56 protein-coding genes and 1 pseudogene (2 of these 57 cut by a window edge) are annotated in these 55,514 nt (G+C 72.7%); 32 read left to right on the plus strand and 25 right to left on the minus strand.

From position 1 onward, the window contains the following. From GVV04_RS10205 to GVV04_RS10215, 3 genes are all read left to right on the plus strand, one after another. Positions 1 to 8 carry the end of an ATP-binding cassette domain-containing protein gene (locus GVV04_RS10205; RefSeq protein ID WP_161686994.1) on the plus strand. It extends 952 nt beyond the left edge of the window, so only the last 8 of its 960 coding nucleotides appear in the window; its start codon lies beyond the left edge, outside the window; the stop codon is at positions 6 to 8. A gap of 24 nt (positions 9 to 32) precedes the next feature. Further along, entirely contained in the window at positions 33 to 788 is a 756-nt protein-coding gene (locus GVV04_RS10210; RefSeq protein WP_161686996.1) for an ABC transporter permease, read from the plus strand. 117 nt (positions 789 to 905) lie between these two features. Next, positions 906 to 2,270, plus strand: coding sequence for an MFS transporter (locus GVV04_RS10215; RefSeq protein ID WP_161686998.1), 1,365 nt, complete (start codon positions 906 to 908; stop codon positions 2,268 to 2,270). Positions 2,271 to 2,290: 20 nt separating this feature from the next. On the opposite strand, the gene GVV04_RS10220 is transcribed toward GVV04_RS10215, so the two are convergent. From GVV04_RS10220 to GVV04_RS10230, 3 genes are all read right to left on the minus strand, one after another. Next, positions 2,291 to 2,941: an O-methyltransferase gene (locus GVV04_RS10220; RefSeq protein WP_161687000.1), complete on the minus strand. Its 651-nt coding sequence runs from the start codon at positions 2,939 to 2,941 to the stop codon at positions 2,291 to 2,293. Between the two features lie 9 nt (positions 2,942 to 2,950). Further along, positions 2,951 to 3,607, minus strand: coding sequence for a Maf family protein (locus GVV04_RS10225; RefSeq protein ID WP_161687002.1), 657 nt, complete (start codon positions 3,605 to 3,607; stop codon positions 2,951 to 2,953). Between the two features lie 189 nt (positions 3,608 to 3,796). Next, entirely contained in the window at positions 3,797 to 4,975 is a 1,179-nt protein-coding gene (locus GVV04_RS10230; RefSeq protein ID WP_407938783.1) for a S8 family serine peptidase, read from the minus strand. A gap of 960 nt (positions 4,976 to 5,935) precedes the next feature. On the opposite strand from GVV04_RS10230, the gene GVV04_RS34340 reads away from it, so the two are divergent. Further along, on the plus strand, positions 5,936 to 6,094 hold the full coding sequence (locus GVV04_RS34340) for a hypothetical protein (RefSeq protein ID WP_161687004.1): 159 nt from the start codon (positions 5,936 to 5,938) through the stop codon (positions 6,092 to 6,094). Between the two features lie 292 nt (positions 6,095 to 6,386). On the opposite strand, the gene GVV04_RS10240 is transcribed toward GVV04_RS34340, so the two are convergent. Further along, positions 6,387 to 6,848: a hypothetical protein gene (locus GVV04_RS10240; protein WP_161687006.1), complete on the minus strand. Its 462-nt coding sequence runs from the start codon at positions 6,846 to 6,848 to the stop codon at positions 6,387 to 6,389. An 89-nt stretch (positions 6,849 to 6,937) separates the two neighbouring features. Next, complete coding sequence (locus GVV04_RS10245; protein ID WP_161687008.1) at positions 6,938 to 7,150, minus strand: acyl-CoA carboxylase subunit epsilon; 213 nt, start codon at positions 7,148 to 7,150, stop codon at positions 6,938 to 6,940. 92 nt (positions 7,151 to 7,242) lie between these two features. Between GVV04_RS10245 and GVV04_RS10250 the strand changes: the two genes are divergently transcribed. Continuing rightward, positions 7,243 to 9,348: a serine/threonine-protein kinase gene (locus tag GVV04_RS10250; protein WP_161687010.1), complete on the plus strand. Its 2,106-nt coding sequence runs from the start codon at positions 7,243 to 7,245 to the stop codon at positions 9,346 to 9,348. A gap of 113 nt (positions 9,349 to 9,461) precedes the next feature. Beyond that, on the plus strand, positions 9,462 to 9,704 hold the full coding sequence (locus tag GVV04_RS10255; RefSeq protein WP_161687012.1) for a hypothetical protein: 243 nt from the start codon (positions 9,462 to 9,464) through the stop codon (positions 9,702 to 9,704). Positions 9,705 to 9,806: 102 nt separating this feature from the next. Here GVV04_RS10255 and GVV04_RS10260 read toward each other — a convergent pair whose 3' ends face one another. After that, the gene (locus GVV04_RS10260) at positions 9,807 to 10,559 is read right to left on the minus strand and encodes a GH25 family lysozyme (RefSeq protein WP_161687014.1); all 753 of its coding nucleotides are present in this window, start codon (positions 10,557 to 10,559) and stop codon (positions 9,807 to 9,809) included. Positions 10,560 to 10,732: 173 nt separating this feature from the next. Between GVV04_RS10260 and GVV04_RS10265 the strand changes: the two genes are divergently transcribed. The 3 genes from GVV04_RS10265 to GVV04_RS10275 all read left to right on the plus strand — a co-directional run bounded on the left by GVV04_RS10265 (position 10,733) and on the right by GVV04_RS10275 (position 13,020). Then, on the plus strand, positions 10,733 to 11,476 hold the full coding sequence (locus GVV04_RS10265) for a M50 family metallopeptidase (protein ID WP_161687016.1): 744 nt from the start codon (positions 10,733 to 10,735) through the stop codon (positions 11,474 to 11,476). Between the two features lie 127 nt (positions 11,477 to 11,603). Further along, entirely contained in the window at positions 11,604 to 12,104 is a 501-nt protein-coding gene (locus GVV04_RS10270) for a SigE family RNA polymerase sigma factor (protein ID WP_161687018.1), read from the plus strand. Continuing rightward, complete coding sequence (locus GVV04_RS10275; protein WP_161687020.1) at positions 12,097 to 13,020, plus strand: hypothetical protein; 924 nt, start codon at positions 12,097 to 12,099, stop codon at positions 13,018 to 13,020. Before GVV04_RS10270 ends, GVV04_RS10275 begins: the two co-directional genes overlap by 8 nt. A gap of 63 nt (positions 13,021 to 13,083) precedes the next feature. Here GVV04_RS10275 and GVV04_RS10280 read toward each other — a convergent pair whose 3' ends face one another. Then, on the minus strand, positions 13,084 to 14,667 hold the full coding sequence (locus GVV04_RS10280) for an acyl-CoA carboxylase subunit beta (RefSeq protein ID WP_161687022.1): 1,584 nt from the start codon (positions 14,665 to 14,667) through the stop codon (positions 13,084 to 13,086). Between the two features lie 109 nt (positions 14,668 to 14,776). On the opposite strand from GVV04_RS10280, the gene GVV04_RS10285 reads away from it, so the two are divergent. Both GVV04_RS10285 and GVV04_RS10290 read left to right on the plus strand, forming a co-directional pair. Then, complete coding sequence (locus GVV04_RS10285) at positions 14,777 to 15,652, plus strand: biotin--[acetyl-CoA-carboxylase] ligase (protein WP_161687024.1); 876 nt, start codon at positions 14,777 to 14,779, stop codon at positions 15,650 to 15,652. A 115-nt stretch (positions 15,653 to 15,767) separates the two neighbouring features. Continuing rightward, positions 15,768 to 16,340, plus strand: coding sequence for a PH domain-containing protein (locus tag GVV04_RS10290; RefSeq protein WP_161687026.1), 573 nt, complete (start codon positions 15,768 to 15,770; stop codon positions 16,338 to 16,340). A gap of 85 nt (positions 16,341 to 16,425) precedes the next feature. Here GVV04_RS10290 and GVV04_RS10295 read toward each other — a convergent pair whose 3' ends face one another. The 4 genes and pseudogenes from GVV04_RS10295 to GVV04_RS34350 form a co-directional block, all read right to left on the minus strand. Further along, entirely contained in the window at positions 16,426 to 17,217 is a 792-nt protein-coding gene (locus GVV04_RS10295; RefSeq protein WP_201753281.1) for a MaoC/PaaZ C-terminal domain-containing protein, read from the minus strand. A gap of 8 nt (positions 17,218 to 17,225) precedes the next feature. Beyond that, complete coding sequence (locus GVV04_RS10300; RefSeq protein ID WP_161687027.1) at positions 17,226 to 17,942, minus strand: GtrA family protein; 717 nt, start codon at positions 17,940 to 17,942, stop codon at positions 17,226 to 17,228. A gap of 63 nt (positions 17,943 to 18,005) precedes the next feature. Then, a complete protein-coding gene (locus GVV04_RS34345; RefSeq protein ID WP_161688319.1) occupies positions 18,006 to 18,563 on the minus strand; it encodes a GtrA family protein in 558 nt (185 codons plus the stop codon). A gap of 245 nt (positions 18,564 to 18,808) precedes the next feature. Beyond that, positions 18,809 to 18,904, minus strand: a pseudogene (locus GVV04_RS34350) (GtrA family protein); the annotation flags it as partial. Positions 18,905 to 19,040: 136 nt separating this feature from the next. Here GVV04_RS34350 and GVV04_RS10315 point away from each other — a divergent pair. The 4 genes from GVV04_RS10315 to GVV04_RS10330 all read left to right on the plus strand — a co-directional run bounded on the left by GVV04_RS10315 (position 19,041) and on the right by GVV04_RS10330 (position 23,797). Continuing rightward, a complete protein-coding gene (locus GVV04_RS10315) occupies positions 19,041 to 20,885 on the plus strand; it encodes a phosphoenolpyruvate carboxykinase (GTP) (protein WP_161687029.1) in 1,845 nt (614 codons plus the stop codon). Between the two features lie 37 nt (positions 20,886 to 20,922). Next, positions 20,923 to 21,783 (plus strand): hypothetical protein, encoded by an 861-nt coding sequence (locus GVV04_RS10320; protein WP_161687031.1) that lies wholly within the window; start codon positions 20,923 to 20,925, stop codon positions 21,781 to 21,783. Positions 21,784 to 21,852: 69 nt separating this feature from the next. After that, the gene (locus GVV04_RS10325; protein WP_161687033.1) at positions 21,853 to 22,995 is read left to right on the plus strand and encodes a geranylgeranyl reductase family protein; all 1,143 of its coding nucleotides are present in this window, start codon (positions 21,853 to 21,855) and stop codon (positions 22,993 to 22,995) included. A gap of 31 nt (positions 22,996 to 23,026) precedes the next feature. Further along, complete coding sequence (locus GVV04_RS10330; protein WP_161687035.1) at positions 23,027 to 23,797, plus strand: isoprenyl transferase; 771 nt, start codon at positions 23,027 to 23,029, stop codon at positions 23,795 to 23,797. 96 nt (positions 23,798 to 23,893) lie between these two features. On the opposite strand, the gene otsB is transcribed toward GVV04_RS10330, so the two are convergent. From otsB to GVV04_RS10345, 3 genes are all read right to left on the minus strand, one after another. After that, positions 23,894 to 24,718 (minus strand): trehalose-phosphatase, encoded by an 825-nt coding sequence (gene otsB / locus GVV04_RS10335; protein WP_161687037.1) that lies wholly within the window; start codon positions 24,716 to 24,718, stop codon positions 23,894 to 23,896. 68 nt (positions 24,719 to 24,786) lie between these two features. Continuing rightward, the gene (locus GVV04_RS10340) at positions 24,787 to 25,140 is read right to left on the minus strand and encodes a hypothetical protein (protein WP_161687039.1); all 354 of its coding nucleotides are present in this window, start codon (positions 25,138 to 25,140) and stop codon (positions 24,787 to 24,789) included. 163 nt (positions 25,141 to 25,303) lie between these two features. Continuing rightward, a complete protein-coding gene (locus GVV04_RS10345; protein ID WP_161687041.1) occupies positions 25,304 to 25,744 on the minus strand; it encodes a helix-turn-helix domain-containing protein in 441 nt (146 codons plus the stop codon). Between the two features lie 263 nt (positions 25,745 to 26,007). Between GVV04_RS10345 and GVV04_RS10350 the strand changes: the two genes are divergently transcribed. The 6 genes from GVV04_RS10350 (at position 26,008) to GVV04_RS10375 (ending at position 31,488) form a co-directional block, all read left to right on the plus strand. Next, a complete protein-coding gene (locus GVV04_RS10350; protein ID WP_161687043.1) occupies positions 26,008 to 26,352 on the plus strand; it encodes a hypothetical protein in 345 nt (114 codons plus the stop codon). Positions 26,353 to 26,428: 76 nt separating this feature from the next. Continuing rightward, complete coding sequence (locus GVV04_RS10355) at positions 26,429 to 26,791, plus strand: hypothetical protein (protein WP_161687045.1); 363 nt, start codon at positions 26,429 to 26,431, stop codon at positions 26,789 to 26,791. A gap of 438 nt (positions 26,792 to 27,229) precedes the next feature. Beyond that, positions 27,230 to 28,639 (plus strand): PhoH family protein, encoded by a 1,410-nt coding sequence (locus tag GVV04_RS10360; RefSeq protein WP_161687047.1) that lies wholly within the window; start codon positions 27,230 to 27,232, stop codon positions 28,637 to 28,639. 277 nt (positions 28,640 to 28,916) lie between these two features. After that, entirely contained in the window at positions 28,917 to 29,624 is a 708-nt protein-coding gene (locus GVV04_RS10365; protein WP_161687049.1) for an aggregation-promoting factor C-terminal-like domain-containing protein, read from the plus strand. A gap of 118 nt (positions 29,625 to 29,742) precedes the next feature. Continuing rightward, positions 29,743 to 30,393: a rhomboid family intramembrane serine protease gene (locus tag GVV04_RS10370; RefSeq protein WP_161687051.1), complete on the plus strand. Its 651-nt coding sequence runs from the start codon at positions 29,743 to 29,745 to the stop codon at positions 30,391 to 30,393. Between the two features lie 126 nt (positions 30,394 to 30,519). Next, positions 30,520 to 31,488, plus strand: a complete 969-nt coding sequence (locus GVV04_RS10375; RefSeq protein WP_161687053.1) for an NAD(P)/FAD-dependent oxidoreductase — start codon at positions 30,520 to 30,522, stop codon at positions 31,486 to 31,488. A gap of 111 nt (positions 31,489 to 31,599) precedes the next feature. Here GVV04_RS10375 and GVV04_RS10380 read toward each other — a convergent pair whose 3' ends face one another. Beyond that, positions 31,600 to 32,292, minus strand: a complete 693-nt coding sequence (locus GVV04_RS10380) for a TetR/AcrR family transcriptional regulator (protein WP_161687055.1) — start codon at positions 32,290 to 32,292, stop codon at positions 31,600 to 31,602. Between the two features lie 146 nt (positions 32,293 to 32,438). Between GVV04_RS10380 and GVV04_RS10385 the strand changes: the two genes are divergently transcribed. Beyond that, positions 32,439 to 33,401: an NAD-dependent epimerase/dehydratase family protein gene (locus GVV04_RS10385; RefSeq protein WP_161687057.1), complete on the plus strand. Its 963-nt coding sequence runs from the start codon at positions 32,439 to 32,441 to the stop codon at positions 33,399 to 33,401. Between the two features lie 13 nt (positions 33,402 to 33,414). Here GVV04_RS10385 and GVV04_RS10390 read toward each other — a convergent pair whose 3' ends face one another. Further along, positions 33,415 to 34,386, minus strand: coding sequence for a DMT family transporter (locus GVV04_RS10390; protein ID WP_161687059.1), 972 nt, complete (start codon positions 34,384 to 34,386; stop codon positions 33,415 to 33,417). Continuing rightward, complete coding sequence (gene glpX / locus GVV04_RS10395; RefSeq protein ID WP_161687061.1) at positions 34,383 to 35,414, minus strand: class II fructose-bisphosphatase; 1,032 nt, start codon at positions 35,412 to 35,414, stop codon at positions 34,383 to 34,385. The genes GVV04_RS10390 and glpX overlap by 4 nt, the downstream gene beginning before the upstream one ends. A 254-nt stretch (positions 35,415 to 35,668) precedes the next feature. Here glpX and GVV04_RS10400 point away from each other — a divergent pair, with 254 nt between their 5' ends. From GVV04_RS10400 to GVV04_RS10410, 3 genes are all read left to right on the plus strand, one after another. Further along, a complete protein-coding gene (locus GVV04_RS10400; protein WP_161687063.1) occupies positions 35,669 to 36,367 on the plus strand; it encodes a DUF4245 domain-containing protein in 699 nt (232 codons plus the stop codon). Between the two features lie 133 nt (positions 36,368 to 36,500). Continuing rightward, positions 36,501 to 37,319: a hypothetical protein gene (locus GVV04_RS10405; RefSeq protein WP_161687065.1), complete on the plus strand. Its 819-nt coding sequence runs from the start codon at positions 36,501 to 36,503 to the stop codon at positions 37,317 to 37,319. A 227-nt stretch (positions 37,320 to 37,546) separates the two neighbouring features. Further along, positions 37,547 to 38,404: a hypothetical protein gene (locus GVV04_RS10410; RefSeq protein WP_161687067.1), complete on the plus strand. Its 858-nt coding sequence runs from the start codon at positions 37,547 to 37,549 to the stop codon at positions 38,402 to 38,404. Between the two features lie 46 nt (positions 38,405 to 38,450). Here GVV04_RS10410 and GVV04_RS10415 read toward each other — a convergent pair whose 3' ends face one another. Further along, on the minus strand, positions 38,451 to 38,675 hold the full coding sequence (locus GVV04_RS10415) for an exodeoxyribonuclease VII small subunit (protein WP_161687069.1): 225 nt from the start codon (positions 38,673 to 38,675) through the stop codon (positions 38,451 to 38,453). Positions 38,676 to 38,810: 135 nt separating this feature from the next. Next, positions 38,811 to 40,031 (minus strand): exodeoxyribonuclease VII large subunit, encoded by a 1,221-nt coding sequence (gene xseA / locus GVV04_RS10420; protein ID WP_161687071.1) that lies wholly within the window; start codon positions 40,029 to 40,031, stop codon positions 38,811 to 38,813. A gap of 180 nt (positions 40,032 to 40,211) precedes the next feature. Between xseA and GVV04_RS10425 the strand changes: the two genes are divergently transcribed. Together GVV04_RS10425 and GVV04_RS10430 are read left to right on the plus strand one after the other, a co-directional pair. Next, the gene (locus GVV04_RS10425; RefSeq protein ID WP_161687072.1) at positions 40,212 to 41,204 is read left to right on the plus strand and encodes a 4-hydroxy-3-methylbut-2-enyl diphosphate reductase; all 993 of its coding nucleotides are present in this window, start codon (positions 40,212 to 40,214) and stop codon (positions 41,202 to 41,204) included. A gap of 175 nt (positions 41,205 to 41,379) precedes the next feature. After that, positions 41,380 to 41,799, plus strand: a complete 420-nt coding sequence (locus GVV04_RS10430; RefSeq protein ID WP_161687074.1) for a hypothetical protein — start codon at positions 41,380 to 41,382, stop codon at positions 41,797 to 41,799. A 243-nt stretch (positions 41,800 to 42,042) separates the two neighbouring features. Here GVV04_RS10430 and GVV04_RS10435 read toward each other — a convergent pair whose 3' ends face one another. Beyond that, a complete protein-coding gene (locus GVV04_RS10435) occupies positions 42,043 to 42,846 on the minus strand; it encodes an NADPH-dependent F420 reductase (protein ID WP_201753364.1) in 804 nt (267 codons plus the stop codon). Here GVV04_RS10435 and GVV04_RS10440 point away from each other — a divergent pair. Then, positions 42,792 to 43,154 carry a winged helix-turn-helix transcriptional regulator gene (locus tag GVV04_RS10440; RefSeq protein ID WP_161687075.1) on the plus strand — a complete coding sequence of 121 codons (363 nt, stop codon included), beginning with the start codon at positions 42,792 to 42,794 and terminating at the stop codon, positions 43,152 to 43,154. The two genes, GVV04_RS10435 and GVV04_RS10440, sit on opposite strands and share 55 nt — an antisense overlap. 13 nt (positions 43,155 to 43,167) lie before the next feature. Here the strand turns inward: GVV04_RS10440 and GVV04_RS10445 are convergent, their stop codons facing one another. After that, positions 43,168 to 44,346, minus strand: coding sequence for a DNA recombination protein RmuC (locus GVV04_RS10445; protein WP_161687076.1), 1,179 nt, complete (start codon positions 44,344 to 44,346; stop codon positions 43,168 to 43,170). Between the two features lie 54 nt (positions 44,347 to 44,400). Between GVV04_RS10445 and GVV04_RS10450 the strand changes: the two genes are divergently transcribed. After that, positions 44,401 to 45,195, plus strand: a complete 795-nt coding sequence (locus GVV04_RS10450; RefSeq protein ID WP_161687077.1) for a hypothetical protein — start codon at positions 44,401 to 44,403, stop codon at positions 45,193 to 45,195. Between the two features lie 73 nt (positions 45,196 to 45,268). On the opposite strand, the gene ppc is transcribed toward GVV04_RS10450, so the two are convergent. Together ppc and GVV04_RS10460 are read right to left on the minus strand one after the other, a co-directional pair. Continuing rightward, positions 45,269 to 48,055, minus strand: coding sequence for a phosphoenolpyruvate carboxylase (ppc, locus tag GVV04_RS10455; RefSeq protein ID WP_161687078.1), 2,787 nt, complete (start codon positions 48,053 to 48,055; stop codon positions 45,269 to 45,271). 130 nt (positions 48,056 to 48,185) lie between these two features. After that, a complete protein-coding gene (locus GVV04_RS10460; RefSeq protein ID WP_161687079.1) occupies positions 48,186 to 49,235 on the minus strand; it encodes a hypothetical protein in 1,050 nt (349 codons plus the stop codon). Between the two features lie 97 nt (positions 49,236 to 49,332). On the opposite strand from GVV04_RS10460, the gene GVV04_RS10465 reads away from it, so the two are divergent. Beyond that, complete coding sequence (locus GVV04_RS10465; RefSeq protein WP_161687081.1) at positions 49,333 to 50,373, plus strand: S66 family peptidase; 1,041 nt, start codon at positions 49,333 to 49,335, stop codon at positions 50,371 to 50,373. Here the strand turns inward: GVV04_RS10465 and GVV04_RS10470 are convergent. Next, the gene (locus GVV04_RS10470; RefSeq protein WP_161687082.1) at positions 50,367 to 50,594 is read right to left on the minus strand and encodes a winged helix-turn-helix domain-containing protein; all 228 of its coding nucleotides are present in this window, start codon (positions 50,592 to 50,594) and stop codon (positions 50,367 to 50,369) included. The genes GVV04_RS10465 and GVV04_RS10470 overlap by 7 nt on opposite strands. Positions 50,595 to 50,802: 208 nt before the next feature. On the opposite strand from GVV04_RS10470, the gene GVV04_RS10475 reads away from it, so the two are divergent. After that, complete coding sequence (locus GVV04_RS10475; protein WP_161687084.1) at positions 50,803 to 51,111, plus strand: hypothetical protein; 309 nt, start codon at positions 50,803 to 50,805, stop codon at positions 51,109 to 51,111. A 112-nt stretch (positions 51,112 to 51,223) separates the two neighbouring features. Here GVV04_RS10475 and GVV04_RS10480 read toward each other — a convergent pair whose 3' ends face one another. After that, the gene (locus GVV04_RS10480; RefSeq protein WP_161687086.1) at positions 51,224 to 52,138 is read right to left on the minus strand and encodes a cyclase family protein; all 915 of its coding nucleotides are present in this window, start codon (positions 52,136 to 52,138) and stop codon (positions 51,224 to 51,226) included. A 300-nt stretch (positions 52,139 to 52,438) separates the two neighbouring features. Here GVV04_RS10480 and mfd point away from each other — a divergent pair, with 300 nt between their 5' ends. Then, positions 52,439 to 55,514, plus strand: the 5' portion of a protein-coding gene (gene mfd, locus GVV04_RS10485) for a transcription-repair coupling factor (RefSeq protein ID WP_161687088.1). The gene runs 671 nt beyond the window's last position; 3,076 of the gene's 3,747 nt are visible here — the first part of the coding sequence; its start codon is at positions 52,439 to 52,441; its stop codon lies beyond the right edge, outside the window.

A 55,514-nucleotide genomic window follows, 5' to 3' on the forward strand; every position in this document is an offset into this window, starting at 1 on the left:
AGTCCTGATCCGCCCCCGACAGGAGAACCCCCGTGAAACTCGCCCGCGAAACGTGGCTGATCTTCCAGCGCCAGACACAACTGCTGCTGCGCAACCCGGTCTGGGTCGTCGTCGGCGTCTTCCAGCCGGTGATGTACCTGCTCCTCTTCGCGCCGCTGCTCAAGCCGGCCCTGAACGCGCCGACCCAGGCGGAGGCGTACAAGGTCTTCGTGCCCGGCGTGCTCGTGCTGCTGGCCATCTTCGGCGGCCTGTTCCAGGGCTTCGGCCTGATCGCCGAGCTGCGCGCCGGGATCATCGAGCGGTCCCGCGTCACCCCCGTGAGCCGGCTCGCCCTGCTGCTCGGCCGCTCGATGCGTGACGTGGTGTCGCTGCTGGTCCAGGCCGTCATCATCACCCTGCTCGCGCTGCTGTTCGACCTGCGGGTGTTCATCGGCGACCTGCTGCTGGCGTACCTGATGCTCGCCCTGATCGCACTGATGACCTCGGCCGTCTCGTACGGCGTCGCGCTCAAGGTCAAGAGCGAGGACGCGCTCGCCCCGCTGATGAACACCGTCGCGCAGCCGGTGCTGCTGCTCTCCGGCATCCTGCTGCCGCTCACCTTCGCCCCCGGCTGGCTCCAGGGCGTCGCCGTGTGGAACCCGTTCTCCTGGGCGGTCGACGGCACCCGGGCGCTGTTCGCCGGGGACCTCGGCAACGACAAGGTCTGGCAGGGGCTGGCCATCATCGCGGTGCTGGCCGCCGCCGGCGTCGGCTGGGCCGCCCGCCAGTTCGCCCGCAGCGTGCGGTGAGCCGAAGGGTGCTCTCCCGTCGCCCGCTGGATGCAGGGCAGGGGGACGCCAACCCTTACCGAGAGCTACCTCTCACCGAGGGCGGGGCACGGGTCCGGCGCGCGTAGCGTAAGGGCAGTGCCCCGCCTCACCCGTGACCGAACCACCTGGCTGGCCTACTCCCAACTGGCGCTGTGGGGCTTCTTCCTCTACGGCTTCGGCCCTGTCGTCCCGCTGCTGCGCGACGAGCAGGGCACCAGCGCCGCCGTCGCCGGCCTGCACAGCACCGCCATCGCCGTCGGCGCGCTCCTGGGCGGGGCGCTGTTCGCACCGGTCGCCCGCCGGATCGGCCGGGGCCGGACGGCCTGGCTCGGCCTCGCCGGGGTGGCCGTCGGTGTCACCGCGTTCGGCACCATCCGGCCCCTGCCCGCGACCCTCGCCGCCGTCGTGGTGATCGCCACCTTCGGGATGCTGATGATCAGCGGGGTCAACGTCATACTCACCGCTCACCACGGTTCCACCGCGTCGGCCGCCCTCACCGAGGCCAACGCCGCCTGTGCCGGCATGGGCATCCTGGCGCCGCTGCTCATCGGCGCGACCGTCGACGCGGGGCTCGGCTGGCGGCCGGTGATGGCCGTCGAGGTCGGCCTGATCGCGCTGCTCGCCCTCGCCGCCCTGACCTTCCGGGTACGCCCACCCGCCGCATCGCCGGCCCTGTCGGTCCCCGCCACATCGTCGGCTCCGTCGGTCCCCGCCACATCGTCGGTTCCGCCGGTCCCCGCCACATCGTCGGTTCCGCCGGTCCCCGCCGTGTCGCAGGTTCCGCCGGTCCCCGCCGTGTTGCCGGAGCACGGGCGCACGGGGGGCGGTCGGCTGCCCCGGCCGTACTGGATCGCCTGGTTCCTGATGGCGGTGACCGGCTCGATCGAGGTCTGCCTGTCGCTCTGGACCGCCGACGTGCTCCGCTCGCACGCGGGGCTGGGTGCCGGGGCGGCCTCGGCGGCGGTCGCCGCGATCGTCTGCGGGATGTTCCTCGGCCGGCTGGCCGGCGGCCGGGCCGCGCTGCGCTACCGGCCCGTGCCGCTGCTGCTGGTCGCGCTGGCCGTCTCGCTGACCGGGTTCGCCGTCTTCTGGGTCGCCCCGGTCGGCTGGCTGGCGGTGACCGGGCTCGTCGTGCTCGGCCTCGGCAACGCGCTGCACTACCCCCTGGCCATCTCGATCGCCCTGGCCGTCGCCGGGCCGGCCGCCGACAAGGCGGCCGGCTGGTCGTCGTACTCGATGGGGGTGGGCTTCGGGATCGCGCCGGTGGCGCTCGGCTGGGTGGCCGACGGCGTCGGCCCGCACCCGGCCTTCCTGCTGCTGCCCGGGTTCATCGCGACGGCCGCGCTGCTCACCCTGCGGCTGGGCCGCGCGCTGCGTCCGCACGACCAAGATCGACATGGCGTACGGCATGCCGGCGCCTCCCGCCCGGCCCAGCCCGCGACATCCCACACATCGATCTGATCAGGGAGGCCCGGAGGCGGTCAGCGCACCCGGGCGAGCGTCAGCCCGTCGGCGATCGGCAGCAGCACCGTCTCCACCCGGACGTCGGCCATGACCTCGTCGTTGAACGCGGCGATCGCCCGGTCGTCGGCGTTCTGCGGGGCGAGCACCCGGCCGCCGCGCAGCGTGTTGTCGACCGCGACGATGCCACCCGGACGCATCCGTGGCACCAGCTCCGCCCAGTAGACCGGATACCCGGTCTTGTCCGCGTCGATGAACGCGAAGTCCAGGTACCGGTCGTGCGGCAGCTCGCGCAGCGTCTCCCCGGCCGGCCCGATGCGCAGCTCGATCCGGTCGGCCACCCCGGCCCGCGCCCAGTACCGCCGGGCGATGCCCGTGTACTCCTCGGAGATGTCGAAGCAGGTCAGCCGCCCGTCCTCGGGCAGGCCGCGGGCGATCGCCAGGGACGACAGCCCGGTGAAGGTGCCCACCTCCACCGCCTGCCGCGCTCCGAGCAGCCGGGTGAGGAAGGTCAGGAACGCCGCCTGCTCCGGCGCCACCCGCATGCCCGCCTGGGCCGGCAGCGCGGCGAGGGTCTCCTCGACCAGGTCGGCCATCACCTCGTCCGGGGCCGAGCCGTGGGCCACGACGTACGCGTGCAGGTCCGGGGTCAGCGGCAGCGATTTGCTCATGCCTGGAAGCTAGCCGAGCGGCTCGACCGACTGGCCGCCGGGCGCGATCTTCGTCCACAAGTCGGTGATCTGTAGGTCCAGCTCGGCGAGGAGCCTGCGCAGCAGAGGCAGGGAGAGCCCGATCACCGTCCCCGGATCGCCGTCGATCCCGTCGAGGAAGGCCCCGCCCAGGCCGTCGATGGTGAACGCCCCGGCCACGGCGAGCGGCTCGTCCGTAGCGACGTACGCGGCGATCTCGTCGTCGCTGATGTCGGCGAACCGGACGGTCGTCGAGGCGACCGCCTCGGCGCGCGACTCGTGGACCACGTCGATCAGGCAGTGCCCGGTGTGCAGCACCCCGCTGCGCCCCCGCATCCGCTCCCAGCGCCCGACGGCGTCCGCCGCGTCGACCGGCTTCCCAAGGATCTCGCCGTCGAAGGCGAGCAACGAGTCGCAGCCCAGGACCAGGGTCCGCTCGTCCGGGGACGGCCGCATCCGGCCGACGACCGCCTGCGCCTTGAGCCGGGCCAGCTCCAAGCACAACTCCTCGGCGCTCTCGCTGACCACCTGGGACTCGTCGACCCCGCTCACCAGCACGTCGGGTTCGATCCCGGCGGCGTGGAGCAGCTTGCGGCGGGCGGGGCTCGCCGAGGCGAGCACGAGACGGAGTGGCATCGAGTTCGGCACGAAGCCGACGCTACCGGCTACCCCCGCCTCCACGCGTCGCGGCACGTGGCCCTTGGTTCTTTCGCCCCCGATCCCGCCTCTGATCGACTCCGTCTCAGTGACGCCGGGTGTCCCAGTGCCCCGAATTCCGCCACTTCACCGACGCGGAGTTGAGCAGAAGCGCCGGGCGGCCGATCCGATGCCGACCCCTCACCGGCTGATCCGTGGCGGCGGGTCGTCGCCACGTCGCCGCCGTCGGGCGACCAGCGCCCAAGCACCCCCGGCGGCCACGATCACACCCAACGTGGCCAGTCCTCGGGCCGTCGCCCCGCCTTCGCCCCCGTCGTTGCCGGCCGGCTCAGCGACCGCCGTCGTGCCCGGCCCGGACCGGTCCGGGGCATCCGCCGTCGCTGACTCGAAACCCAGCGGAGGTACGTCCGCCGTCAGCGCCGCGACCAGGTCGATGACGCCGTAGCCGTACTCGTCGTCCCGGCCAGGCGGGCCCTTGTCGACGGCGGTGGCGGTCAGACGGTGGACGACCTCGGTGGCGGGGAGATCAGGGTACTTGGAGCGGATCAGGGCGGCAGCACCCGCGACAATCGCAGTCGCGCTGGAGGTCCCTGTGCCCTTTGAGTACTTGCCGCCGTAGCTGGTGCTGTAGATGTCGACAGCCGGTGCTACGACGTCGAGTCCTGTGCCGGTAACCGAGACTGAAGCGTGATTGCCCTGCTGGTCGATGCCGCCAACCGAAATCACTCCCTCTTCGGTGGCGGGATACTGAATCCCTGAGTCTTCTGGGGCGTTGCCGGCGGCTGCCACTACTACAATGTCCGCTGCGAGCGCCCCTCTGACCGCTTGAATTAGGCGAGTGTTCGACCCGCCCCCGCTGGAAATGCTGATGACCTTTGCGCCGTGTGAAGTCGCGTACTCGATACCTGCAGCAAGATCGTCCGCCTCTCCCAAGTTGTATGAGGAGGAGGATATAATCGGCATGATCTTCGCCCTGGGTGCAATGCCCAGGGCGCCGCCATTTGCGTTTTGTCCGTGTGCTGCAATCAGCCCAGCCATGCTGGTTCCATGGCTATTCTGATCGCGATGGCCGTCGCCAGTTCCTCCCGCGACGACATCGATGCCGCTGAGTAGGTTTTTCTGGAGGTCTGGGTGCGGGTCGACGCCAGTGTCTGGCACCGCTACCACAACCCCTTCTCCTTGAGAAAGTCTTTGAGCTTCCGGTGCTCTAAGGAAGTTTAGGTGCCATTGGTCTGCGCGAATGTGAGCGCTGCCGTCTGTCTCGCGACCGAGCGTTGTCCTGCAAGGGTTGATCGTCAGTACATTTACCGCTAGGGCTAGTAGTGGAGCGGCAAGGCGCCACCGGGTGTTACTTCTCACCTGTCGAAGCCAATGGCCGGTCCGGGATCGATTGTTCCGTCCTCCGTCGGCGGGCGAACGACTGGCGGGACTCCCTCATTGGTAGCCCAAGGATGGTCAGGGTCCCAGCGCTGTGGGCTGGCATCACTCTGTGCGTGGGGTGAGGATCGTCCGAGTGGGCCATTCCAGCTTGGGGTGCCACTTGCTCCGAAAGAGCTGCCGAATGGAGGTGCAGCATGAGTTGCGCCAAGGTGAGGTCCGCGACCGGCACCTGGGCGGGAGCCTGCCCCGCCCGTTGGTGAAGTTCCAGCCCCTCCTCCTCCGATTACCCCCCCAATCGGGTTGATTCGTCGCGATGGATGGGTAGTGGCGGGCTGACTCACGCCCATTCCAGGAAGGCCACCAATCAAGCCGCCAGGTGGAAGGGGGCGGGGCGGGGGTGTCGGATTTAACCCGCTTGGGTTGTTGCTGCCCCACTTATCAATTGAGCCGCTCTGGTTTCCTGTCTGCCCGACAGGATTGCCTCGGCCTGGTATTCCTGATGCGTTCGGGGTGCTTTGCGGCAAGCTTATACCCGGCCCGACTGGCGGGGAGTTTTTAATGGTTTGATTTCCGGAACTAGGCGGGCTGGCTGGCGGAGTTGTGAGGCCTGCTCCGGTTCCGCCAAGAATAGGCCCCGTTCCTAGAATGGGCCCTTTTGCCGGGGCGCGACTGACCGGCAACGCCGTCCGTGGTCCCTTTACAAAAGAGCTTGACGAATCCGTAGTAGGTGCTGTGATTGGAACTGGTAGGACGGGCGGGATAACTGGGATGGTGGTGTTACCGTAGACGTCTGGGTCATTGGGCTGCCGACCAGGTCGGGATGGCGGCGGCGGGGGCTGGCGGAGCATTACCTGGGCCTGTTGGAGTTCGCCGCTGAGGCCGTACATCAGGTTCCGGGCTTGGGTGTTGAGTCGTTCCAGGTCGACGTCGGTCACCGGCTTGTCCGGTACCCGGCTGCCCATCGCCGCCTTCGGGTCCGCCAGCGTCGCCTCGTACGTCCGCTTCTGCTGGAGTTTGGTCACGTACTCGTCGTGGAGCGGCTTCAGCTCGACGCGGGCGCTGCTGATCGCGCGGGTGGCTGCGGCGAGGGCGTCGTAGTTCGCGGCGGCCGTGTCGTGGGTGCGCTGCACCTTGCCGATGAGGTCGTCAAGTTCGCCCAGGTACGCGCGGGCGGCGGCGTTGGTCGCCGGCGGCCACGCCTCGGCCAGGCCGCGCCGGTATTCCTTCAGGCGGCCCAGGTGGGCCTGGGCGAGGTCGCAGACCTTGCGCCAGCCGGCGACCTGCTTCCAGTGCCCGGCGGGGTCATGGTCCTGAATGCAGGCCCACATGCTGAGCAGGTCCATCAGCCGCCACTCGGTGAGGCCGGACGTCCGGCCGCTGCCTCGCTCGATCACGGCAACACCACCGGCCTCGGCCCGCTGCCGGGGCCGGTCGGATCGGGCAGGGTCGGTGTGGGACGGGTCGGGACGACGGCGCCGGGGTTGGCCAGGGCGCGCTCGACGTCGGAGACGCGGGCGGCGGAGAAGGCGTCGGTGTCGGCGTACTTCGTGGCGATCCTGCCGGCCGCGGCGGCCAGGCGGCCGGTGGCGCCGCCGACGGACCAGACCATCGTGGCCGTGGCCTGCTGGGTCTCGTTGTGGGCCTGGAGGAACTGCACCAGCTCCACGAAGGCGTCGGCGGGGTTGGGGATCTTCGCCTTCATGTCGTCCGCGATGTACGACAGGTGGGGCGTGTAGTTCCGCTCCACCTCGGCCTGGAGCCGGTCGGCGAAGTCGCGCAGCTGGCGGATGTCGGCCTCGATGCCGCCGAGGTCGCTCATCCAGGGCGCGGGGCGGTCCTCCTCAGGGATCATCGACCCTCCCTACCTGTCACGGCGTCGTGTCCCTGAGTGAGGTTAACGGGTGCCAGTGACGTCCGGCAGTCCCGTACGCACCCCTCGCGTCAGCGGGGCAGGCCGGAGGCGCGCCACGCGCCGGGGCCGGCGGCGGGCGTCGCGGCGGCCGGCCTGCCGCTGCGGGCCCAGCCCGAAGTGGCGACCGGTTCGGCTGCGGCGACGGGGCGGGTCCGGGTGACAACGGCGCCGACCAGGGCGGCCAGTTCCTCGGCGGTCGGCACGCCCCGGGTCACCCGCAACAGCGGCTCTTCGGCAGACATGGGCTCAGCGTACGCGTCGCGAACTTGACCTTCGCCGCACTGTGGCGTGCCGGCGGTGTACGGCGAGCCGTTGCCGGGTACCGTCTCCTGCGATGTCGAACCCGCTTCCCCAACTCGTCGCCGACCGGTACCGGCTCATCTCGCCGCTCGGCCAGGGTGGCATGGGTCGGGTGTGGAAGGCACGCGACGAGGTGCTGCACCGGGATGTGGCGATCAAGGAATTGGTCCCGCCGCCCAGCCTCACCGCGGAGGAGCGCCGCGAGATGCGGGAACGCTCGCTGCGGGAGGCCCGCGCGATCGCGCGGCTCAATAACGTCAACGTGGTCCGCATCTTCGACGTGCTGCGTACCGACGGCGATCCGTGGATCGTCATGGAGTACGTCCCGTCGAAGTCCCTTCAGGACATTCTGGCCGAGGACGGGCCGGTGTCGCTGGCCAAGGCGATCGACGTCGGCCTCGGGGTGCTCGGCGCGCTGAATGCGGCGCACAAGGCCGGCGTCATGCACCGGGACGTCAAGCCGGGCAACGTGCTGATCGGCGACGACGGCCGGGTGGTGCTGACCGATTTCGGGCTGGCCACCATCCCTGGCGACCCGAACGTGACGCGGACGGGCATGGTGCTCGGCTCCCCGGCGTACATCGCCCCGGAGCGGGCGAGGGACGGCACCGCCGGGCCGGAGGCCGACCTGTGGTCGCTGGGGGCCACCCTGTACGCGGCCGTGGAGGGCAAGTCGCCGTTCGCCCGGCCGTCGGCGATCGGCACCCTCGCCGCGCTGGCCACCGAGGAGATGCCGCCGCCGAAGAATGCCGGGCCGCTCAAGTCGGTGCTGACCGGCCTGCTGCGCAAGGACCCGGCCGAGCGGATCGACGCGGTGGCGGCGGAGCGGCTGCTGCGCCGGGCCGCCGGCCGCCGGGCGAAGGGCATCTCGCTGCTCGACGGCGTACGCCGGCCGGGGCCGAACGGCCCGCGCGAGCCGCGCCGGACCGTGGTGCCGGCCCCGCGCCCGGCCGAGCAGGCCACGGAACGGACGGTCACCCCGCCCACGCCGCGTACCCCGGGGTTCGCCGCTGCCGCTGCGACCGGTTCGGGGGCGGCCGGCGCGAGCAGCGGCGACGCGACCGCGAAGGTCCCCGCCGGCGCGGACGCCGATCCGACCGCGAAGGTGGACCGGACGACGCCGCCCACCGACGCGGATCCGACCGCGAAGGTCACCGAACCGGGTTCGGCCTTCGGCCAGCCGCCGACCGCTGACCCGACGGCGAGGATCGCCGACGGGGCGGGGACGGCCGCCGACCCGACGGCCGCGCTGTCCGAGCCGACCGCGAAGCTGTCCGAGCCGGCGACTTCGCGGGGCGGTGGCGCCCTGCGTGGTGCCGCCGACGACACGCGCGTCGAGCCGGCTGCCGACGCGCCGGTCTCGCCGCCCGCCCCGCCAAGTGAGCGGGCCACGTCCCTGATGCCGACCCCGGTGAGCCCTTCGCCGGTCTCGTCGGGCCGGGCCGCCGTCGTCGCGGGCGCCAAGCCCGACCACCGCCGGCGCAACCTGCTGATCGGCGCGCTGGTCGCGGTGCTGCTGATCGGGCTGCTGGTGGCGGTCCCGCTGCTCGGCAACGACGACGATCCGGAGGAGGGCGGCGGCCAGCAGGCCGGTGCCACGAGCACCGCCTCCGTCGCCCCGTCGGCGCCGGTGACCTCGGCGCCCACGCCGTCGCAGACGAGCGCCTCGCCGACGCCGAGCCCGACCGGGCTGGTGCTGCCCGCCGGTTGGGCCCTGCACAAGGACCCGACCGGCTTCAGCATGCCGCTGCCGAAGGGCTGGCGGCGCAGTTCGGGCAGCACGTGGGTGCAGTTCCGGGAGCCGAACGGGGTCCGCGAGGTGACCATCGACCGGACCGACAGGCCAGGGGGCGACGCCGCCGCGGCCTGGCGGGACATCGAGGGCGACCGGGGGTCGAGAGTCAACAACTACAAGAAGCTGGGCATCCGCACCGTCCCGGGCTTCTGGAAGACCTGCGCGGACTGGGAGTGGCTGGAGACCCGGGACGGCACCCGCATCCACGTCCGCAACCGCGGCTTCGTGACGGCCAAGAACCGCGGGTACGCCATCCGCTGGGAGGTCGCCGCCTCCGAGTGGGCGGCCAACCTCGACGAGTTCGAGCTGATCGCGAAGAACTTCACGCCCGACCGCCAGGACTGACCGGCGGCGGAACACGGCCGCGTCGCGGCGGGATTCCCGTCCGCGCGAGATTGACTTGCATGACCTTCCGTCGCGCGGGGTACATGACCTCCACGACGGAAGGAGGTACGACAATGGGACACCGAATCAGGGATGCCCGGCCCCGACTGGCACTGTGGATGCTCGTCGCCCTCGGCGACGTGGTGCTGCTGCTGGTGAGCGCGGGTCTGCCGGTGCTGTTCGCGCTGTTCAGCGTCGTCACCGTCACCGTCGCCGGGGTGGCCGCCTGGCGGATGACCCGGCGCGGAGCGTTGGCCCGCGAGGAGCGGATCTCCGGCCCGGTCGCGACGCCGGTGGCGTCACGGCGGAGGGCCTGACCCCGGTCGTTCAGGTGACGAGCTGGCGGCAGCCGGACCAGTTGTCGACCGTACGGTCGTAGTCGATCCCGCTGCCGCCAACTGCCTGTTCGGGTGCCAGGATCAGCCGTTGTTCGCGAGCGCGATCAGCCGGGTGCGGTCGCCGTTCCAGTAGTTGCGGTCGACGTTGCCGCTGATCCCGGAGACGGCCCCGGTGGCGGTGTACTGCCAGAAGCTGTAGAACGGCGCACCGGCCGGCAGGGTGCCCGGCGTGCTCGCCCAGCGGGCGAGCCAGAGCGGGTGGTTGGCCCAGGGGCCGGTCCAGCTGCCGGTGCACTGGTTCCACCAGCTCGTGGTCGTGTAGATGACCGCGTACCGGCTGGTGCGGGCCCGGTACGTGTTCAGGAAGTCCTGGACCCAGTTGCGCATCCCGGTCGTGCTGAGGCCGTAGCAGTACCCGCCGGCGTAGGGGTTGCCCTCGAGGTCGAGCGCGGCCGGCAGGGTGCGGCTGTCCGCCGACCAGGCGCCGCCGTTGCTGGCGAGGTAGTTGGCCTGGGCGGCGCCGGAGGAGATGTTCGGCCGGGCGAAGTGGTACGCCCCGCGAATCACCCCGGCGTTGTAGGAGTTGACGTAGTTGGCGTTGAACTGGGGGTCCTTGTAGCTCGTACCCTCGGTGGCCTTGATGAAGGCGAACTGGATGCCGGAGTTGCGCACGCTGGTCCAGTTGATCGCCCCCTGGTAGTTCGAGACGTCGATCCCGGGGGTGGTGGCAGCCGCCGCCGGGCCTGCGGTGGCGACGAGGGCGGTGGCCGCAGCCGCCACGGCGGTGATGCCCGCCGCGATCAGTCGGCGCAGCATGAGTCCGGTACGGATCATGGATTCCTCCTCAGGAGCACCAATCTATAGATAGACATCTTTGAAGCTGATTGCCTGGAATCGCAAGAGATAGTAAAGAAATTTTCATCCACGGCTTGGCTACCCGGTAGGGGCAGCGGCCGGGGCGGCGCAGCCTGGCCGGGCCGGGGCCGGGGCCGGTAGGCTCGCGCCCCATGGTGTCGATCGACGGGCTGGGCACGCTCTGGGACCGGCTGTTCACCGCGCAGCCCGACCCGCCACCGCTGCTTGTCCTCGTCACCGCCGTGGTGGCGCTGGTGGTGGTGTCCACCCGGCTGCCCTGGCGGATCGCCCGGAACGCCGTCACCATCGCCCACGAGGGCGGGCACGCCCTCGCGGCCCTGCTCACCGGCCGCCGGCTGCACGGCATCCGGCTGCACTCGGACACCTCCGGCCTGACCCTCTCGGCGGGCCGGCCGACCGGGCCCGGCATGATCCTCACCCTGCTCGCCGGGTACGTCGCCCCGTCGCTGATCGGCCTCGCCGGCGCCTGGCTGCTGGGTGGCAACCGGATCACCCTGCTGCTCTGGGTGGCCGTGGCGCTGCTGCTGGCCATGCTGGTCATGGTCCGCAACGTCTTCGGGGCGCTGTCGCTGCTGGTCACCGGCGGAGTGGTGCTCGCCGTGTCCTGGTACGCCTCCCCGCAGGTCCAGGCCGCCTTCGCCTGGACCTGCGTCTGGTTCCTGCTCCTCGGCGGCGTACGGCCGGTGGTCGAACTCCAGCGGATGCGCTCCCGGGGCCGGATGCCGGAGTCCGACGCCGACCAGCTCGCCCGGCTCACCCCGTTCCCGCCGCTGTTCTGGGTGGCGCTGTTCGCGCTGATCAACCTGCTGGCCCTGGTCGTCGGCGCGGCGCTGCTGGCCGGCCCGATCCTCACCGACGCCGGCCTGACCGTCTGACCGCCCAGCCGATCGACCGCCGAAGGGCTCGGCCGGGCGGGGCGGCCGGCAAACCGGCTGGCTGATCCGGCAACCGCGCCACCCGGCCCACGCGTGTCCACTGCGACCGACACGGGGGAGGTGGCAGGTGCCGGACGTCGACGGGTTCGACGAGTTCTACCGGGGCAGCCGGCAACGGCTGCTCGGCTTCGTCTTCGCGCTCACGGGCAATCTCGCCGAGGCGCAGGACGCGGTGCAGGAGGCGTACATCCGGGCCTGGCAGCGCTGGTCCACGGTGCGCGGCTACGACGACCCGGAGGCGTGGGTCCGGGTCGTCGCCTCCCGGATCGCGGTCAGCCGCTGGCGGAGCCTGCGCAGCCGGGCCCGGGCGTACCTGCGGCACGGCGCCGACGACACCACGCCCGCGCCGAGCACCGACACCGTCGCGGTGGTGGCCGCGCTGCGCCGGCTCCCCGAGGAACAGCGCGTCGCCCTCGCCCTGTACTACCTGCTCGGTATGCCGGTCGCCGAGGTGGCGCGGGAGACCGCAGCCCCGGTCGGCACGGTGAAGGCCCGACTCTCCCGGGGGCGGGCCGCGCTCGCCGGGCTGCTCGCCGTCTCTGACCTGGAGGAGGCCACCGATGCGTGACGACCTGACGTTCGCCGAGAGGATGCACCAGGGCCTGCGGGACGTCCGCTGGCCCGAGCCGGCGGAGATCCGGGCCCGGGCCCGCCGCCGCAGCCGGCGTACGGCGGTGGCGGCGGCGACCGCCGTGCTGGCCGTCACCTCGTTCTCCGCCGTGGCGGTCGGCGGCCGGGACGGTGCGGTCGCGCCGCTGACGTCCTGGGCCGACTGGCGGATGTTCCAGCCCGAGCCGGAGCCGGAGCCGTCCAGGCAGGCCGAGATCCCGCAGGAGGCGCTGCTGGAGCTGACTGACGTCGGCGTGCCGAGCAACGTGCGTCTGGGGGACACGGGGCTGAGGGAGTCGGTCCAGGTGGACCCGCTGCTGGAGACCTGCGCCGACGGCAGGGGACTGTCGGGGCAGCAGACGGTGTCCCGCTACTCCCGCTCGCAGACCCTGCTTCAGAAGGACATGCCCGATCAGGCATGGTCGTCGGGTGCCCCGGTCCTCACCCAGGACGTCTACCGACTCGCCCCCGGGGCGTCCGCCCGGTTCTTCATCGAACTGGACCGCGTCGTGACCGCCTGTGCCGACTGGACCGAGGTGGCACCCAGGCAGTGGGGCCTGGGCGCCGTCACGGTCTCCGTGGCGCACACCTGGCGGGCGGTCGAGCGTGACTTCGCCGGCGACGAGGCGGTCCTGCTGCGGCACGCCCTGTCGCAGCCGGTCGACGTGGCGACGGGGAAGTCCCTGGACGTGCGGTTCCCCTCGGAGACCCGGATGGTCGTCCGGGTCGGGGATTTGGTCACCGTGATCGTGCCGGCGTCCGGGCTCGGCGTCGACGGGCCGGACGCCGTCCGCGCCACGGGCGACGCGGAGCTGCTCGAACTGGGTCGTCGCGCCGCCCGGCGGCTGTGCGTCGCCGCCAACCCGTCCTGCTGAGGGCCGGCGTCGGCCGGGCTCCTGCCGGGGGTGCGTGCGCCCGACAGGAGCCCCGTCGCCCGCCTACAGCGGAATGTTGCCGTGCTTCTTCGGCGGGAGCGTCTCGCGCTTGGTGCGCAGCACCCGCAGCGCGCGGACGATCTGGGTGCGCGTCTCGTGCGGCGAGATCACCGAGTCGATGTACCCGCGCTCGGCGGCGATGTACGGGTTAGCCAGGGTGTCCTCGTACTCGGCGATCTTCTCGGCCCGCACGGCGGCCGGGTCGTCGGCCTTCGCCAGCTCCGAGCGGTACAGGATGTTCACCGCGCCCTGCGCGCCCATCACCGCGATCTGCGCGGTCGGCCAGGCGAAGTTCAGGTCCGCGCCGAGGTGCTTGGAGCCCATCACGTCGTAGGCCCCGCCGTACGCCTTGCGGGTGATCACGGTGACCTTCGGGACGGTGGCCTCGGCGTACGCGTAGATCAGCTTGGCGCCCCGGCGGATGATGCCGTCCCACTCCTGGCCGGTGCCGGGCAGGAACCCGGGGACGTCCACGAAGGTCAGCACCGGGACGTTGAACGCGTCGCAGGTGCGCACGAACCGGGCGGCCTTCTCCGACGCGGCGATGTCGAGGGTGCCGGCGAAGTGCATCGGCTGGTTGGCCACCACGCCGACCGGGCGGCCCTCGACCCGGCCGAAGCCGACCACCAGGTTCTGCGCGTAGAGCGGCTGGACCTCCAGGAACTCGCCGTCGTCGAGGACGTGCTCGATCACCCGGTGCATGTCGTACGGCTGGTTGGCCGAGTCCGGGATCAGGGTGTCCAGCTCGCGGTCGGAGTCCGTGACCGTCAGGTCGGCCGGGGCCTCGAACACCGGCGGCTCGTCCAGGTTGTTCGACGGCAGGTACGACAGCAGCGCCTTGACGTACCCGACCGCGTCCTCCTCGTCCGCGCCGAGGTAGTGCGCGTTGCCGCTGCGCGAGTTGTGCGTCCGCGCGCCACCCAGCTCCTCCATCGCCACGTCCTCGCCGGTGACCGTCTTGATCACGTCCGGGCCGGTGATGAACATGTGCGAGGTCTGGTCGACCATCACGGTGAAGTCGGTGACCGCCGGGGAGTACACCGCCCCGCCCGCGCACGGCCCCATGATCAGGGAGATCTGCGGGATGACGCCGCTGGCCCGCACGTTGCGGAAGAAGATCTCGCCGTAGAGGCCGAGCGAGGCGACACCCTCCTGGATCCGGGCCCCGCCGGAGTCGTTGATGCCGACCACCGGACAGCCGATCTTCATGGCCAGGTCCATCACCTTGACGATCTTCTCGCCGTAGACCTCGCCGAGGGAGCCGCCGAACACCGTGAAGTCCTGGGAGAAGACGCAGACCTGCCGGCCGTCGACCGTGCCGTAGCCGGTGATCACCCCGTCGCCGTACGGGCGGGTCCGCTCCAGGCCGAAGTTGGTGGACCGGTGCCGGGCGAACTCGTCCAGCTCGACGAAGGAGCCCTCGTCGAGCAGCATCTCGATCCGCTCCCGGGCGGTCTTCTTGCCCCGCGCGTGCTGCTTCTCGACCGCCCGCGCCGACCCGGCGTGCACCGCCTCGTCGACCCGTCGCTCCAGGTCCGCCAGCTTGCCGGCGGTGCTGTGGATGTTGATCCCGGTCTCGGTAGTCACCCAGGGAATATAACGATGGTTCAGGCCGACGCCGGTGTGCAGTACGCCTCAGTGCGGGCTCCGCCGAAGGGACCAGGCCGGCCGCCGGGGCTGGCCGTAGGCTGACGGAATGCCCGGCTCCCCGTACACCGACCTGGACCGCCCGCCGCTGTCGGTGGCCCGGCTGCGCCGTGCGCTGGTCGCCCCGCACGGGCCCTGGCGGCACCTCGACCTGCGTGCCGAGACCGGCTCCACCAACGCCGACGTCGCCGAGGCTGCCCAGGCGGGGGAGCCGGAAGGGCTGGTCGTGGTCGCCGAGCGGCAGACCGCCGGCCGGGGCCGGCGCGGCCGGGCCTGGCAGTCGCCGCCCCGCGCGGGCCTCGCGACCAGCGTGCTGCTGCGGCCCGGCGAGGCCGTCGCGGAGCGCGGCTGGCCGCCGGCCCCGGCCTCGGGGTACGGCTGGCTGCCGCTGCTCGCCGGCGTCGCACTGGTCGAGACGGTGACCCGGCTGGCCGAGCTGGACGCCGCCCTGAAATGGCCCAACGACCTGCTCGTCGGCGACGCGAAGTGCGCCGGCATCCTGGCCGAGGCGGTGCCCGGCCCGGCCCCGGACCGGCCGACGGCGGTCGTGCTCGGCATCGGCCTCAACGTCACCCTGGGGGCCGCCGAGCTGCCGGAGAACCCGACCGGCCTGCCCGCCACCTCGCTGAAACTGGCCGGGGCCGCCGCCACCGACCGGGACCCGCTGCTGCGCGCCCTGCTGCGCTCCCTCGCCGACTGGTACGACCGGTGGCGCTCCGCCGGCGGGGACGCGCTGGCCAGCGGCCTGCGTGACGCCTACCTGGCGGCCTGCGGCACCGTCGGTCGGCCGGTGCGGGTGCTGCTGCCCGGCGGCGACGAGGTCACCGGCACCGCCACCGGCGTCGACCCCGACGGCCAGCTCGTCGTCGACACCCCCGCCGGCCCGCGCGCCCTCGCGGCCGGCGACGTCCTGCACCTGCGCTAGCCGCCAGGTCCTGCACCTGGCGGCAGCCGCCACGGTGGGAACCACCGCACCGGCTGATCCAACCGGTGGCGTCGACCGGTTACGGTCAGCGCGTCCGTTCTGCGAGGAGGTTTCCGTGGCGTTTCCCGAAGACGTGCTCACCGAGGACGAGCACGTCGTGCTGCACCTGCATCCGCACTGGAAGGCGGTGGCGCGGCCGGTGCTGGTGCTGGTCCTCGCCGTCGCCGCCGTGGTGGCGGCCTGGATCCTGCTCCCGGACGGCGAGGCCTCGACCATCGCCCTGTACGTGGTCGCGGGGCTCGCCCTGCTGCTCGTGCTCTGGTTCGGGCTCTGGCCGTTCCTGGTCTGGCGCAGCACGCACTACCTGTTCACCAACGAGCGGGTGTTGCTCCAGCAGGGGGTGCTCTCCCGGGACCGGCGGGACATCCCGCTCACCCGGATCAACGACCACGCGATGAGCCAGCGTTTCGTCGAGCGGCTGCTCGGCTGCGGCACGCTCACCATCGAGTCGGCCGGCGAGCGTGGCCAGTCGATGCTGACCGACGTCCCAGGGGTGGACCGGGTGCAGACCAAGCTGTACGAGCTGGTCGAGGCACACCACGACCGGCACTCCCTCGGCGACGGCGAGATGCGCGAGATCCTCGCCGACATGCGCGAGGGCAAACCCCTCCGCGACCCCACCCTCTAACCGCACCCACCCCCAACCCCAGCCACGCAAGCCTCTTGATCACTGCGTGAGCCCGCGCCGGGGCGTGGGGTGGGGTTGGGGTGGGTCAGGTGGGGCGGAGGGTGAACCAGCCGCGGAAGCGGGTGCGGAGCACCTCGCGGTCCGGCTGGTCGTCCGGCCCGAGGCGGAACATCGTGCCGGTGAGGCTGACCGTGCCGAGCCCCGGCCGGGCGGCGGACGGGCGGCTGCCCGCCACGTCCAGGCGCACCGCCAGGCGGTCGCCGGCCCGTACGGGGGCCAGCCAGCGCAGCTCCTCCAGGCCGGGGGAGGCGTCGGCCGCGGCCCGGGCCAGCACGTGATCGACGTACGCGCGCATGAAGAGGCTGACCGTGTAGAAGCCGCTGGCGATCAGCCCGCCGTGGTGGCTCGCGGCGGCCTGCTCGGGGTCGACGTGGTACCACTGCGGGTCGAACCGGCGGGCGAAGGCGACCATCTCGTCGCCGTCCACCCGCACAATGCCCAGGTCGAAGGTGCGCCCGGGGGTCAGGTCCTCGAAGAACAGCTCGGCCGGTGCGCCCGTGCCCGAGCGCACCGGAGGAGCCACCGGAGCCGGCGGGACGGCGCTGTCGCCCGGCATGGTGGCCGGCGTCTCCTGGTCGGCCGGTCGGCCCTGGCTCGGGACCGGCCCGGTGCCGATGGTGCCGGTCTGGTCCGGGACGACCCGTCCGGCCTGATCCCGGGTGGTGGGGTCGACACCGGCAGGGCTCGTTTCCGACCCGTCGAAGCCGGGACGATCGGGCTGTGGCGTGGCGAGGCCGGGACGGTCGGGGCCGTGCTGTGGCGTGGCGGCGGGGGCGGGGTGGTCCGGGTCGGTCCCCGGCGTGGCGATGCCGGTCATGTCGCGGCTCACCGCCGGCGCCGGCGGGTGCCGGCGTGCAGCTCGTCGGCGAGTTCCGCCGCCAGCTCACCGTCGAGCGAGGCCCCGAGCGCGGCGTCGGTCGGCGCGGGACGCCCCTGTGCGGGGGCGGCGCCGTCGCAGCGGGCCGCCGGCCGTCGCGGGGCGGGCCCGGGCTCGGCTTCCTCCAACTCGCTGACCGACTCGGCCAGCTCGGCGACCGGGTCCATCTCGGCCATCGTGTCCCACTCGTCTCTGGGGATGGTGTGCCAGGTGTCCGCCTGTGGCTCGACCGGCGCGGGCTGGAAGACGAACGTCCGGTACGACCAGAAGCGGAAGAGGGTGGCCAGCAGCACGCCGCCGGTCTTCGCCACGTTCAGGGCGAGCAGGCTGGTCATGCCGAGGCCGTACTTGGCCGCCGCCAGGACGCCGAGTTCGATGATTAGTCCGGTCGCGTTGAACAGGAAGAAAAGGACGTATTCGCGACGCAGTGCCGATTTCGGGCGATCTCGGTACGTCCAGTGGCGATTCATTAGATACGACGTGATCGTCGCCACCACGGTGGCGATGCCCGTCGCCTTGAGCTGACCGTCCCGGAAAACGGTGAGTGCCAGGGCGTTGAACACCGCGTAATTGATGACGGTGTTGATGCCGCCGACGATGCCGAATTTGAGCGCCTCGTGGATGAACTTCTGCCAGCGCTCGGGCAGCAGACGGACAAGACGCATGCGCAACACCTTAGGCGAGTGGGCGGGGCCGGTTCGGCCCGGCCGGACGAGAGGGACGGCAGGTCACGCCTGGGGTTCCCGGTCGTGGGCCGCCTCCGTGACGGTCTGGGGTCCCGCTTCGACGGTCTGGGTTCCCCCTTCCACGAAGACGAACCGTCGGTACGACCAGAACCGGAACAGGGTGCCGAGGCCGGTGCCGACGACGAAGCTGGCGACGTTGTCGGCGAGGGCGGTCTGGAAGACGCCGGGCCAGAGGGCGCCGAGGCCGTACCGGCTGATCGCCAGGCAGGCCACCGCGATGCCCAGGCCGACCGCGTTGAAGAAGAAGAAGAGGGCGTACTCGCGGGCCGGGTTGGAACGTTGGCGGTGCCGCCACGTCCAGAACCGGTTGCCGACGAAGGCGACCGTCGCGGCGATCACGGTGGAGATCGTCTTCGCGGTCACCTGCTCCATGCCCCGGGCGTTGGCCAGGTAGTTGAAGAGGGCGAAGTCGACGAGGAAGGCGACGCTGCCCACGGTCGCGAACTTGCTGAGCTCGCGGACCAGGTGACCGAAGCGGTCGATCAGGGCGCGTATCGCACGCGGGCGGGTCGGCGGGGGGCCCGACTGGTCCCCGGTCATCGTCGCGGCCACCCGCCGAGCGTACCGGTTCCGCCCTCCGGAGGCGGGCACCAACGGTCGACCGGCCGCCCGGCGCGCTGCGGGGCGCGGGCCGGCCGGCGCCGCCGTGAGGTCGACGCGCGCCGGTGAGCACACCGTAACCCGCGGTGCGCCAATTGTGGATGGGGTTGCCGAACGGATGCGGGGCACCCGCCGCGGTGCCGGAGCAGGACCGACCCGAAGCCGCCCGCCAAGCGGAGATCTCGGCGAAGGTTCACTGAAGGATTTGCGTGAAACTGCGCGTGAAAGCGGGTATCAGATCGTGATGCCGCAGCGTGGCCGTACCTTGTGCAGTTCTTCACAACCAGTCCCACTGACTCGCGACGTCGCCCGGTTTACGCTGAGGCCAATCCCAGGTTTCCACGAAGGCGACGCTTCGCGCCGTCCCAACTCGTGCATCCCATAGATCGGTCAGCGTCGACCACAAGGAGATGTGTCATGGTTGCTCCGGCTACCGTTCGGGGTATCGATCAGGCCCCGACGTCCCACCCCGAACTGCTCACCTGGGTCCGAGAAGTAGCGGAACTGACCACCCCGGACCGGGTCGTGTGGGTGGACGGGTCCGACGAGGAGTGGCGCCGCCTCACCGACGAGCTCGTCGACAACGGCACCCTGATCCGGCTCAACCCGGAGAAGAAGCCCAACTCGTTCTACGCCCGCACCGACCCGTCGGACGTCGCCCGGGTCGAGGAGCGCACCTTCATCTGCTCCGTGGACGAGGCGGACGCCGGCCCCACCAACAACTGGATGGCGCCGGCCGAGATGAAGCGGACGATGACCGAGCTGTACCGCGGCTGCATGCGCGGGCGCACCATGTACGTCATCCCGTTCTGCATGGGCCCGGTCGAGGCCGAGAGCCCCATGTTCGGCGTCGAGATCACCGACAGCCCGTACGTGGTGGCCTCGATGCGCATCATGACCCGGATGGGCGCGAAGGTCCTGGAGGCGATGGGCGACGACGCGGACTTCGTCCACGCGCTGCACTCCATCGGCGCACCGCTCGCCCCCGGCCAGCAGGACGTCGCCTGGCCGTGCAACGAGACGAAGTACATCTCCCAGTTCCCGGAGACCCGGGAAATTTGGTCCTTCGGCTCCGGCTACGGCGGCAACTCGCTGCTCGGCAAGAAGTGCTACTCGCTGCGCATCGCCAGCGTGATGGGGCGCGACGAGGGCTGGCTCGCCGAGCACATGCTGATCCTGAAGATCACCTCGCCCGAGGGACGGGTCTACCACGTGGCCGGGGCGTTCCCGTCCGCGTGCGGCAAGACCAACCTGGCCATGCTGGAGCCGACCATCCCGGGCTGGAAGGTCGAGACCATCGGCGACGACATCGCCTGGATGCGCTTCGGCCAGGACGGCCGGCTCTACGCGGTCAACCCGGAGTACGGCCTCTTCGGCGTCGCCCCCGGCACCGACTGGAAGACCAACGCCAACGCCATGCGGACGCTGGACCGCGGCAACTCCGTCTTCACCAACGTCGCCCTCACCGACGACGGCGACATCTGGTGGGAGGGGATGGGCGAGCCGCCGGCGCACCTCATCGACTGGAAGGGCAACGACTGGACGCCGCAGAGCGACAGCCTCTCCTCGCACGCGAACAGCCGGTTCTGCACCCCGATCACCCAGTGCCCGATCCTGTCCGACGACTACTTCGACCCCAACGGCGTGCCGATCGACGCGATCCTGTTCGGCGGCCGCCGCCGGGACACCATCCCACTGGTCACCGAGGCCCGGGACTGGGTGCACGGCGTCTACCTGGGCGCGACGCTGTCCTCGGAGACCACCGCCGCCGCGTCCGGCGCGGTGGGTGTGGTGCGCCGCGACCCGATGGCCATGCTGCCGTTCATCGGCTACAACGCCGGGGACTACTTCCGGCACTGGATCGAGATGGGCAAGGGCACGGACGGCGACGAGTCCAAGCTGCCGAAGGTCTACTACGTCAACTGGTTCCGCAAGGACGCCGAGGGCAGCTTCCTCTGGCCGGGCTTCGGCGAGAACTCGCGGGTGCTCAAGTGGGTCGTCGAGCGGCTGGAGGGCCGGGCCGCCGCGGTGGAGACCCCGATCGGCATGGTCCCGGCGCAGGACGCGCTGGACATCGAGGGCCTCGACATGACCCCGGAGGACGTGCGGATCGCGCTGAAGGTCGACCCGGAGGAGTGGCGCGCGGAGCTGCCGCTGATCACCGAGTGGTTCGAGAAGTTCGGGGACAAGCTCCCCGGCGTGCTCTGGGCCGAGCTGGACGCGCTGCGCGCCCGGCTCGACGCGGAGCAGCCGACGCGGTAGGTGTGATCCGCCCCCGTACGGGGCACAATCTGATTCCATGAGGACGGCCGCCGAGACCCAGGTCCGGCGGCCGTCCGCCGTCCGGGCGCTGACCATCCTGCTCGCCGTGACGGCGGCGGCCACCGTCGTGGTCGAGCTGCTCAACTGGTGGTACGCCCCGGAGCAGGAGTTCGGGCTCGCGGTACGCACCGGCTGGGCGATGCTCCGCTCGCTGGGCTTCCTGGTGCTGATCGGGCACGTCCGCCGGGGCCGCACCGTGGCCAGGCCGTTCGGGCTGATCCTCGCCGTCACCACGGTCTTCGCGGTGGGCCGCCTGGTGGTGCCCCGGCAGGGCGTGCCGCCACTGCCCGGGCTGCTCGGCTTCGCCCTGCTGGCCGCGCTCTGCGTGGCCGTGGTCTGGCTGCTGTACCGCTCGGACGCGGTCGCCGGCCACCTGGTCCGGCACCGCAAGGGCCTGGTCGTCTCCGGCGGGACGATCTCCTGGCGGGAGGTCGCCCCGAAGCGCCCGCCAGTCACCGGCTGGCTGTTGACCAGCCGGGTCGCCGCGTTCACGTACAGCCCGTTGATGCTGGTCCCGGCCCTGGTCGCCACCGGCGCGATCCTGGACGGCCGGTTGGCCGCCGTGCCCGCCGTGCTGTTCTGGTTCGCCGCCGGCATCGGGGTCAGCTACCTCGTGCTGCTCTGCACCGCCTTCCTCATGCGCGGCAAGCGCTGGGCCCGGTCGCTGCTGGTGGCGATCACCCTCGGCGCCCTCGCCGTCGACCTGCCGCTGTGCTGGTGGCTGCTCGGCCTCGACGGACTGGTTCGCGACGGCGGGCCGTTGCTCGCCGCCGCCGCTCTGGCGTTGTACGGGTTGTGGCGTGCCGGCCGGGTCGAGGGACCGGGCGTGCCGGGCTGAGTGCACCGAGCAGGTCGTGGTGCGCCGGCCGGGCGTGCCGGGCTGAGCGCAGGGAGCAGGGGAGGCGGCATGACCGACGAGTACGACGTGGCGGTGGTCGGGGCGGGCCCGGCCGGGGCGGCCGCCGCGCTGGCGGCCCGCCGGGCCGGGGCCCGGGTGCTGCTGCTGGACCGGGCCGACTTCCCCCGGGACAAGACGTGCGGGGACGGCATCGCCGCGCACGCGCTGGACGTCCTCGCCGGGCTGGGCGTCACCGACGCCGTCGACGGATACGCCCCGCTGCCCCGGCTGCGACTGGTCGGGCCCGGGGGTGGCGCGGTGGCCCGGCCGCTGCCCCGGCCCGCGTACACGGTGCCCCGGAAGGTCTTCGACGCCCGGCTGGTGGCGGCGGCGGTGGCGGCCGGCGCGGAGCTGCGCCGGCACACGGTGCGCCGGGTCGAGGCGCGCGACGGGCGGGTGGTGCTCGACGGCGACATCGCCGCGCGGGCGGTGGTCGGCGCGGACGGGGCCGGGTCGGTGGTCCGCCGGGCGCTCGGCCACCCGCCGAACCCGGACCGCCATCTGGCGCTGGCCGTCCGGGGGTACGCCCCGGCCCTGCCGGGCCCGCCCGAGCAGCTCATCGTCACCTCGGCGCCGCGCTGGCCGGCGTACGCGTGGTCGTTTCCGATCGGCGACGGGCGGGCGAACGTCGGGTACGGGGAGGTGCTGCGGGGCGAGCCGCTGACCCGCGCCCACCTGCTGGACCGGCTGGCCGCGCTGCTGCCCGGCACCGACCCGGCCAGGGTGACCGCCCTGCGCGCCCACCACCTGCCGCTGTCCACCCACCGCCCGTCGCCGGGCCGGGGTCGGCTGGTGCTCGCCGGGGACGCGCTGTCGCTGATCAACCCGTTCACCGGGGAGGGGATCTTCTACGCGCTGCTCTCCGGCGCGCTGGCCGGCGTGGCGGCGGCCGGCGACCCGGGCGGGGCCGCCCGACGGTACGCCGACGCTTTGCGCCGTCGGCTCGGCACCCACCTGCGGCACAGCTCGGCGGCGGCCCGGCTGGCCCGGCGGCGGTGGGTGGTCGACGGGGCGGTACGCGCGGCCCGCCGTGACGAGCGGGTCTTCGGCACCGTCGTCGAGTTGGGCCTCGGCGACGGCCGGCTGGACGCACGCACCCTTGCGATGATCGGCATCGGTATCTCGGGCCGGGATGGGCCACCGGGGGACTGATCGAGGGGGCGGGTCGCTACTCTGCAAGGTGATGACTCTGCGGAACCTCCTCTACTCCGTGTACGAGCGGCGACTGACGGCCAAGCTCGCGGGCACGCCGGTGCCTCGGCACGTGGGCGTGATGTGCGACGGAAACCGCCGTTGGGCCCGGGAGATGGGCTTCGTCGACCCCAACGACGGGCACCGGATGGGCGCCGAGCGGATCAAGGAGCTGTTGCGCTGGTGTGACGCCGCCGGGGTGGGACACGTGACCCTCTGGCTGCTCTCCACCGACAACCTGTCCCGCCCGGCGGAGGAACTGGACCCGCTGCTCCAGATCATCGAGGACCTGAGCACCGAGCTGGCCGAGGAGGGGAACCCCTGGCGGCTGCGGATGGTCGGCGCGCTCGACGTCCTGCCGGCGCAGCACGCGGCGGCGCTCAAGGCGGCCGAGGAGCGGACCCGGGGACGCGTCGGCGGCGCCCAGGTCAACATCGCCGTCGGGTACGGCGGCCGGCGTGAGATCGCCGACGCGGTCCGCTCGCTGCTGCTGGAGCACGCCGCGGCCGGCGGCACCATCGAGGAACTGGCCGAGGCGTTGGACGTCGAGCACATCTCCGAGCACCTCTACACCCGCGGCCTGCCGGACCCGGACCTGATCATCCGGACCAGCGGTGAGCAGCGGTTGTCGGGCTTCATGCTGTGGCAGTCGGCCCACTCGGAGTTCTACTTTTGCGAGCTGAACTGGCCGGACTTCCGCCGGGTCGACTTCCTCCGCGCGCTGCGCTCGTACGCCACCCGCCAGCGCCGGTTCGGCGGCTGACCCGCCCCTTCCCCGCGATCTTGCACTCGTGGCCCCTGTTCCGTCCGCTTTGTCGGCCCTGTCCGGGCCGAGAGTGCAAGATCGGCGGGGTGGGCGTCAGCGGAGGTGGGGGAGGGCCTCGGTGAGGAAGTCGCCGAGGGCGGCGGGGGAGTCGATCGTCAGGTCGGCGGCCTCGGCGACCTCGTGGCCGGTCTCCGGGTTCGCCACTGCCACGCAGACCCCGAGGAACTCCGGGTCCGCCGCCGCGCGGGCGCGCAGCGCCGCGAACGCCTTGATGTCGGAGACGTCGTCGCCGAAGTACCAGGCGCCGCCGGCGTCCCGGACGACCTCGCCGATGACCATGCCCTTGTCCCGGTCGACCGGCGGCTTGATCTCCAGCACCATCCGGCCGGCCTGGACGCGTAGGCCGAGCCGCTCGGCCTGTGCCCGGCCCCATTCCTGCACGGCCGCGCCGAGCTGCGGGGCGGTGCGCCAGTGCAGCGCCACGGAGAGCCGCTTGAACTCGACCAGCGCCCCGGCCGGCAGTTCGGCGCGGGCGAGGTCGGCCAGTTCCCGCATGGTCGGCACCCAGGGCAGCGCCGCCGGCTCGGTGACCGTCTCGCCGCCGGAGTGGCTGTGCTCCAGCCCGTAGAGGCCGTAGAGGTCGACGCCGTCCAGCCCGCCGAGGTGGTCGCGGAGGAACTCCACCGGCCGGGCGGAGACGATCGCGATCCGGCGGACCAGCGGCGCGAGGGCCTCGATCGCGGCCAGCACCTTCGGGGCCGGCAGGACCGCCGTCGGGTCGTCGTCGACGGGCGCGAGTGTGCCGTCGAAGTCGAAGAAGAGGACGGTGTCGGCCACCCGGCCGGCTGTCGCCCGCCAGGCCTGGCCGGCGTCCAACGGGATCTTCGGTTGCTGGTTGCCCAGATTCGACGGCGGCACGGGCGAAAGCGTACCCCGGAGTGGGCGGCGTATTCGTGGTCGAGACGAGTCTCCCGGCCCGGTCCAGGTCAGCGTTCGGCGGCTCCCCGACCCCGGCGTCCGAACGGCACCACCTCGGCGTCCTGGCCGTGGCTGAGCAGGTAGCCCTCCACGAAACCGGTGTTCCGGTCGCCGGTGCGCGCCTCGATCTCGTTGAGCCGGGCCACCAGGAACTCGGTGAGCGCGCTGAGCCGGTCGTTGAGCCGGTCGTTCAGCTCGGCGACGACGGCCAGGACGACCGCCGTGCCGGCGGTGGTGAGCGCGAGGACGTTGGCGACCACGGGAAGCTGCCCGCCGTCGACCACGCCGATCACCAGGTTGCCGGTCACGGCCGATGTCAGGGACACCACCGCGACCACGACTGCCAACCACTTCAGGGTCATGGACAGACCCCTCCTTCTGTCCCGCAGGGCTGGGTTTCGGCCTTGTCCCGTCCCCCCGCCGACGACGAGCCCAAGCAGTACGAATAGGGACGCTAGCGCTCCCGTTCTTCCCCCGAAGGCAAACGATTGGGTTCGACCTGCCGTTATTTCGCCATCTGAGGAACTAGCCCGCCCGATTACTCCTTTTTCGGACATCGGTAGCAAGAGTTGGGCGATAAGCGAGGTAACGAATGGTTTCTCGGATGTGGAATTTCTCCGCGTCCGACACGTTCGGGTCGATCAGCCGGCGCAGCAGCGCCTCCACGTCCGGGTCCATCGGGGGCGGGCCGGGCACGGGGCGCGGGGTGGTCGCCCGGTCCCAGCCCAGCGCCGCGAAGGCGGCCGTCGGCTTGAGACCGAGACCCTCGCAGAAGGCGACCACCCGCTCGGCCTCCGGGTCGCTGACCCAGTCCCCCCGGACCCAGCGGTTGACGGTCTGGCGGGAGACGCCGGTGCGCCGGGAGACCTCGGTGCCGCTCCAGGCGCGCATGGCCCGGGCGTCGTCGAGGGCCCGGCGGACGAAGGCGGCGAAGGCGATCTTCCGGGCCTGAGCGCTCTCGGTCACTCCGTGACGGTACGACCACTCACGTCCGGTCTGGTCGCCGGGCGCGCATGTGTCACGTGAGTGAGACACACGTACGGCGCGTCAATTGACCGTTCCGCGCCGTTTCCCGAGGCCCTCACCTGGGCAGAATGGCTGCCGGTCAGTGCCGATACGATCGGACGAAAAGCTGATACTGTCACGTTCATGGGACAATCTACCGTGTGTCGCGTGCCTGAGACGGTTGGTGCTCGCATGCGTCCCTCACCCGGTACGAGGGAGGCGTGGTGACCGAACTCGCCACCCGCGCCCAGGCCTTCGGCCTGATCGCGGAGGGGGTGGCCGCCGGGCTGAGCGCGCCGTGGCGCCTCTACCTCGCCCGGGGCTGCCGTTTTCTGTCGCTGAACGTGGGGGACCGGGCGGAGTGGACCGCCTGGCGGACCCATCTCGGCTGCCCGGAGCTCAGCGTCCGGGTCTACGACGCCGGCGGCGAGATCCGCCGCTCCTCGGTCGCCGAGGTGGTCCTGGACGGTTGCCGGATCAGCGTCGAACTGACCGAGGAGGTCAGCACCGACGACCTGGACCAACTGCTGGCCACCGACCCCACCTTCGTCGAGCCGGAGGAACGGTGAACGCCCTGCCGCCCCGCCGGGGAGCCACTCCGTCCCGCCGCGCAGCCGCCCCGCCGCCCCGCCGGGGAGCCGCCGGATGAGTCCCTTCCTCGCGGTCTTCCTCGTCCTCGTCCTCGGGTCGACCAGTTACGCGGCCGGCCGGCTGCACGGTCAGCTCAGCTATCGGATCGGCTACCGCTTCGGCTACCGGCAGGGGTACTTCGACGGCGACCGAGGCGCCTGGAACCGGCGCCGCCGGGAGGCGCAGGCGGCCATCGCCTCCGCCCTGGCTGGCCCGCCGCCGACCCGCGACCGGAGCGGACAGGTAGCCCAACAGGGCACCACCTACACCGGCTCGTCCTTTGCCACCCCGTCCCGTGGGGGCGCCGTGGCGGTCGCCGCGCCGGCCTCCGCGAGCGGGCGGCACCCCACCGGCGCCCTGATCCGATGGCAGGGCTGACCCGGCCCGACCGCCCGCCGGCCCCCGTCGGGCAGGGGGAGGGCGGACCCTCCGACCGCAGGCCGGTAGGAGGGGCGGACCCGCCGGCTCCGGCCGGAGCGGCACGAGCACGGTGCGCCGTCCGCGGCGGGCGCGCACCGGCGGGGCCACGTCAGACCGGTGACTGTGGTCCCACCGGCCGGGATGCGCGCAGGGGGCATGCATCCCGGCCGGTCCACCGGGCCTGCCCGCCGGCCCGTCGCCGGAGATCCAGTCGGCAACCTCTAGCCGGGAGGCCCCGGCGGGGCTAGCGTCTAGTCATGGCACGGGGCTCCCCCGAGCCAGCCGGCCAGCCCGGATCTGCGACCTTGCGCACGGGCCCGCATCCGACCCCGTGTCTCCGGGCACCGGACGAGGCGGAACGCGGATGGCCGGGTGCCCATCCGCCGGAGCAGGCCTGTGACGACTCGCCGTACCCCCGCCGGTGCCGACCAGACCCCGGCCGCGACTGCCACGACCCGCCGCGCCACCCGGAGCCGCCGCGCGGCCGCCCCGGTCGAGCCCGAGGAGCCCCGACCAGCCGGCCAGGCGTTCGTCCTGGACACCTCGGTCCTGCTCTCGGACCCGGCGGCGTTCCACCGGTTCGCCGAGCACGAGGTGGTGCTGCCCCTCGTGGTCATCTCCGAATTGGAGGGCAAGCGCCACCACCCGGAGCTGGGCTGGTTCGCCCGGCAGTCGCTGCGCATGCTGGACGAGCTGCGCGTACGCCACGGCCGGCTGGACCGGCCGGTGCCCGCCAACGACGACGGCGGCACCCTGCGGGTGGAGCTGAACCACACCGACGACGGAGTGCTGCCGCCCGGCTTCCGCAACGAGTCCAACGACGCCCGGATCCTCTCGGTCGCGCTCAACCTCGCCGCCGAGGGGCGGGAGGTGACCCTGGTCAGCAAGGACATGCCGCTGCGGGTGAAGGCGGCCTCGGTCGGGCTGCACGCCGACGAGTACCGGCACGGGCAGGCCAGCGACCCGACCTGGACGGGGATGGCCGAGCTGGAGTTGGGCGAGGACGAGATCGGTCGGCTCTACGCGGGGGAGGCCCTGGACGTGGACGCCGCGGCCGGGCTGTCCTGCCACACCGGGCTGGTGCTGCAATCCACGCGCGGCTCCGCGCTGGGCCGGGTGCTGCCCGACAAGACGGTCCGGCTGGTGCGGGGCGACCGGGAGGCGTTCGGCGTGCACGGCCGCTCGGCCGAGCAGCGGATCGCCCTCGACCTGCTGCTGGACGAGTCGATCGGGATCGTCTCGCTGGGCGGACGGGCCGGCACCGGCAAGTCGGCGCTGGCCCTGTGCGCCGGCCTGGAGGCCGTGATGGAGCGGCGTCGGCACAAGAAGGTGGTCGTCTTCCGCCCGCTCTACGCCGTCGGCGGCCAGGAACTGGGCTACCTGCCCGGCTCGGAAACCGAGAAGATGTCGCCCTGGGCGCAGGCGGTCTTCGACACCCTCGGTTCGGTGGTGCACGAGAACGTGCTGGAGGAGGTCATGGCCCGGGGGATCCTGGAGGTCCTGCCGCTCACCCACATCCGGGGCCGCAGCCTGCACGACGCCTTCGTCATCGTGGACGAGGCCCAGTCGCTGGAGCGGGGCGTGCTGCTCACCGTGCTGTCCCGGATCGGCCAGGGGTCGCGGGTGGTCCTCACCCACGACGTCGCCCAGCGGGACAACCTGCGGGTGGGGCGGCACGACGGGGTGACCGCCGTGATCGAGGCGCTCAGGGGCCATCCCCTGTTCGCGCACATCACGCTCACCCGGTCCGAGCGGTCGCCCATCGCGGCGATGGTGACCGACCTGTTGGAGGGCATTCCGGTCTGATCACGGCGCTTGTCCGTTAAGTGGCAACTCATCCCTATTCCAGCTGTGGCCCAAGTCACAATTGGGGCGGACGGTTTCCCATCGGTCCCGCCGTGCGCAATGGTGTCCAACGAGCGTCCACGTACCGGGAAGATCGTCCGCCGTCGTCGATGGCGGGGCGGACGGAACCCGGGTGCGTCGGCTGCGACCGGCAGGGTCGGGGCGCTTGCGACGCGGGTCGACCCTCCGCGGGTCGGGGCTGCGTCGTGTTCCTTGCCCCCGACGAAGGGACCACTTCGTGAGTCGGCTGTGGAGCCGGTTCGGCGCCCGTACCGCCGCCGTCGCACTGCTCTCTGTGGGCGTTGCCGGCGGCTTCTATCTGGGCGAAGACCGAGAAACCCAGCAACAGGGCCTGACCGCGCAGGTCGGCCTCCAGATCGACCAGGCCGAGTACGACTACCAGCGCGAGCGGCAGGCCGAGCACCGGGTCAGCTCCGCCAAGCAGCGCGCAGCGGAGTACCAGGCCAAGCTGCGCGCCGCCGAGGCGGCGAAGGAGGCCGCCGAGCGGGCCCGTGCGGCCGAGGTCGCCGCGGCGTCCCGCAAGAAGGAGCGCGAGGCGGCGGCGAAGAAGGCCGCCGAGGAGTCGGCGGCGGCCAAGGCGAGCAAGCCGTACGACGGCCCGATCCCGGCCTCGTGCAGCGAGTACGGCGGCAATCGGAAGATCGGCTGCGCGCTGATGCTCGACGCCGGATTCGGCATCGACCAGTTCCCGTGCCTGGAGAAGCTCTGGACCAAGGAGAGCGGCTGGAACCACAAGGCCCGCAATTCCTCCTCCGGCGCGTACGGCATCCCCCAGTCGCTGCCGGGCAGCAAGATGGGCTCGGTCGCCAGTGACTGGCAGACCAACCCGGCCACCCAGATCAAGTGGGGCCTCGGCTACATCAAGGGCCGGTACAACAGCCCCTGTGGCGCGTGGAGCCACTTCCAGAACAACGGCTCGTACTGACCGACGAGGCATAGCGGCGGCGGGGATGCGGGCGTCCGCACCCCCGCCGCCGTCGTCGTACCGGGCTCCGTCGCGCCCACGGGTGGCGGTCGGCGGGGTTTGCTGGTAGCTCTGGGGGGTGACCCTGCACAGCGACCTCCCGGGCGGCGACCCGCGACGCTTCGGCACCGGGGCCTTCTACGCCTCGATCGGCCGCGCCTTCGTCGCCATGTGCGCGGTCGTGCCGGTCCTCTTCCTGATCGAGGGCCTCGACGCCGGCCTCGGCATCGACCTCGACCTCGCCGCCGGCATCATCCCGCGCCGCATCGACGGGCTGGACGGGGTGTTCTTCTCGCCGTTCCTGCACGCCGACTTCAACCACCTCTACAGCAACAGCGTGCCGCTGATTCTGCTCGGCACGTTCGTGCTCGCCGCCGGCTTCCGGCGCTTCCTCTGGTCCACCCTGGTCGTCGTGCTGGTCAGCGGGCTGGGCGTGTGGTTCACCGGCTCGCCGAACTCGGTCGTGGTCGGGGCCAGCGGGGTCATCTTCGGCTACCTGGGCATCCTGCTCACCAGGGGCGTGGTCGAGCGGAGCTGGTGGAACTTCGGGGTGGTGCTGCTGGTCGGCCTGCTCTACGGCTGGCAACTGCTGGGCATCCTCCCCACCGACGAGCGGATCTCCTGGCAGGGTCACCTCTTCGGGCTGGTCGGTGGCGTGGTCGCCGCGATCCTGTTCCGGCACCGCCGCCGGGCCGGGTCCGACCTGGACGCCCCGCTCACCCTGCCCTGACGCGGCGCCTTCCCCTGCCGCCCGGGTGCGGCACATCGGTGTGGGACGTGCTTGCCCTGGTCCCCTGCCGGGCCTACCGTCGGCACCAGCACACCGTGATTCGTCAGCGGAAAGTGACGGTACGTCATGTCCGAGGTGGATGTCGCAGTGATCGGTGCCGGTCCGACGGGGCTCTTCGCCGCGTACTACGCCGGGTTCCGAGGGCTTTCCGTGGCGGTGGTCGACGCGCTGCCCGAGGCCGGTGGCCAGATCACCGCGATGTACCCGGAGAAGCTGATCCTCGACGTGGCCGGCTTCCCGGCGGTCAAGGGCCGGGACCTGGTGGCCAACCTGGTCGCCCAGGCCGCCCCGTTCCACCCGCGGTACCTGCTCGGCACCCGGGCCGAGAAGCTGTCCCACGCCGACGGGCGGCCGGTGCTCGGCCTCGCCGGCGGCCAGCAGCTCTCCTGCGGCGCGGTGGTCGTCACCGGCGGTCTGGGCAGCTTCAGCCCGCGTCCGCTGCCGGTGGCCGACAGCTTCACCGGCGCCGGGGTCGTCTACTTCGTGCCGGAACCCGCCGCGCTGGCCGCCCGGGACGTGCTGATCGTCGGCGGCGGCGACTCGGCGTTCGACTGGGCGCTGGCGTTGCAACCGCTGGCCCGCTCGGTGACGTTGGTGCATCGGCGGGAGAGGTTCCGCGCCCACGCCGGCACCGTCGCCCGGGTGCGGGAGCTGCCCGTCCGGGTCATCGTCAACGCCGAGGTCACCTGCCTGCACGGGGGCGGCACGGTGACCGGCGCCGAGATCACCGTACGGGGCGGCGGGGCCGAGACGCTGCCGGTCGACACGGTGGTGGCCGCGCTCGGCTTCACGGCCGACCTGGGCCCGATCGCCGAGTGGGGGCTGCGACTGGACCGCCGGCACATCGTGGTGGACAGCGCGATGGCGACCAACCTGCCCCGGGTGTTCGCGGCCGGCGACATCACCGAGTACCCGGGCAAGGTCCGGCTGATCGCCACGGGCTTCGGCGAGGCGGCCACCGCGGTCAACAACGCCGCCGTGGCGATCGACCCGTCGGCCCACCTCTTCCCCGGCCACTCCTCCGACCCCACCTAACCCCCACCCCACCCCACCCCCCCACGCGTCGATCTTGCAGTGGCGGCCCGGGCGAAGGGTGCACAAGGGGCGAACCGGGGGCCGGAAGTGCAAGATCGCGGGGTGGGTGGGTCAGCGGGGGAGGCCGACGAGGTCGGCCATCAGGGCGGTCTGGTGGTCGAAGTACTCGTCGCGGTGCGGGAGCGAGCGGTTGATCCGGCCGAACAACTCGAAGCTGATCAGCCCGAAGAGCTGGGTCCAGCCGGCCATCCCCCGGGCGAGCAACGCCTCCGGCAGCCCGGGGACGAGGGCGTCGGCGACCTCCACGAGGTCCGTCCGGAGCGGCTCCGGCAGTTCCCCCGGGTCGGGGGCGGAGAGTAGCCCGGCGGCCACGCCGTCGCGCAGGATGCCGACCAGGATGGCCGGCGGGCGCTGGGCCGGCCCCACGGTGTCGTCCGGGGCGGCGTACCCGGGGACCGGGCTGCCGTAGAGCAGCGCGTACTCGGCGGGGTGGGCCAGGGCCCAGTCGCGGGCCGCCCGGCACGCCGCGTGCCAGCGCCCCCGCAGGTCGAGCCGGTCCGCGCCCGCGTCGGCCGACTCCACCGCCGCCCCCAGCGTGTCGTACGCATCGATGATCAGCGCGGTGAGCAGGTCGTCCCGGCTCGGGAAGTAGCGGTAGATCGCCGAGGACACCATCCCCATGTCCCGGGCCACCGCCCGCAGGCTGAGGTTCGCCCCGTCGTCGGCGAGGTGCCGGCGGGCGACGGCCTTGATCTCGTCGAGCATCTCGGCGCGGACCCGGGCGCGGATCGAGGAGGCGGGCATGGTCCTCACTCTGCCATAGTCGAGAGCGGCCATCAAAACAGAGAGCACTGCTCTTGACGAACGGCCGGGCCGGGCGGCATGCTGGGCGGGCCACAAACGAGAGCAGTGCTCTCTAGTCGTACTCATGCTTCGAAAGGTGATCTGTGATGTCGCTGCATCTGATCGTCGGCGCCGGGCCCGTCGGCACCGCCACCGCCCGTCTCCTCGCGGCCGCCGGCGAGCGGGTCCGGGTGGTCACCCGGCGCGGGACCGGCCCGGACCACCCGGGCGTCGAGCGGGTCGCCGCCGACGCCGCCGACCCCGACCGGCTCGCCGCCCTCGCCGAGGGCGCGGTCGCCCTCTACAACTGCGCCAACCCGGCGTACCACCGCTGGTCGATCGACTGGCCGCCGCTGGCCGCCGCGCTGCTCGCCGCCGCCGGGCGCACCGACGCCGTGCTCGCTACGGTCGGCAACCTCTACGGGTACGGGCCGGTCGACGGCCCGATGACCGAGGCGACCCCGCCCGCGGCCCCCGGCACGAAAGGGCGGGTCCGCAACCGGATGTGGGCCGAGGCGCTGGCCGCCCACCGCGCGGGCCAGGCCCGGGTGACCGAGGTGCGCGGCTCCGACTACCTGGGCGCCGGTGCCACCTCGCTGCCGATGATGATGCTGCCCGGGGTGCTCGCCGGCCGCCGGGTGGTGCTGCCCGTCGACTTCGACGCCCCGCACACCTGGACGTACGTCGACGACGTCGCCCGTACCCTGGTGGCGGCCGCCGCCGACGAGCGCGCCTGGGGCCGGGCCTGGCACGTGCCCAGCCCGCCCGCAGTCTCCGCCCGCGAGCTGGCCACCCGGGCCGCCGCCCTGGCCGGTGCCCCCGCCCCGAAGCTCACCCGGCTGCCGTACCCGGCGCTCTGGCTGGGCGGGCTGGTCAACCCGTTCGCCCGGGAGCTGCGGGAGACCGCCTACCAGTTCGACCGGCCGTACCTGCTCGACTCGACCGCGGCCACCGCCACGCTCGGCCTCGCGCCGACCCCGCTGGACCGGGCGCTCGCCGAGACCGTCGCGGCCCTGCGCGGCGTCACCCCGCCCGTCGGCCGGACGCCGGCCGGTGACCGTCAACCCTGAGCCGAGGCCCTCCCTACCGGTGGCGGGCCGGGGTGCGGGCGGCGACCACCACCGCGACCAGGGTGAGGCCGGCACCCAGCAGCGTGGCCGCGTCGGGGTGCGAGGCTGCGGTCGGCAGCACCAGGTCGAGCAGGACGGCACCGACGACCTGGCCGGCGATGGTGGCCAGGCCGAGCAGCAGCACCCCGGTGAACCGCACGATGGTCGCCGCGATCGCGATGAAGACGATGCCGATCGGCCCGCCGAGGTAGAGCCACGGCTCGGTCGGCAGGCCCCCGGCGGGGCCGCCCCGGACGGCCACCCCGACCGCGAACGTGACGAGCAGCGCGACGGTGCCGACGGTGAAGTTGACCAGCGTGGCGGCCAGCGCGCTGCCGGAGGCCGCCCTGACCCGCCCGTTCACCGCCTGCTGCCAGGCGAGGCCGATCCCGGCCAGCAACGGCAGCACGGCCAGGCCCAGCGTGCCCGGTTCGCCCAGCCGGTCGCCGACGGCCAGCAGCACGGCCAGCACGGTCAGCGCCGCGCCGACCAGGCGGTTCGGGGTGACCGCCTGGCGGCCGGTCGGGCCGATCCCGGCCCGGTCGACCAGCAGGCTGCTTCCGGACTGCCCCGCGACCACCGCCACGGTGAACACGGCCACGCCGAGCGTGCCGATGGTCAGCCCCTGGCTGGCCACCAGGAACGCGCCGCAGACGCCGCCGAGGCACTGCCACGGCCGCAGCGACCCGTCCGCCAGCGCCGCCCGCAGCGCGGACAGGCCCCGCCGCCCGGCGGGGGTGGCGGGGACCAGCACCAGCAGCACCAGCAGGCCGAGGCCGAACGACACCACCGCGGCGGCGATCCCGTCGGCCAGTCGTACGCCCAGCTCGCCGTTGATCCGGGACTGCACGGCGACGGCGAGCCCGGAGGCGACGGCCAGCCCGACGCCGGTGATCCGGCGGCCGGCAGTCAGGGCCGGCGGCGCGTTCGTGATGGTGGCCGTCACTCCTGCTCGGCCAGCGGACGACCGTCGAAGTCGATCGCCGAGTACAGCGCCAGCTTCTCCAGCCGGTGGTACGAGTCGATCACCCGGATCGTGCCGCTCTTGGAGCGCATGACGATCGACTGCGTGAACACCCCACCGGCCTGGTAGCGCACGCCGCGCAGCAGGTCGCCGGAGGTGACCCCGGTCGCCACGAAGAAGCAGTTGTCGCCGGTGACCAGCTCGTCGGTGGTGAGCACCCGGTCCAGGTCGTGCCCGGCGGCGAGCGCCTTCTCCCGCTCCGCGGCGTCGGTCGGCCAGAGCTTGGCCTGCATCATCCCGCCCATGCACTTGAGGGCGCAGGCGGCGATGATCCCCTCGGGGGTGCCGCCGATGCCCATCAGCACGTCGACGCCCGACTCGCCGCGGGCGGCGGCGATGGCGCCGGCGATGTCGCCGTCGGAGATGAACCGGATGCCGGCCCCGGCGCGGCGGATCTGGGTGACCAGGTCGTCGTGGCGCGGGCGGTCCAGCACGCAGACGGTGACCTCGGAGATGTCGGTGCCCTTGACCTTGGCGATCCGGCGCAGGTTGTCGGCCACCCCGGCGTTGATGTCGACCACGTCGGCGTAGGCCGGGCCGACGGCCAGCTTCTCCATGTAGAAGACGGCGCTCGGGTCGAACATCGCCCCGCGCTCGGCCACCGCGAGCACGGCGAGCGCGTTCGGCATGCCCTTGCTCATCAGCGTGGTCCCGTCGACCGGGTCCACGGCGACGTCCACCTCTGGGCCGGTGCCGTCGCCGACCTCCTCGCCGTTGAAGAGCATCGGGGCGTTGTCCTTCTCGCCCTCGCCGATCACCACGACCCCCCGCATCGGGATCGAGTTGATCAGCTTGCGCATGGCGTCGACGGCAGCCCCGTCGCCACCCTCCTTGTCGCCCCGGCCGACCCACCGGCCGGCGGCCATCGCCGCAGCCTCGGTGACCCGAACCAGGTCGAGGGCGAGATTGCGGTCCAGATCCTGGGGGGTACGCGTCCTGGTGCTCGTCATGACGGCTTCCTCCTCGCGACTTTGCGGGGTGGACCGGCGGCATGCGGCCGTCGCCGCCGCCAGTTTTGTCGCTGATCCTCACACGATCGTCAACCTATCGCCGGGTCGGGGCGTTGGTGGCCAGCTTCCCGCCAACCGGTAGGTGGGACGGATCACCCGTTGCTCCGCTCACCCCGGCCGGCGGGGAAACGCGCCGACTGCCGGCGGTGGTGGTGGGCCGCTTCTCGTCCGCCGGGGCCTGGAAGAATGGGGAGGTGGATCCCGCACAGCCCGCCGAGCGCGCCCCCGCCGAGCCGACCCCTGCGACGCCCCCTGGGTCGGAGCCGACCCCGCCGGCCCTGGCCGGGGAGCCGGCCCTGGTCGAGCACCCTGAGCCGTCCCGGGGCGAGCCGGCGGTGTCGCCGGGTCGGCCCGTGGGTCGGCCGGCGGCCGGCAAGGAGAAGAACAGGTCCGACCGGTCGCCGAAGGACATGGCGATCTCGCTGTTGGTGCTGCTGGTCCCCATCGTCCTGCTGCTCGCCTTCTACCGGGGCTTCCTCGGCGGCGACCAGCCGAACACCGTCGACCCCGCCCCGGCGCTGGAGCAGGCCCGCGCGGCCAACGCGTTCCCGGTGAGCCAGCCCACCGGGCTCGGCGACGACTGGAAGACGGTCAACGCCAGCTACCGCAGCGTCGAGGGCGGCTCCAGCCTGCGGATCGGCTACCTGACCCCGGAGGGGCGGGGCGCGCAGATCGTGCAGAGCAACGTGCCGCCCGAGCGGCTGCTGCCCGCTGAGCTGACCGCCGAGGGGCAGCCCCAGGGCCCCACCGAGTTGGGTGGGCGCAGCTGGCAGCGGTACACCGCCCGGGGTAACGAGCAGGCTCTCGTGCTGCTCGAACCGGACCGCACGGTGATCGTGGTCGGCGACGCCCGGGAGAACGAGCTGCGCCGGCTCGCCGACGCCGTCCGCTAGCTGTAGCGCCCGTGTCGAAGTCGGCCGGGCCGGTCGACGGGTCTATGGGGGCACCGTGCTCTTCGGTAGGCTGCCTCGGCTCAACCCCCGGCGCGTGTGACGCGGCCGGGCAGTCTTTCGGAAAGAGAATCACGTGAACATTCGACGGTGGAGCGTCGGCGTACTCGCCGCCGCCCTTTTCGTCCCCGGTCTGGCCGCCTGCAACTCGTCGGCCGACGAGCCGGCCGCCGGCAAGGCATCCGCGGCCCCGGTTGTTCCCGCAGACCCCAAGGAAGCGCTCCTGGCCGCCACCAAGGAGATCAGCAAGGGCAACTTCACGTTCACCATCGCCGACGCCGACACGAGCGGTGGCGGCAAGGTGCACCTGCCGTCCAAGAGCGCCGAGATGAAGGTGGCCAGCACCAACACCGATGGCGAGGACTTCTCGGTGGACATGCACCTCGTCTTCACCGAGACCGACAGTTGGGTGAAGCTGGACTTCACCGGCTCGATCGCCGACATGTTCCCCGAGCTCAAGGACCGCAAGGGCAAGTACCAGCACCTCGACCGCACGAAGATCAAGGGTGCCAAGGACCTTGAGTTCGACTTCGCCGATGTCGACCCGGCTGGCACCGAGGCCCTGACCAAGGCGGTCACCGACGTCAAGAAGACCGGCGAGGGCACGTACGGCGGCACCCTCGACGCGACCAAGGTCACCGGCTCGGACCTGCTCGACGAGAGCACGGTCGAGGGCCTGGCAGGCAAGGCGAGCGCCCTGCCGTTCACCGCGAAGCTCGACGCGCAGGGCCGGCTGACCGAGTTCGCCGTCCAGGTTCCCGCCGTCGGCGAGGACAAGGCGCACGAGGTGAAGGTCAACTACGCCGACTACGGCGCGGCCACCGCCGTGCAGCAGCCCCCGGCAAACAACGTGGTCGAGGCGCCCGACGACATCTACAAGATGTTCAAGGACTGATCCGGTGCCGGTGGGCGGGCGGCGCACGCCGCCCGCCCACCGGTCCGCTCCGGGCAGGGCGGACCGGACGGGGGTTGCGGAACGCGGCAACAGGGAACAGAAGGGGTACGAGCCTCGTCGGCATGCTCGGTCAGCCGGCCGGGACTCGTACGTCGGAGCCGGCACCGGGCTGCGGCGCGACACCTCCGGCACCCTCGCGGGCCGGACGACCCACCTGAGAGGTTCACGTGACCATTCGAGGCTTCAGTGCGGCGGTCTTCGCGGCGACGCTGCTCCTCCCCGGGCTGGCCGCCTGCGACAGCACCGGGACCGGCGAGGCGGGGGCCTCCGCGTCCCCGACGGTCTCCGGCAGCGCGGCTTCCGGCAGCGCCACCCCGGGCAGCGCCTCGCCCGGTACGGGCGACGCCAAGCAGGCCCTGCTGAACTCGACCAACGAGATCCGCAACGGAAACTTCCGGTTCACCATGGCCGGCGTCGGCACCACCGCCGAGGGGCGGGTGCACGAGCCGAGCCAGAGCGCCGAGATGAAGCTGACCATCGGCGACGCCTCCTCGGACGTGTCGATGAAGCTGGACCTGGTCCACCTCAAGCCGGACAGCTGGGTCAAGCTCGACCTCGGCGGCCAGGCGGCCAAGCTGCCCGGCGTGCAGAGCCTCAACCTCGGCAAGTACCAGCACCTCGACCAGACCCGGATCAAGGGCAACCGCAACCTGGCCTTCGACTTCGACAAGGTCGACCCGGCCGGCAGCGAGGTGCTCACCCAGGGGGTCACCGAGGTCCGGCAGACCGGCGAGGGCGCGTACGCGGGCACGATCGACGTGTCGAAGGCCGCCGAGGCCGGCTCGCTGAACGCCGAGCTGATCAAGGCGCTCGGCCAGCAGGCCCAGTCGCTGCCGTTCACGGCGAAGCTGGACCCGCAGGGCCGGCTCAGCGAGCTGGTCATCCAGATCCCGGCGTCCGGCCAGACCAAGGCGCAGGACATCAAGATCACGTACGCCGACTACGGCGCGGCGAGCGCCGCCCAGCGTCCGCCGGCGGCCCAGGTCGTCGAGGCCCCCAACGAGCTGTACAACCTGTTCAAGTGAGGCTCGGGCGGGTGTGGGGCCGGCCGTTGCCGCCCCGCACCCGCCGTCAGGCGTCCGACCGCTGCTGGCGGGCCGCGTCGATGCGGGCCCGCGCGCCGTCGAGCCAGCCCTGGCAGGTCTCGGCCAGCTTCTCGCCGCGTTCCCAGAGCGCCAGCGACTCCTCCAGCGAGGTGCCGCCCGTCTCCAGCCGCTCCACCACCGAGGCCAGCTCGGCGCGGGCCTGCTCGTAGCTGAGCCGTTCGTCCGGCCCGGCGTTCTTCTCGTCAGTCATCGGTCCCATCCCAGCACATCCCCGTCCGTTCGCCACGCCGGGCGCTCCGCCGTTCCGTCCCGCGCCGCCCGTTCGACTCGCCGCGTTCACGCCGACCGCGTCGCGCCGACCGCGCCATCGGCTCGCCCCGCGCGCTCAACGGTCGACCGTCGCGGCCAGCTCGCCCTCGGCGAGGCGTACCCGCAGCGGGTCGCCCCCGCCCACCTCGCCGGCCGACCGGACCACATGGCCGTCGGCCCGCTGGACGATCGCGTAGCCCCGGTCGAGGGTGGCGGCGGGGGAGAGTGCGCGCAGCCGGGCCAGGGTGTGCCGCAGGTCCTCCCCGGCCGCGCCGAGACGGTGGTCCAGGCACCGCCCGGCCCGCTGGCGCAGCGCGGCGACCTCGGTGGCCCGCTGCTCCACCATCACCTGCGGCCGGGCCAGCACCGGCCGGGACCGCAGCCCGTCCAGGCGGTGCGACTCCCGGTCGACCAGGTTGCGCACGGCCCGCTCCAGCCGGTGCCGGGCCTGCCCGATCAGGCGCAGCTCCTCGCCCAGGTCGGGCACCACCCGCTTGGCCGCGTCCGTCGGCGTCGAGGCCCGCACGTCGGCGACGTAGTCGACCAGCGGCGTGTCCGCCTCGTGGCCGATTGCGCTGACCACCGGCGTACGGCAGGCGAACACCGCCCGACACAGCGCCTCGTCGGAGAACGGGAGCAGGTCCTCGATGCCGCCGCCGCCCCGGGCGATGACGATCACGTCGACGGTCGGGTCGGCGTCGAGCACCCGCAGCGCGTCGACGATCTGGGTGACGGCGCCCGTGCCCTGCACGGCCACGTTGACCGTGCGGAACTCCACGGCCGGCCAGCGCCGACGGGCGTTGGTCAGCACGTCCCGCTCGGCGGCGGAGGCGCGGCCGGTGATCAACCCGACCCGCCCGGGCAGGAACGGCAGCCGCCGCTTGCGGGCCCGGTCGAACAGCCCTTCGGCGGCCAGCAGCTTCTTCAGCTTCTCCAGCCGGGCCAGCAGCTCGCCGAGCCCCACCTGGCGGATCTCGTCGGCGCGCAGGCTCAGCGTGCCCCGGGCGGCGTAGAACTCGGGCTTGGCGTGCAGCACCACCCGGGCGCCCTCGCGCAGCTCGGGGGCGCCCGCGTCGAGCACGTCCCGGTTGGTGGTCACGGTCAGGCTCAGGTCGGCCGACGGGTCCCGCAGGGTGAGGAAGACCGTGCTGGCCCCGGGCCGCCGGCTGATCTGCGCCACCTGCCCGTCGACCCACACCCAGCCGAGCCGGGCGATCCACGCCCCGACCTTCTGGCTGACCACCCGCACCGGCCACGGCTCCTCGGAACTGCTCCGCCCGCTCTCAACCGCACTCACCCCCTCACCCTACGGACGCCCCTGACGATCACGGGTCCCGCGTCGCCGGGCGGAGGGCTCGCGGCCCGAACCTCGCGGCCTCCGAGGCGACGGCCGGCGCGACCAGGCCGGCGGTCGGCGGGGGCTGTGGCGGGGGTCGCAGCGGCGGTCGGGCTCGGGGCCGGCACGTAGGATGGGCGGGTGACCGAGGCTCAGGCGACCCCCCAGACCGGCAAGCGCGTGCTCCTGGCCAAGCCCCGCGGCTACTGCGCGGGCGTCGACCGGGCGGTGCAGACCGTCGAGGAGGCGCTCAAGCTCTACGGGGCCCCGATCTACGTGCGCAAGCAGATCGTGCACAACAAGCACGTGGTGCGCACCCTGGAGGAGCAGGGCGCGATCTTCGTGGAGGAGAACGAGGAGGTGCCGGAGGGCGCCACCGTGATCTTCTCCGCGCACGGCGTCGCCCCCGAGGTCTACGAGCAGGCGAAGGCCCGCTCGCTCAAGGCGATCGACGCGACCTGCCCGCTGGTGACCAAGGTCCACCAGGAGGCGAAGCGGTTCGCGGCCGAGGACTACGACATCCTGCTGATCGGCCACGAGGGGCACGAGGAGGTCGTCGGCACCGCCGGTGAGGCGCCCGCGCACATCCAGCTCGTCGACGGTCCGGGCGACGCCGACAAGGTCACCGTCCGCGACCCGAGCAAGGTGGTCTGGCTCTCCCAGACCACGCTGTCGGTCGACGAGACGCTGGAGACCGTGGCCCGGCTCAAGGCTCGGCTGCCGCTGCTCCAGTCGCCGCCCAGCGACGACATCTGCTACGCCACCTCCAACCGGCAGCACGTGGTCAAGGAGATCGCCCCCGAGTGCGACGTGGTGCTCGTCGTCGGGTCGCGCAACTCGTCGAACTCGGTCCGGCTGGTCGAGGTCGCCCTGGACGCCGGTGCCCGCGCCGGCTACCTGGTCGACTTCGCCCACGAGATCGACGACGCCTGGCTGACCGGGGCCCGCACCGTGGGGCTGACCTCGGGCGCGAGCGTCCCCGACGAGCTGGTCCAGGAGGTGCTGGCACACCTCGCCGAGCGGGGCTTCACCGACGTGGACGAGGTGGTGACCGCCAACGAGCGGCTGATCTTCTCCCTGCCTCAGGAGCTCAAGCGGGACATGAAGGCCGCCGCGGCGGCCACCCGGGTCTGACGGCCGCCCGACGCCCGACGGCATCGCGCCCGATCGCCACCCGGCGGCCGTCGCGCCTGACGGTCGGGCTTGCCCGGCGGTTCACCGTCCGGTCCGGTGCCGGTTCGTCGTCCTCGGCGGCGAACTGTGGCCCCGGCGTCGGAACGGATCGCCGCCCGGGCACGTCCGAGAAGGTATGAAGACTCCTCGGATGGCCCTCGCCGCACTGGTCGTCTGCGCCGCCCTGAGCGCCTGCGGCGGCCAGGGGGCCGGTGACGGCACGCCCCCTTCGGGAGGATCACCGGTGACCGACGCGACCAGCGCCGGCCCGACGGACCCGGCCGACCCGACCGCCGCTGTGCCGCCCCCGCACACCAAGACCCCGCCCGGGCCGAGCCTCCCGCCGGGCCCCGGCGCGGACACGCTGACGGGCACCGTCGAGGCCGGGGTGGAGCCCGGCTGCCGGCTGCTGGGCGGCCACCAGCTCGTCGGCGGCCCCGCCGACGTGCTCACACCCGGCACGAAGGTCACGGTCACCGGCCAGGCCAAACCGGACATGATGACCACCTGCCAGCAGGGCATCCCGTTCGTCGTCGAGTCCGCCCGCCGGGGCTGACCCGCCCCGGCCGAATGGGACGGCCCGGCAAAGCCCGTCCCCGACCGAACGGGACGACCCGGCAAAGCCCGTCCCCGACCGAACGGGACGGCCCCGCAGCCCGTCCCCGACCGATGGGGACGGGCTGCGGGTGACGCTGGATGTCGACGCCGACCAGGACGATCCGCCCCGGTCAGCGGTCGATCTCCCCGTTGGCGACGGGGGAGACCGGGCGGGTCACGGCCCTTCGGGGCGCCCCGAAGATCAGTTGGCCGTGGCCGTGTTGAACGACGCCGGATCCACATCGGGGACGGCGAACCTGGGGTTCGACCCCGCTGCGACGACCCGCATCACGAACCCTGCGGCCTCCTCCAGCTGGCGCGCACTGGTCAGCCCACCGATCACCGCAGTCCGTCCGCCAAGGTCCGCGATCAGCGCTCCGACGCGTTCCAACGCCTCGGGCTGGTCGCCGCAGATCGCCACGACCGGTGCCGAGTCCTGCGCCCCCGTGTAGGGCCAGGACACTCCGGCGAACAGGTGCAGTGCCTTCACCACGTGCGCCCCCCGCGCAAGGCGGGCCACGAACTCTGCGGCCGACCCCGACGTCGGCTTCAGCTGCCCGGTGGCGAAGTCGACGGCGTTGGTGCAGTCGATCACCGTCCTGCCGTTCAGGGAGCCGTCGGCCGCGCCGACGAGGGCGAGCGCCTCCTCCAGGCCCTCCCAGGCGACCGCGACAACGACCGCGTCGACCCGTGCTGCGAAGTCGGCGGGCCCGACAGCCTCAGCCGTGCCCCCGATCTGGCCGGCGGCCCGGCTGGCGTTCTCCGAACTGCGCCCCGTCACCACGACCGCGTGGCCAGCCGCCGCCCATGCTCGGCCGAGCGCGGTGGCGAGGTTGCCGGTTCCCAGGATGCCTACGTTCACGGTTATCTCCTCGATCTGTGGGGTGACCTGGAGAACGCTAGGAGGGCGGCTCCTACCGCCTGGTAGGAGATCGCTGCGACACTGGGAGGATGATCGACGGGACCTGCCAGACGTTCGTGTCGGACTGTCACGTCCGCACGGCAGTCGAACTGATCAACCACGCGTGGGATCCCGTCGTCCTGTCGGCGCTGCGCGCCGGCCCCACGAGGCGCAACGACCTGTTGGAACGCATCGCGGGCATCAGCGACAAGGTCCTGACGCAGGCGCTGCAACGGCTGCTGGCGCGAGGGCTGATCAACCGACAGGGCAACGACGAACGGGCGCCGGGGCGTCGCGGCGTCGTCTACCAGCTGTCGCCGCTGGGCGAGTCGTTCGCCAACGGCCCGCTCGCGCAACTGGCCCAGTGGGCCGCGGCGCACCAGGCGGAACTCCTCGAACCGTCGACAACGTGACGTTCCGCGACAGCTAGCGTTCCGTCGCCCGGGGCCGGTCGGCCACTGCCGAGGTCGGCTCCGCCAGCTCCGGCGCCTGCGGCTGGCGGGGGGCCACCTCGACCTGCGCGGGGACGGCCAGCGCCTGGTCGGACACGCCCAGCTCGGCGAGCTTGCGGGCGCTGACCAGCACCCGTGCCTCCAGTGAGCCGACCGCCCGGTTGTACGCCGTCACCGCCCCGCCGAGCGACGCGCCGAGCTTGCCGACGTGGTCGCCCAGGGTGGACAGCCGGCCGTACAGCTCGCGGGCCAGCGAGTGCACCGCGACCGCGTTGCGGGCCAGCGACTCCTGCCGCCACGAGTACGCCACCGTACGCAGCAGCGCCACCAGGGTCGCCGGCGTCGCCAGCACCACGTCGCGGGCGAAGGCGTGCTCCAGCAGCGTCGGGTCGCGCTGCAACGCCACGTCCAGGAACGGGTCGGCCGGCACGAACAGCACCACGAACTCGGGGGTCGAGTCGAACGCCGCCCAGTAGGACTTCGCGGCCAGCGCGTCGACGTGTGCCCGCAGGTGCTTCGCGTGCGCGTCGAGGTGGGTGTTCCGGCCCCGTTCGTCGCGCGCCTCCATCGCGGTCAGGTACGCGTCGAAGGGCGCCTTCGCGTCCACCACCACGGTGCGCCCGCCGTGCAGCCGGACCACGAGGTCGGGGCGTACCCCCTGGTGGTCGGTGGCGGCGGTGACCTGCTCGTTGAAGTCGCAGTGTTCCAGCATCCCGGCGGCTTCGACGATCCGGCGGAGCTGGTGCTCGCCCCAGCGGCCCCGCACCTGGGGCGCGCGCAACGCCGCCACGAGCTGCTTGGTCTCGGTGCGCAGCTCGCCGGAGACGGTGTTCATCGCGCGGACCTGCTCGCGCAGTTCGGCGTACGCGTCGACCCGGACGTGCTCCAGGTCGGCGACCCGGGACTCGTAGCGCCGGAGGGTGTCGTGCAGCGGCGCGACCGCCCGGGCCACCGCCTCCTGGGACTGGGCGGTCGCCTCGTAGCTGAGCGCCCGCATCGACTGCTCCAGCCGCCCCTCGCCCTCCCGGGTCGCGGCGAGGGTGGCCTCCAGCCGGGCGATGTCGGCCGCAGCCCGGGAGCGGGCGGCGAACCAGCCCAGCGCGCAGCCGGCGGTGAGACAGAACACCACCACGGCCAGCGTCGAGAAGCTCATCACCAGAGCTTGCCAAACGGGTACGAGGTGACGACGCCGGGTACGTTCGAGAGCATGGAATTTCTGCTCGTGGTCATCCTCGCGGCGCTGCTCGTCGGCGGTCTCCTCTGGTGGCGTCGGGATAGCGCGGCCCGGGCGGCCCGCAGCCTGGCCGACGCGCGCGCCGACGCCCAACGCTGGTACGAACGCCTCGGCGGCCAGGTGATGAACCTGCACGGCGACGCTCCGGCGGTGCGGCAGGCCCTGGTCGACGCAGGCGAGCGGTACAACGCGGCGGGCGGCCAGCTCGAACAGGCCCGCACGGCCCACCAGTTCCAGTTGGCCCGGGAGACCGCCCTGGAGGGGCTGGCGTACGCCCGGGCGGCCCGGATCGCGCTGGGCATCGACCCCGGCCCCGAGCTGCCGCCGCTGGCCTCCGCGCAGGGCGCCGGCCAGCTCACCCGGGAGCGCGAGGTCAACGTGCAGGGGCAGACCTTCCGGGCCGGCCCGCAGCCCGGCCAGGGCACGCCCTACTACTACCCGGGCGGCCGGATGCAGGGGCGGCCGGTGCCGGCCGGCTGGTACTCGACGCCGTGGTGGAAGACCGCGCTCGGCGCGGGCGCCGGGGTGCTCGGCGGCATGCTGATCGCCGACGCGCTCTTCTCCCCGGCGTTCGCCGACCCGGGGTACGGCGCCGAGGCCGGCGGCCAGGAGGGCTTCGACGGCGGCGGCGACCAGGGCGGCGACTTCGGCGGCGGCGACCAGGGCGGCGACTTCGGCGGAGGCGATTTCGGGGGCGGTGACTTCGGCGGGGGTGACTTCGGCGGGGGTGACTTCGGCGGAGGCGATTTCGGGGGCGGGGACTTCTGACGCCGGGCACGTCTGCCTGACGAAAAGGTCCCCTGCCGGGCGAGATGCGTCGGCAGGGGACCTTCCTCACGTCTCAGCCGGTGTTGCGCATGCCGGCGGCGATGCCGTTGACCGTGGTCAGCAGGGCCCGCTCCAGGGCCGTCCCGTCGTTGGGGGCACGCCGACCGCCCGGGGCGGTGGCCACGGCCCGACCGGCCGCGCCCGAGTCCCGGTACTGCCGCAGCAGCGCCACCTGGAGGTGGTGCAGCGGCTCCAGGTAGGTGTCCCGCACCGCGAGGGTGCGCTGGAGCACCGGCGAGTTCTCCAGCAGGGCCGGCGAGGAGGTGACCGCCAGCACCTCCTGCTTGGTCAGCTCGTACTCCTGCTCGATCTTGTTGAAGATCGGGTGCAGCTTCGTGGGCACCAGGGTCTCGACGTACCGGCGGGCGATGCTCAGGTCGGTCTTGGTCAGCATCATCTCGACGTTCGACAGGAACGTGCGGAAGAAGTGCCAGTTGCGGTGCATCTCGGCGAGCACGTCCCCCAGACCGGCCGCCCGCGCCGCCGCCAGCCCGGAGCCCACCCCGAACCAGCCGGGCACGATCTGCCGGGTCTGGGTCCAGCCGAACACCCACGGGATGGCGCGCAACCCGGCCAGGCCGGCCCCGGTGTTGGGCCGCTTCGCCGGGCGGGAGCCGATGTTCAGCGCGCCCAGCAGCTCGGTCGGGGTGGACGCCCAGAAGTACTCCGGCAGGTCGGGGTCCTCCACCAGCGACCGGTACGACCGGAACGCCGCGTCGGAGACCACGTCCATCGACGCGTCCCAGCGTTCCAGCATCTCGGCGGGCTGCCGGGGCGCGGTGTGCAGCAGGGTCGCCTGGAGCACCGCGGCGACGGTCAGCTCCAGGTTCTCCCGGGCCAGCGCCGGCAGGGTGTACTTGTCGGAGATGACCTCGCCCTGCTCGGTGACCTTGATCGCGCCGTCCAGGGTGCCGTACGGCTGGGCCAGGATCGCCTCGTGGGTGGGGCCGCCGCCGCGCCCGACGGTGCCGCCCCGGCCGTGGAACAGCCGCAGGTGCACCCCGTGCTGGGCGGCCACGTCGCGCAGCGCCCGCTGGGCCCGGTGGATCGACCACTGGCTGGTGGTGATGCCGGCCTCCTTGTTCGAGTCGGAGTAGCCCAGCATCACCTCCTGCACGTCGCCCCGGGCCGCCACCAGGGCCCGGTACGCGGGCAGCGACAGCAGCTCGTCCAGCAGTTCGCCGCCGGAGTCCAGCTCGGCCGGGGTCTCCAGCAGCGGCACGAAGCCGATCCGGGCCCGGCCGCTGTGCACGTCCACCAGCCCGGCCTCGCGGGCCAGCACCACGGCCGCGAGGACGTCGTCCACGCCGAGGGTCATCGAGATGATGTACGACTCGATGACCTCGGAGCCGAACCGGTCCTGCGCCTCGCGGATCGTGCCGAACACGTCGAACGTCTTGCGGGCGCTCTCGGTCAGCGGGGTGTCGAGCGTCGACAGCGGCCGGCGGCCGGTCAGCTCGTCCGCGAGGAGCTTGGTCCGCTCCAGGCGGCTCAGCGACGGGTAGTCGGGCACCTCGCCGACGGCCGCGTAGAGCTGGGTGAGCACCTCGTGGTGCTTCTCGGCGTGCTCCCGCACGTCCATGGTCGCCAGGTGCATCCCGAACGCGGACATCGTGCGGATGGTGGAGGCGAGGTGGCCGACGGCGGTGAGCTGGCCGGAGTTGCGGGCCAGCGAGGCGCGCAGCAGCTCCAGGTCGGCGATCAGCCCGGCCGAGCCCTGGTAGTCCCGGCCCGGCACGTGCGGGGTGCCCCGGCGCAGCCGTTCCCGGGTGTTGGCCAGCTTCGCCTTCACGCACCGGGCCTTCAGCCGGTACGGCTCCTCGGCGTTGACCCGGCGGAACCGGGCCGCCACCTCGGGCAGCGCGTCGAGGTCGGCGGCGAGGCTGGCGGAGAGGTCCAGCGACACCCCGCGCAGCCGGCGGGAGACGGACACCTCCTTGATCAGGTGCTCCATCGCCGCCTCGGTGGCCGCGATGCCGTGCTCGTGCTGGATCTGCAGCACCTCCCGGGTGACCGCCGGGGTGACGAACGGGTTGCCGTCCCGGTCGCCGCCGATCCAGGTGCCGAAGGTCAGCGGCCGGGACGTCGGCGCGGTCTCCACCCCGAGGGTGCGCAGCGTGTCGGCGAGGTCGTCGAGCACCTGCGGGGCGGCCTCGGCGTACAGGTCGCGCAGGTAGTAGATGGCGTTGCGGGCCTCGTCGGTCGGGTCCGGCCGGTCCAGCCGCAGCTCGTCGGTCTGCCACATCAGGTCCAGCAGCTCGGCGAGGCGCCGGTTCGCGGGCCCCTCGTCGCTGGCCCCGTAGAGGATCGCGTTGGCGGTCTCGGCGTCCAGCTCGTCGGCGATCGCCCGCAGCTTCGACAGGATCGACCGGCGGGCCGCCTCGGTCGGGTGGGCGGTGAACACCGGTCGGACCGCGAGCCGGCGGGCCGCCGCCGCGATCTCCTCGGCCGGCACCCCGCGCTCGGCGATCATCTTGGCCGCCTGGTCGAGCCAGCCGCCCTGCACCGCCCGGCGGCGGCGCAGGTCCCGGGCCCGGTGCACCTGCTCGGTGATGTTGGCCAGGTGGAAGTAGGTGGAGAAGGCCCGGGCCAGCTTGGTGCCGGTGGTCACGTCCAGCCCGCCGAGGCGCTGCGCGGCGGTGGGGACGTCGGAGCGGACCAGGGCGCGGATCTCCTCGACCAGGTCGAGCAGCGGGCGACCCTCCTGCCGGGCGAGGGTCTGCCCGAGCAGCGTGCCGAGGCGGCGGATGTCGGCCCGCAGTGCGGCGTCGGGGCCGTCGTGGTCGTACTGGTCGGTCACGATGCGCTCCTTACGTGAGTACGAAGGACAGCGCTGTCCGACTTCCTGGATCGTATCCGCGCCGACCCATCGGGACGGAAGGGGTCCTGCTCGTCCCTTTTCCTGGAATGCCCGGCTGCCGCCGCTGCCCTCACTCCGCGGATCGGGTATCCGTGCTGGCCGGGGCGGTCCTGATCGGCCGTCGGGCGCCGCGCCGGCCGCGTACCAGCGTGGCCGTGAGCAATCCCACGACGCCGAGCGCCGCCCAGAGCGCCAGCCCGCCCAGCGGCCATGCCATCGAACGGCGGTCGAAGTAGACCGCCGACTTGATCAGGTCGGTGGTCAGTCCGGGCACGTTCCAGAGGTGCATCCCGCGCATCCAGGTGGGCAGGAACTCCGGTGCGTAGACGCCGCCGGAGCCGGGGTTGCCGAGCACCACCAGCAGCAGGATGACGATCCCGGTGCCGAGCAGGCCGAGCCAGCCCTGCACGGCGGCGGCGACCATCGCGGCGGCGAAGACGGCCAGCGCCCCGACCGCGGCGACCGTCGGCACGTGGTGGTCCCACACGTCCAGCCCCGGCCCGACGATCAGCGCGCCCACCACGCCGAGCACCACCGCGTACGCGGCGAGGGCGGCGATCCGCAGCCCGGCGCGGGCGAGGCTGCGGGGCGCGGTGCCGGTCTTCAGGCCCAGGGCGGTGGAGGCGAGGTAGCCGCCCAGCACGTAGCCGACCGCGAGGTAGAACGGGACGAGGCCGCGCGGGTCGCTCGACTCGACCGGCACCTCGTCGGTTACCTGGAGCGGCAGGTCCGCCTGCCGGGCGGCCTGGCCGAGGACCTGCTCGACCACCTCGGTGGCGGCCGGCGCGGAGGCGCTGGCGGTGGCCAGGCGCAGCCCGCCCTCGGGCGTGGAGGTGAGCACCCCGTACACCTCGCGGGAGGTCAGCGCGTCGTCGGCGGCCGCGGCGTCGCCGTACTCGACGGGCTCGATCGTGTCGGTCTGGCCGCGCACGGCGGCCATGACGGCCTCGGCGTGCTGGTCGCCGACGACCACCCCGACCGGCAGGTCGCGGGGCGTGGGCTGGTGCAGCGCCCCCACGTACGCGGCGATGAACGCGGCGGCCAGCGCCAGCGTGCCGACCAGCAGGGCGGCGGCGCGGGGCAGCCAGTCGCGCACCGGGATGTCCGGCTCCTCGTCCACGTGGCCAGCCTAGGGGGCCATTCTCCCGGCTTGGGGCGTTTCGCCGGGCTGCTGGCAGGAGCCGAAAAGCGGTTCGGGCCGCCGGTAGCGTCTGATCATGGAGTCGCTGAGCTATCCACCGAAGCCCCGGCCCGGGGACCGGGTCGCCGTCGTGTCGCCCTCCGCCGGGCTGCCGGCGATCTTCCCCCACGTGTACGAGCTGGGCCTGCGTCGGCTGCGCGAGGAGTTCGGCCTCGAACCCGTCGAGTTCCCGACCACCCGGGTCATGGGCGCGGACCCGCGCGACCGGGCCCGGGACGTCACCGCCGCCTTCGCCGACCCGACGATCACCGCCGTGCTCGCCACGGTGGGCGGGGACGACCTGATCACGGTGACCCCGTACCTCGACGACGCCGTGCTGCGGGCCAACCCGAAGCCGTACTTCGGCTACTCCGACAACACCAACATCCTCAACCACCTGCACCGGCTGGGGATCGTGGCGTACCACGGCGGGTCGGTGCTGGTGCACCTCGGCCGGCCCGGAGCGCCGCACCCGCTGACCTTCGACTCGCTGCGCGCCGCCCTGTTCACCCCCGGCTGGTACGACCTCACCCCCGCCCCCGAGTGGGGCGACCAGCCCAACGACTGGCGCGACCCGGCCACGCTCGCCCACGAGCCGGCGATGCTCCCGGGGGCCGGCTGGCGCTGGCAGGGGCCGGCGGGGGTGGTGCGGGGGCGCACCTGGGGCGGCAACCTGGAGATCCTGCACTGGCTGCTGGCCGCCGACCGGGTCGGCGCGGTCGCCGACCACGAGGGCGAGGTGCTGATCATCGAGACCTCGGAGGAGTTGCCGTCGGCCACCGAGGTGTACCGGATCCTGCGCAACCTGGGGGAACGGGGGCTGCTCGCCGGCTTCCCGGCGGTGCTCGTCGGCCGGGCCAAGGCGTGGGACTTCGACCGCCCGCACACGCCTGAGCAGCGTCGCGCCTACGCCGACGAGCAGCGGTCTGCGGTGATCCGGGCGCTGAACGAGTACCGCCCGGACGCGGTGGTCGTCTTCGATGTCGATTTCGGCCACACCGACCCACAGCTGATCATCCCGTACGGGGGAGAGGCCGTCGTCGACTCGGTGCAGCGCCGGATCAGCGTGCGCTACTGACCGTCGGGCTCCCGCACGAACACCCCGGCACCCGGGGCGCCCTCGACCAACCCGCGAGCCTTCAGCCAGTCGACGGCCGACCGGACCACCTGGCGGGAGACGCTGAACTCGGCACACAGTTCTGTGCCGGAGGGCAGCTTTGCTCCCGGCGGATACTCGCCCGACTCGATGCGCTCGGTCAGGGTCTCGATGAGTCGTTGCTTCTTTGTGTACGCAGGCATGGGCTTACTTCCGTGGCAGGTAAGGCCATGTGATCACGGTTGGTGCGAAGCGTCAATGAAAAGTGCGCTCAGGTACTGGCCTGGCATGACAGGTAGTGCTAGCTTTGTGGCGGGCAACCGTGGCAGGTTCTGCCTACTGAACAAAGGGCGGCCCGGGGTGGAGGTGGCACTCCGCTCCCCGGGCCTTGACCGGGAAGGAGCCCGGCCCATGAGCAACCTACCGAACCATCTCCACCCGTCCTGGTGTCTTCGCGGCGCCGATTGCGCCGTGTCGGGCGGGCTGCACCTGTCCCGCCTGATCGACGCGGCGGTCCGCGGCGACGAGGTGTTCCAGGTGCGACTCGGCCTGTGGCGGATGGACGTCGGCCCCACCCCGCCGTCCGGTCTGCTGATCGAACTCTCCGCCGGCGAGCACGTCGAGCGCTGGCCGATCGACCAGGCGCAGTCGCGTGCGCTCGCCCGCATCTCCCGGAGGCTGCTGGCGGGCCTCGGTTCCGACGCGATGCGGGCCGCCTGACGGCCGGCTCGACAGCGGCAAGGTCAACTTAGGATGCGTGACATCGGGGTGGCTGCGCGGCGGGAGGCCTCGATGTGCGGGACCTGTCGTTGATTTCGAAAGCGGGTGGTGGTCAGGCGTCGAGCACGGCGAACGCGCGGACCGGGAAGGTGCCCATCCCGGCCACCCTCGGCGGCGCGGCGGTGAACCGGAAGCCGGTCGGGGGCAGCGCGTCCAAGCCGGTCAGGTGCTCCACGATCGGGATCCCGGCCGCCAGCAGGCAACTGTGCGCCGGGCGTTCACCCCGAGCCGCCGGGCTCATGTCGTCGATGTTGATCGAGTCGATGCCGACGAGGGCCGCCCCCGCCTCGACCAGCCACTCCGCGCCGTCCCCGGTCAGGTACGGCGCGTCCGGGGCCGCGTACCGGTCGGTGCCGAAGTGCGCGGACCAGCCGGTGTCCAGCAGCACCGCCCGCCCCGCCACCTCGTACGGGGCGAGCAGCAGGCGGTCCACCGCGCGGGTGCCGGCGGGCACCCGGACCACGATCCCCGGCAGGTCGGCGAGGCGGTCCAGCGGGACGCCGGTGAGGTCGGGCCCGTCGGCCCACCGGTGCGCGGGGGTGTCCAGGTACGTGCCGGTGTTGGCGATCATGTCGATCCGGCCGACCTGGAACTCGGTGCCCTGGGCGTAGTTCGCCCGGGACGCCTCCCGGGTCAGCCACTCGGTGATCCGGGGCGTCGGCCAGCCGGGCAACGTGGTCATGCCGTCGCTGATCACGTGGCTCAGCTCGACCAGCCGCCGCGCCTCCGGAGCCGGGGGAGGAACGGTCCCCCGGCCGCCCCGGTGCGGCTCCTCGACGACCTGCTTCTCTCGGATCCGCACCTCGGCCACCATGAGCAGCCCGAGGTGCCGGACGAACAGCGCGGCCAGCTCGTCGTCGCCGACGTCCTGCCCCGGTATGTCGAGCCGGAACCCCTCCGTCCGCAGGCCCCCGCCGTTGGCGAAGGTCACCTCCGCGTCGAACCGCGCCCGCCACTGTCCCGTCATGCCCCGGACTCGACCACGCCCCGGCCCTGCCGGTCAAGATCCTCCCCGAAACGCCCCCACACGCCCCCACGTCGCGCAAATTAACGGAAATAGTGGGCTCGGGAGGGGGCTGAAAACACAAAATACGGGAATTTTCGCGCCCCAGAGGGGGCGGGGGGGGGGGGGGGGGGGGGGGGGGGGGGGGGGGGGGGGGGGGGGGGGGGCACGGGGATAGGGTGGGGTGTTGTCAACCCCCCCCCGGCCAGGCCGGCGTGGGGGAACTGTCGTGTGCCACGACCGCGTCGCTGGGAAGTGATCAGATTGCTCACCGGACTCTTCGCCGCCGCCCTGGCCGATCCCGGGCTGGCCCGGGCGCGTGATCTGGCGCGCTCCGGTGCCGCGCAGGTCGACGGGCTGGACCTGACCGCCCCGGCGGCACTGCGCCCGTTCGCCGTCGCCGCCGTCGCCGCGGACCCGGCCGGAGCCGCCGGACCCGACGGAGGACCGATCGGGGACACGGGCATCGCCGGGCCCGACGGGAGGCCGACACCGGGTGGGGGGGCCGGGGGAGGGCCCGCCGGGGGCGCGGGGCGGCCCGTGCTGGCCGTGACCGCCACCAGCCGGGAGGCCGACGACCTGGCCTCGGCGCTGGGCAGCCTGCTCCCGGCCGAGCAGGTCGCCGTCTACCCGTCCTGGGAGACGCTGCCGCACGAGCGGCTCTCGCCCCGCTCCGACACCGTCGGCCGGCGACTGGCCGTGCTGCGGCGGCTCGCCCACCCCGACGCCGCCGACGCACACGGGCGCACCGGGCCGCTGCGGGTGGTCGTCGCGCCCGTCCGGTCGTTGCTCCAGCCGCAGCTCAAGGGCCTCGGGGACCTGGAGCCGGTCCGGCTCGCCGCCGGCGACGAGGCGGACCTGGAGGACGTCGCCCGCCGGCTCATCGACATGGCGTACGCCCGGGTGGACCTGGTCACCAAGCGGGGCGAGTTCGCGGTGCGCGGCGGCATCCTCGACGTCTTCCCGCCCACCGACGAGCACCCGTCCCGGGTCGAGTTCTGGGGCGACGAGGTGGAGGAGATCCGCACCTTCGCCGTCGCCGACCAGCGGACCATCGAGGCCGTACCGCTGCTCTGGGCGCCGCCGTGCCGGGAGTTGCTGCTCACCCCGGCCGTGCGGAAGCGGGCCGCCGCGCTCGCCGCCGAGCACCCGGAGTTGGCCGAGATCCTGGACAAGCTGGCCGAGGGCATCCCGGTCGAGGGGATGGAGTCGCTGGCCCCGGCGCTGGTCGGCGCGGACTCGCTGGAGTTGCTGCTGGACTGCATGCCGGCCGGCACCCACGTGCTGCTCTGCGACCCGGAGCGGATCCGCACCCGGTCGCACGACCTGGTCCGTACCTCGGAGGAGTTCCTCCAGGCGAGCTGGGCCGCAGCCGCCGTCGGGGGCCAGGCCCCGGTGGACCTCGGGGCCGCCGCATTCAAGACCCTGGCCGACGTACGGGCGGCGGCCCGCGTCCTGCGCCGGCCCTGGTGGACCCTCGCCCCGTTCGGCCTGGTCGAGGCGGACGCCGCCGCCCCGACTGTGCAGCCCTGGGAGGACGGGCCGACCGAGGTCGACGTCACGCCCGACGACGCCATCGCGGTGACCCTGGCCGCCCAGCCGGCCCCGCTGTACCACGGCGAGACCCCCCGCCTCGTCGAGGATCTCAAGCGCTGGGCCGGGGAGGGTTGGTCGGTCGCGCTGGTCTTCGAGGGGCACGGCCCCGCCCAGCGGGCCGTCGAGGTGCTGGGTGACTCCGGCCTCGGCGCGCGGTTCGCCGAGGAGGTCCCGCACTCGCCCGAACCCGGCGGCGTGCTGGTCACCTGCGGCGGGCTGACCAGCGGGTTCGTCGACGAGGCGTCCCGGTTCGTGTTGCTGACCGGCAACGACGTCACCGGCGGCCGGGGCACCTCGACCCGGGACATGCGCAAGATGCCGAGCCGGCGGCGCAACACCATCGACCCGCTGGAGCTGAAGGCCGGCGACCACGTGGTGCACGAGCAGCACGGCATCGGCCGGTACGTCGAGCTGGTGCAGCGCACCGTCAACGGCGCGTCCCGGGAGTACCTGGTCATCGAGTACGCCGCGAGCAAGCGCGGCCAGCCCGGCGACCGGCTGTTCGTCCCCACCGACCAGCTCGACCAGCTCTCCCGGTACGTCGGCGGTGAGCAGCCCACCCTGCACAAGATGGGCGGCTCGGACTGGCAGAAGTCCAAGGCCCGGGCCCGCAAGGCGGTCAAGGAGATCGCCGCCCAGCTCATCCAGCTCTACGCCGCACGGAAGGCGTCCAAGGGGCACGCGTTCGGGCCCGACACGCCGTGGCAGCGGGAGTTGGAGGACGCCTTCCCCTGGCAGGAGACGCCCGACCAGTTGGCCGCCATCGAGGAGGTCAAGCGGGACATGGAGCAGACCGTCCCGATGGACCGGCTGATCTGTGGCGACGTCGGGTACGGCAAGACCGAGATCGCGGTCCGGGCGGCGTTCAAGGCGGTGCAGGACGGCAAGCAGGTGGCGGTGCTCGTGCCGACCACCCTGCTCGTGCAGCAGCACTACAACACGTTCGCCGAGCGGATGGGCCAGTTCCCGGTCGAGATCCGGCAGCTGTCGCGCTTCCAGACTCCGAAGGAGTCCGAGCGGACCCTGGAGATGGTCGCCGACGGCACCGTCGACATCGTGATCGGCACCCACCGGCTGCTCCAGACCGCCACCCGGTTCAAGTCCCTCGGCATGGTGGTCGTCGACGAGGAGCAGCGCTTCGGCGTCGAGCACAAGGAGCACCTCAAGACGCTGCGTGCCTCGGTCGACGTGCTGAGCATGTCGGCCACCCCGATCCCGCGGACGCTGGAGATGGCGATCACCGGCATCCGGGAGATGTCGACCATCGCCACCCCGCCGGAGGAGCGGCACCCGGTGCTGACCTTCGTCGGGGCGTACGACGAGCGGCAGGTGGCCGCGTCCATCCACCGCGAGCTGCTCCGCGACGGCCAGGTTTTCTACCTGCACAACCGGGTCGAGTCAATCGACAAGGCGGCGCGGAGGCTCCGCGAGCTGGTGCCCGAGGCCCGGGTCGCGGTGGCGCACGGCCAGATGGGCGAGGACGCCCTGGAGAAGGTCATGGTCGGCTTCTGGGAGAAGGAGTTCGACGTCCTGGTCTGCACCACGATCGTGGAGTCGGGCATCGACATCCCGAACGCCAACACCCTGATCGTGGAGCGGGCCGACCTGCTCGGCCTGTCCCAGCTGCACCAGATCCGGGGCCGGGTCGGCCGGGGCCGGGAGCGGGCGTACGCGTACTTCCTCTACCCGCCGGAGAAGCCGCTCACCGAGCACGCCCACGAGCGGCTGGCCACCATCGCCCAGC

The organism is Micromonospora rubida (genome assembly GCF_009908295.1).
GTDB lineage: Bacteria > Actinomycetota > Actinomycetes > Mycobacteriales > Micromonosporaceae > Micromonospora > Micromonospora rubida.

What these genes read in the sequence shown, in the direction of transcription:
- GVV04_RS10430 (WP_161687074.1), top strand. Translation starts at nt 41,380, where the DNA reads ATGAAGACTCCTCGGATGGCCCTCGCCGCACTGGTCGTCTGCGCCGCC.
- GVV04_RS10250 (WP_161687010.1), top strand. Translation starts at nt 7,243, where the DNA reads ATGTCGAACCCGCTTCCCCAACTCGTCGCCGACCGGTACCGGCTCATC.
- GVV04_RS10470 (WP_161687082.1), bottom strand. Translation starts at nt 50,594, where the DNA reads ATGCCTGCGTACACAAAGAAGCAACGACTCATCGAGACCCTGACCGAG.
- GVV04_RS10255 (WP_161687012.1), top strand. Translation starts at nt 9,462, where the DNA reads ATGGGACACCGAATCAGGGATGCCCGGCCCCGACTGGCACTGTGGATG.
- GVV04_RS10380 (WP_161687055.1), bottom strand. Translation starts at nt 32,292, where the DNA reads ATGCCCGCCTCCTCGATCCGCGCCCGGGTCCGCGCCGAGATGCTCGAC.
- GVV04_RS10375 (WP_161687053.1), top strand. Translation starts at nt 30,520, where the DNA reads ATGTCCGAGGTGGATGTCGCAGTGATCGGTGCCGGTCCGACGGGGCTC.
- GVV04_RS10385 (WP_161687057.1), top strand. Translation starts at nt 32,439, where the DNA reads ATGTCGCTGCATCTGATCGTCGGCGCCGGGCCCGTCGGCACCGCCACC.
- GVV04_RS10355 (WP_161687045.1), top strand. Translation starts at nt 26,429, where the DNA reads ATGAGTCCCTTCCTCGCGGTCTTCCTCGTCCTCGTCCTCGGGTCGACC.
- GVV04_RS34345 (WP_161688319.1), bottom strand. Translation starts at nt 18,563, where the DNA reads ATGACCGGGGACCAGTCGGGCCCCCCGCCGACCCGCCCGCGTGCGATA.
- GVV04_RS10330 (WP_161687035.1), top strand. Translation starts at nt 23,027, where the DNA reads ATGACTCTGCGGAACCTCCTCTACTCCGTGTACGAGCGGCGACTGACG.
- GVV04_RS10480 (WP_161687086.1), bottom strand. Translation starts at nt 52,138, where the DNA reads ATGACGGGACAGTGGCGGGCGCGGTTCGACGCGGAGGTGACCTTCGCC.
- GVV04_RS10265 (WP_161687016.1), top strand. Translation starts at nt 10,733, where the DNA reads ATGGTGTCGATCGACGGGCTGGGCACGCTCTGGGACCGGCTGTTCACC.
- GVV04_RS10315 (WP_161687029.1), top strand. Translation starts at nt 19,041, where the DNA reads ATGGTTGCTCCGGCTACCGTTCGGGGTATCGATCAGGCCCCGACGTCC.
- GVV04_RS10240 (WP_161687006.1), bottom strand. Translation starts at nt 6,848, where the DNA reads ATGATCCCTGAGGAGGACCGCCCCGCGCCCTGGATGAGCGACCTCGGC.
- GVV04_RS10445 (WP_161687076.1), bottom strand. Translation starts at nt 44,346, where the DNA reads ATGAGCTTCTCGACGCTGGCCGTGGTGGTGTTCTGTCTCACCGCCGGC.
- GVV04_RS10245 (WP_161687008.1), bottom strand. Translation starts at nt 7,150, where the DNA reads ATGTCTGCCGAAGAGCCGCTGTTGCGGGTGACCCGGGGCGTGCCGACC.
- GVV04_RS10415 (WP_161687069.1), bottom strand. Translation starts at nt 38,675, where the DNA reads ATGACTGACGAGAAGAACGCCGGGCCGGACGAACGGCTCAGCTACGAG.
- glpX (WP_161687061.1), bottom strand. Translation starts at nt 35,414, where the DNA reads ATGACGAGCACCAGGACGCGTACCCCCCAGGATCTGGACCGCAATCTC.
- GVV04_RS10340 (WP_161687039.1), bottom strand. Translation starts at nt 25,140, where the DNA reads ATGACCCTGAAGTGGTTGGCAGTCGTGGTCGCGGTGGTGTCCCTGACA.
- GVV04_RS10260 (WP_161687014.1), bottom strand. Translation starts at nt 10,559, where the DNA reads ATGATCCGTACCGGACTCATGCTGCGCCGACTGATCGCGGCGGGCATC.
- GVV04_RS10320 (WP_161687031.1), top strand. Translation starts at nt 20,923, where the DNA reads ATGAGGACGGCCGCCGAGACCCAGGTCCGGCGGCCGTCCGCCGTCCGG.
- GVV04_RS10475 (WP_161687084.1), top strand. Translation starts at nt 50,803, where the DNA reads ATGAGCAACCTACCGAACCATCTCCACCCGTCCTGGTGTCTTCGCGGC.
- GVV04_RS10300 (WP_161687027.1), bottom strand. Translation starts at nt 17,942, where the DNA reads ATGCGTCTTGTCCGTCTGCTGCCCGAGCGCTGGCAGAAGTTCATCCAC.
- GVV04_RS10440 (WP_161687075.1), top strand. Translation starts at nt 42,792, where the DNA reads ATGATCGACGGGACCTGCCAGACGTTCGTGTCGGACTGTCACGTCCGC.
- GVV04_RS10275 (WP_161687020.1), top strand. Translation starts at nt 12,097, where the DNA reads ATGCGTGACGACCTGACGTTCGCCGAGAGGATGCACCAGGGCCTGCGG.
- GVV04_RS10285 (WP_161687024.1), top strand. Translation starts at nt 14,777, where the DNA reads ATGCCCGGCTCCCCGTACACCGACCTGGACCGCCCGCCGCTGTCGGTG.
- GVV04_RS10220 (WP_161687000.1), bottom strand. Translation starts at nt 2,941, where the DNA reads ATGAGCAAATCGCTGCCGCTGACCCCGGACCTGCACGCGTACGTCGTG.
- GVV04_RS10295 (WP_201753281.1), bottom strand. Translation starts at nt 17,217, where the DNA reads ATGACCGGCATCGCCACGCCGGGGACCGACCCGGACCACCCCGCCCCC.
- GVV04_RS10450 (WP_161687077.1), top strand. Translation starts at nt 44,401, where the DNA reads ATGGAATTTCTGCTCGTGGTCATCCTCGCGGCGCTGCTCGTCGGCGGT.
- GVV04_RS10465 (WP_161687081.1), top strand. Translation starts at nt 49,333, where the DNA reads ATGGAGTCGCTGAGCTATCCACCGAAGCCCCGGCCCGGGGACCGGGTC.
- GVV04_RS10325 (WP_161687033.1), top strand. Translation starts at nt 21,853, where the DNA reads ATGACCGACGAGTACGACGTGGCGGTGGTCGGGGCGGGCCCGGCCGGG.